47 protein-coding genes, 8 tRNA genes, 1 other RNA gene and 2 pseudogenes (1 of these 58 cut by a window edge) are annotated in these 50,212 nt (G+C 63.2%); 40 read left to right on the top strand and 18 right to left on the bottom strand.

Annotation, left to right across the window (positions count from 1 at the left end; translation table 11 throughout):
- From F7R02_RS06530 to F7R02_RS06560, 6 genes are all read left to right on the top strand, one after another.
- Positions 1–925, top strand: partial view of an SPOR domain-containing protein gene (locus tag F7R02_RS06530; RefSeq protein ID WP_078591275.1) — the 3' portion only. Its footprint begins 110 nt before the window's first position; the window shows 925 of its 1,035 coding nt (coding positions 111–1,035); its start codon lies off the left edge, out of view; it ends in the stop codon at positions 923–925.
- Between the two features lie 213 nt (positions 926–1,138).
- Positions 1,139–1,885: a CvpA family protein gene (locus tag F7R02_RS06535; protein ID WP_005915887.1), complete on the top strand. Its 747-nt coding sequence runs from the start codon at positions 1,139–1,141 to the stop codon at positions 1,883–1,885.
- 30 nt (positions 1,886–1,915) lie between these two features.
- Positions 1,916–3,382 carry an amidophosphoribosyltransferase gene (gene purF, locus F7R02_RS06540; protein ID WP_078591276.1) on the top strand — a complete coding sequence of 489 codons (1,467 nt, stop codon included), beginning with the start codon at positions 1,916–1,918 and terminating at the stop codon, positions 3,380–3,382.
- A gap of 174 nt (positions 3,383–3,556) precedes the next feature.
- Positions 3,557–4,402: a ferritin-like domain-containing protein gene (locus F7R02_RS06545; RefSeq protein WP_172397292.1), complete on the top strand. Its 846-nt coding sequence runs from the start codon at positions 3,557–3,559 to the stop codon at positions 4,400–4,402.
- A 584-nt stretch (positions 4,403–4,986) separates the two neighbouring features.
- On the top strand, positions 4,987–6,240 hold the full coding sequence (locus tag F7R02_RS06555) for a zinc-dependent metalloprotease (protein WP_011050665.1): 1,254 nt from the start codon (positions 4,987–4,989) through the stop codon (positions 6,238–6,240).
- Positions 6,241–6,374: 134 nt separating this feature from the next.
- Complete coding sequence (locus F7R02_RS06560; RefSeq protein WP_078564899.1) at positions 6,375–6,794, top strand: hypothetical protein; 420 nt, start codon at positions 6,375–6,377, stop codon at positions 6,792–6,794.
- A 186-nt stretch (positions 6,795–6,980) separates the two neighbouring features.
- Here F7R02_RS06560 and lpxH read toward each other — a convergent pair whose 3' ends face one another.
- The 8 genes from lpxH to F7R02_RS06600 all read right to left on the bottom strand — a co-directional run bounded on the left by lpxH (position 6,981) and on the right by F7R02_RS06600 (position 17,924).
- The gene (gene lpxH, locus F7R02_RS06565) at positions 6,981–7,724 is read right to left on the bottom strand and encodes a UDP-2,3-diacylglucosamine diphosphatase (RefSeq protein ID WP_078591278.1); all 744 of its coding nucleotides are present in this window, start codon (positions 7,722–7,724) and stop codon (positions 6,981–6,983) included.
- A 484-nt stretch (positions 7,725–8,208) separates the two neighbouring features.
- Positions 8,209–8,751, bottom strand: coding sequence for a phosphatase PAP2 family protein (locus tag F7R02_RS06570; protein WP_011050667.1), 543 nt, complete (start codon positions 8,749–8,751; stop codon positions 8,209–8,211).
- Positions 8,732–9,868 carry a glycosyltransferase family 4 protein gene (locus F7R02_RS06575; RefSeq protein WP_078591279.1) on the bottom strand — a complete coding sequence of 379 codons (1,137 nt, stop codon included), beginning with the start codon at positions 9,866–9,868 and terminating at the stop codon, positions 8,732–8,734. The genes F7R02_RS06570 and F7R02_RS06575 overlap by 20 nt, the downstream gene beginning before the upstream one ends.
- Positions 9,869–10,090: 222 nt before the next feature.
- Positions 10,091–11,611: an exopolyphosphatase gene (gene ppx / locus F7R02_RS06580; protein ID WP_172397296.1), complete on the bottom strand. Its 1,521-nt coding sequence runs from the start codon at positions 11,609–11,611 to the stop codon at positions 10,091–10,093.
- Between the two features lie 178 nt (positions 11,612–11,789).
- On the bottom strand, positions 11,790–13,892 hold the full coding sequence (ppk1, locus tag F7R02_RS06585; RefSeq protein ID WP_003483747.1) for a polyphosphate kinase 1: 2,103 nt from the start codon (positions 13,890–13,892) through the stop codon (positions 11,790–11,792).
- Positions 13,893–14,004: 112 nt separating this feature from the next.
- Positions 14,005–15,333: a phosphate regulon sensor histidine kinase PhoR gene (gene phoR / locus F7R02_RS06590; protein WP_005915906.1), complete on the bottom strand. Its 1,329-nt coding sequence runs from the start codon at positions 15,331–15,333 to the stop codon at positions 14,005–14,007.
- Between the two features lie 72 nt (positions 15,334–15,405).
- Entirely contained in the window at positions 15,406–16,095 is a 690-nt protein-coding gene (phoB, locus tag F7R02_RS06595; protein ID WP_003483753.1) for a phosphate regulon transcriptional regulator PhoB, read from the bottom strand.
- 182 nt (positions 16,096–16,277) lie between these two features.
- Positions 16,278–17,924 carry a M48 family metalloprotease gene (locus F7R02_RS06600; protein WP_078591281.1) on the bottom strand — a complete coding sequence of 549 codons (1,647 nt, stop codon included), beginning with the start codon at positions 17,922–17,924 and terminating at the stop codon, positions 16,278–16,280.
- 149 nt (positions 17,925–18,073) lie between these two features.
- On the opposite strand from F7R02_RS06600, the gene grxC reads away from it, so the two are divergent.
- The 3 genes from grxC to F7R02_RS06615 all read left to right on the top strand — a co-directional run bounded on the left by grxC (position 18,074) and on the right by F7R02_RS06615 (position 20,008).
- On the top strand, positions 18,074–18,382 hold the full coding sequence (grxC, locus tag F7R02_RS06605; RefSeq protein ID WP_003483757.1) for a glutaredoxin 3: 309 nt from the start codon (positions 18,074–18,076) through the stop codon (positions 18,380–18,382).
- On the top strand, positions 18,379–18,774 hold the full coding sequence (locus F7R02_RS06610) for a carboxymuconolactone decarboxylase family protein (protein WP_003483760.1): 396 nt from the start codon (positions 18,379–18,381) through the stop codon (positions 18,772–18,774). Before grxC ends, F7R02_RS06610 begins: the two co-directional genes overlap by 4 nt.
- A gap of 226 nt (positions 18,775–19,000) precedes the next feature.
- On the top strand, positions 19,001–20,008 hold the full coding sequence (locus F7R02_RS06615; protein WP_003483762.1) for an isocitrate dehydrogenase: 1,008 nt from the start codon (positions 19,001–19,003) through the stop codon (positions 20,006–20,008).
- A 139-nt stretch (positions 20,009–20,147) separates the two neighbouring features.
- Here F7R02_RS06615 and F7R02_RS06620 read toward each other — a convergent pair whose 3' ends face one another.
- Positions 20,148–20,909 carry a Bax inhibitor-1/YccA family protein gene (locus tag F7R02_RS06620; protein ID WP_005927840.1) on the bottom strand — a complete coding sequence of 254 codons (762 nt, stop codon included), beginning with the start codon at positions 20,907–20,909 and terminating at the stop codon, positions 20,148–20,150.
- Positions 20,910–21,059: 150 nt separating this feature from the next.
- Here F7R02_RS06620 and F7R02_RS06625 point away from each other — a divergent pair.
- From F7R02_RS06625 to F7R02_RS06640, 4 genes are all read left to right on the top strand, one after another.
- Positions 21,060–21,136: transfer RNA gene (locus tag F7R02_RS06625), tRNA-Pro, on the top strand.
- Positions 21,137–21,178: 42 nt separating this feature from the next.
- Positions 21,179–21,255: transfer RNA gene (locus F7R02_RS06630), tRNA-Arg, on the top strand.
- A 32-nt stretch (positions 21,256–21,287) separates the two neighbouring features.
- Positions 21,288–21,364, top strand: a tRNA-His gene (locus tag F7R02_RS06635).
- 93 nt (positions 21,365–21,457) lie between these two features.
- Positions 21,458–21,533, top strand: a tRNA-Lys gene (locus F7R02_RS06640).
- A gap of 425 nt (positions 21,534–21,958) precedes the next feature.
- On the opposite strand, the gene F7R02_RS06645 is transcribed toward F7R02_RS06640, so the two are convergent.
- On the bottom strand, positions 21,959–23,227 hold the full coding sequence (locus F7R02_RS06645) for a PAS domain-containing sensor histidine kinase (RefSeq protein ID WP_078591282.1): 1,269 nt from the start codon (positions 23,225–23,227) through the stop codon (positions 21,959–21,961).
- 245 nt (positions 23,228–23,472) lie between these two features.
- On the opposite strand from F7R02_RS06645, the gene F7R02_RS06650 reads away from it, so the two are divergent.
- The 9 genes from F7R02_RS06650 (at position 23,473) to F7R02_RS06690 (ending at position 32,722) form a co-directional block, all read left to right on the top strand.
- Positions 23,473–23,557 (top strand) — tRNA-Leu (locus tag F7R02_RS06650).
- 201 nt (positions 23,558–23,758) lie between these two features.
- Positions 23,759–25,051, top strand: a complete 1,293-nt coding sequence (gene tig, locus F7R02_RS06655) for a trigger factor (RefSeq protein WP_011050693.1) — start codon at positions 23,759–23,761, stop codon at positions 25,049–25,051.
- Between the two features lie 92 nt (positions 25,052–25,143).
- Positions 25,144–25,770: an ATP-dependent Clp endopeptidase proteolytic subunit ClpP gene (clpP, locus tag F7R02_RS06660; RefSeq protein WP_002806026.1), complete on the top strand. Its 627-nt coding sequence runs from the start codon at positions 25,144–25,146 to the stop codon at positions 25,768–25,770.
- A 125-nt stretch (positions 25,771–25,895) separates the two neighbouring features.
- On the top strand, positions 25,896–27,182 hold the full coding sequence (gene clpX / locus F7R02_RS06665) for an ATP-dependent Clp protease ATP-binding subunit ClpX (RefSeq protein WP_003483788.1): 1,287 nt from the start codon (positions 25,896–25,898) through the stop codon (positions 27,180–27,182).
- 144 nt (positions 27,183–27,326) lie between these two features.
- Positions 27,327–29,798 carry an endopeptidase La gene (lon, locus tag F7R02_RS06670; RefSeq protein ID WP_003483790.1) on the top strand — a complete coding sequence of 824 codons (2,472 nt, stop codon included), beginning with the start codon at positions 27,327–27,329 and terminating at the stop codon, positions 29,796–29,798.
- A 213-nt stretch (positions 29,799–30,011) separates the two neighbouring features.
- Positions 30,012–30,284 (top strand): non-specific DNA-binding protein Hbs, encoded by a 273-nt coding sequence (gene hbs, locus F7R02_RS06675; RefSeq protein WP_002806049.1) that lies wholly within the window; start codon positions 30,012–30,014, stop codon positions 30,282–30,284.
- Between the two features lie 11 nt (positions 30,285–30,295).
- Positions 30,296–30,370: transfer RNA gene (locus tag F7R02_RS06680), tRNA-Val, on the top strand.
- A 28-nt stretch (positions 30,371–30,398) separates the two neighbouring features.
- A tRNA-Asp gene (locus F7R02_RS06685) sits at positions 30,399–30,475 on the top strand.
- 276 nt (positions 30,476–30,751) lie between these two features.
- Positions 30,752–32,722, top strand: coding sequence for a peptidyl-prolyl cis-trans isomerase (locus F7R02_RS06690; protein ID WP_078591283.1), 1,971 nt, complete (start codon positions 30,752–30,754; stop codon positions 32,720–32,722).
- Positions 32,723–33,357: 635 nt separating this feature from the next.
- Here the strand turns inward: F7R02_RS06690 and F7R02_RS06695 are convergent.
- Both F7R02_RS06695 and gloB read right to left on the bottom strand, forming a co-directional pair.
- Positions 33,358–34,536, bottom strand: coding sequence for a lytic transglycosylase domain-containing protein (locus F7R02_RS06695; RefSeq protein WP_078591284.1), 1,179 nt, complete (start codon positions 34,534–34,536; stop codon positions 33,358–33,360).
- Entirely contained in the window at positions 34,533–35,300 is a 768-nt protein-coding gene (gloB, locus tag F7R02_RS06700; RefSeq protein WP_078591285.1) for a hydroxyacylglutathione hydrolase, read from the bottom strand. Before gloB ends, F7R02_RS06695 begins: the two co-directional genes overlap by 4 nt.
- A gap of 12 nt (positions 35,301–35,312) precedes the next feature.
- Between gloB and F7R02_RS06705 the strand changes: the two genes are divergently transcribed.
- Genes F7R02_RS06705 through dnaQ form a run of 3 tightly spaced genes read left to right on the top strand, consistent with a single transcriptional unit; the run spans position 35,313 to position 37,192 of the window.
- Positions 35,313–35,969: a class I SAM-dependent methyltransferase gene (locus F7R02_RS06705; protein WP_003483816.1), complete on the top strand. Its 657-nt coding sequence runs from the start codon at positions 35,313–35,315 to the stop codon at positions 35,967–35,969.
- A 27-nt stretch (positions 35,970–35,996) separates the two neighbouring features.
- Complete coding sequence (rnhA, locus tag F7R02_RS06710) at positions 35,997–36,449, top strand: ribonuclease HI (RefSeq protein ID WP_005913875.1); 453 nt, start codon at positions 35,997–35,999, stop codon at positions 36,447–36,449.
- 8 nt (positions 36,450–36,457) lie between these two features.
- The gene (gene dnaQ, locus F7R02_RS06715) at positions 36,458–37,192 is read left to right on the top strand and encodes a DNA polymerase III subunit epsilon (RefSeq protein WP_005913877.1); all 735 of its coding nucleotides are present in this window, start codon (positions 36,458–36,460) and stop codon (positions 37,190–37,192) included.
- A gap of 297 nt (positions 37,193–37,489) precedes the next feature.
- Here dnaQ and F7R02_RS06720 read toward each other — a convergent pair whose 3' ends face one another.
- Positions 37,490–38,194: a PP2C family protein-serine/threonine phosphatase gene (locus tag F7R02_RS06720; protein ID WP_003483822.1), complete on the bottom strand. Its 705-nt coding sequence runs from the start codon at positions 38,192–38,194 to the stop codon at positions 37,490–37,492.
- A 196-nt stretch (positions 38,195–38,390) separates the two neighbouring features.
- On the opposite strand from F7R02_RS06720, the gene F7R02_RS06725 reads away from it, so the two are divergent.
- Positions 38,391–38,481: transfer RNA gene (locus F7R02_RS06725), tRNA-Ser, on the top strand.
- A gap of 257 nt (positions 38,482–38,738) precedes the next feature.
- On the top strand, positions 38,739–39,143 hold the full coding sequence (locus F7R02_RS06730) for a DUF6165 family protein (protein ID WP_003483824.1): 405 nt from the start codon (positions 38,739–38,741) through the stop codon (positions 39,141–39,143).
- A 183-nt stretch (positions 39,144–39,326) separates the two neighbouring features.
- Here the strand turns inward: F7R02_RS06730 and F7R02_RS06735 are convergent, their stop codons facing one another.
- Positions 39,327–40,376, bottom strand: coding sequence for a glycosyltransferase family 9 protein (locus F7R02_RS06735; RefSeq protein WP_078591286.1), 1,050 nt, complete (start codon positions 40,374–40,376; stop codon positions 39,327–39,329).
- A 20-nt stretch (positions 40,377–40,396) separates the two neighbouring features.
- On the opposite strand from F7R02_RS06735, the gene F7R02_RS06740 reads away from it, so the two are divergent.
- The 7 genes and pseudogenes from F7R02_RS06740 (at position 40,397) to F7R02_RS06765 (ending at position 44,508) form a co-directional block, all read left to right on the top strand.
- On the top strand, positions 40,397–41,146 hold the full coding sequence (locus F7R02_RS06740; RefSeq protein ID WP_078591287.1) for a 3-deoxy-D-manno-octulosonic acid kinase: 750 nt from the start codon (positions 40,397–40,399) through the stop codon (positions 41,144–41,146).
- Positions 41,146–41,895 (top strand): MBL fold metallo-hydrolase, encoded by a 750-nt coding sequence (locus F7R02_RS06745; protein WP_078591288.1) that lies wholly within the window; start codon positions 41,146–41,148, stop codon positions 41,893–41,895. The genes F7R02_RS06740 and F7R02_RS06745 overlap by 1 nt, the downstream gene beginning before the upstream one ends.
- Positions 41,895–42,926: a GTP 3',8-cyclase MoaA gene (gene moaA, locus F7R02_RS06750; protein ID WP_078591289.1), complete on the top strand. Its 1,032-nt coding sequence runs from the start codon at positions 41,895–41,897 to the stop codon at positions 42,924–42,926. The genes F7R02_RS06745 and moaA overlap by 1 nt, the downstream gene beginning before the upstream one ends.
- A pseudogene (locus tag F7R02_RS27320) lies at positions 42,923–43,301 on the top strand (nuclear transport factor 2 family protein). Before moaA ends, F7R02_RS27320 begins: the two are co-directional and overlap by 4 nt.
- 24 nt (positions 43,302–43,325) lie before the next feature.
- On the top strand, positions 43,326–43,823 hold the full coding sequence (gene moaC, locus F7R02_RS06755; protein WP_078591290.1) for a cyclic pyranopterin monophosphate synthase MoaC: 498 nt from the start codon (positions 43,326–43,328) through the stop codon (positions 43,821–43,823).
- A complete protein-coding gene (locus F7R02_RS06760) occupies positions 43,820–44,065 on the top strand; it encodes a MoaD/ThiS family protein (protein ID WP_003483836.1) in 246 nt (81 codons plus the stop codon). The genes moaC and F7R02_RS06760 overlap by 4 nt, the downstream gene beginning before the upstream one ends.
- Positions 44,062–44,508: a molybdenum cofactor biosynthesis protein MoaE gene (locus tag F7R02_RS06765; RefSeq protein ID WP_139371106.1), complete on the top strand. Its 447-nt coding sequence runs from the start codon at positions 44,062–44,064 to the stop codon at positions 44,506–44,508. The genes F7R02_RS06760 and F7R02_RS06765 overlap by 4 nt, the downstream gene beginning before the upstream one ends.
- A gap of 380 nt (positions 44,509–44,888) precedes the next feature.
- Here the strand turns inward: F7R02_RS06765 and ffs are convergent.
- The 3 genes from ffs to F7R02_RS26320 form a co-directional block, all read right to left on the bottom strand.
- An RNA gene (gene ffs, locus F7R02_RS06770) (signal recognition particle sRNA small type) lies at positions 44,889–44,985 on the bottom strand.
- Positions 44,986–45,253: 268 nt separating this feature from the next.
- The gene (locus F7R02_RS06775) at positions 45,254–45,538 is read right to left on the bottom strand and encodes a hypothetical protein (protein WP_078591292.1); all 285 of its coding nucleotides are present in this window, start codon (positions 45,536–45,538) and stop codon (positions 45,254–45,256) included.
- 102 nt (positions 45,539–45,640) lie between these two features.
- On the bottom strand, positions 45,641–45,811 hold the full coding sequence (locus F7R02_RS26320) for a hypothetical protein (RefSeq protein WP_015463016.1): 171 nt from the start codon (positions 45,809–45,811) through the stop codon (positions 45,641–45,643).
- Positions 45,812–45,938: 127 nt separating this feature from the next.
- Between F7R02_RS26320 and F7R02_RS06780 the strand changes: the two genes are divergently transcribed.
- The 3 genes from F7R02_RS06780 to F7R02_RS06790 all read left to right on the top strand — a co-directional run bounded on the left by F7R02_RS06780 (position 45,939) and on the right by F7R02_RS06790 (position 47,338).
- Positions 45,939–46,268: a helix-turn-helix domain-containing protein gene (locus tag F7R02_RS06780; RefSeq protein WP_078591293.1), complete on the top strand. Its 330-nt coding sequence runs from the start codon at positions 45,939–45,941 to the stop codon at positions 46,266–46,268.
- Positions 46,261–47,088: an ImmA/IrrE family metallo-endopeptidase gene (locus tag F7R02_RS06785; RefSeq protein ID WP_078591294.1), complete on the top strand. Its 828-nt coding sequence runs from the start codon at positions 46,261–46,263 to the stop codon at positions 47,086–47,088. The genes F7R02_RS06780 and F7R02_RS06785 overlap by 8 nt, the downstream gene beginning before the upstream one ends.
- Positions 47,089–47,155: 67 nt before the next feature.
- A complete protein-coding gene (locus F7R02_RS06790; protein ID WP_015463017.1) occupies positions 47,156–47,338 on the top strand; it encodes a hypothetical protein in 183 nt (60 codons plus the stop codon).
- Here F7R02_RS06790 and F7R02_RS06795 read toward each other — a convergent pair.
- A complete protein-coding gene (locus F7R02_RS06795) occupies positions 47,321–47,554 on the bottom strand; it encodes a hypothetical protein (RefSeq protein WP_015472326.1) in 234 nt (77 codons plus the stop codon). The two genes, F7R02_RS06790 and F7R02_RS06795, sit on opposite strands and share 18 nt — an antisense overlap.
- Positions 47,555–47,723: 169 nt before the next feature.
- Between F7R02_RS06795 and F7R02_RS06800 the strand changes: the two genes are divergently transcribed.
- From F7R02_RS06800 to F7R02_RS27490, 3 genes and pseudogenes are all read left to right on the top strand, one after another.
- On the top strand, positions 47,724–48,128 hold the full coding sequence (locus tag F7R02_RS06800) for an H-NS histone family protein (RefSeq protein WP_078591295.1): 405 nt from the start codon (positions 47,724–47,726) through the stop codon (positions 48,126–48,128).
- Positions 48,129–48,238: 110 nt separating this feature from the next.
- Positions 48,239–50,014: an AIPR family protein gene (locus F7R02_RS06805; protein WP_078591296.1), complete on the top strand. Its 1,776-nt coding sequence runs from the start codon at positions 48,239–48,241 to the stop codon at positions 50,012–50,014.
- Positions 50,015–50,144: 130 nt separating this feature from the next.
- A pseudogene (locus F7R02_RS27490) lies at positions 50,145–50,212 on the top strand (transposase); the annotation flags it as partial.

Consider the following 50,212-nt stretch of genomic DNA (forward strand, 5'->3'; position numbering starts at 1 on the left):
CGATGTGCCGCTCGAGGCGCCCGCAGCGCCCGCCAATGGCGAGTTCGAAACCCGCGAATTGCCGCTGGCCACCCCGGGCAATGCGCCGGCCGGTGGCGCGTTAGGCATGGCCGGCGCGCCGGCGCCGGTGCAGAACAATCCCGACGCCGCCGATCTGGCCGCCCCGTCCAGCACGCCCTCGGCTCCGGAAGTGGCTGCCGGCAATTACGCAGTGAATTTCGGTGCGTATGCCACCAGCGCCGACGCCGATGCGGTGATTGCGCGGCTCAAGCAGGCGCAGTTGCCCGGCTTCAGCGAAAAGACCCAGATCAGCGGCCGCCCGGCCTGGCGCGTGCGCGTGGGGCCGTATGCCGACCAGGCCCAGGCCGAATCGGCCCGCCTGCAGGCAGTGAAGGTGCGCAGCGACGTCAACGCCCAGGTGGTGACGTTGGACGCCAACGCCGGCGCGCCATCGCCTGTGGCCAGCACCCCTGCGCCCGCACCGGCCCCTAAGCCGAGCAGCAGCGTCGCCGCCGCCAGCACCACCGCACCGACCAAGACCGAGAGCCTGCCGCCGGAACCCGCCAAAGCGGTGGCCGCCGCGTCCAAGCCGGCCGAAGTGGCCAAGCCCGCGCCCACCAAGCCTGAGGTCACCAAGCCTGAACCCGCCAAGCCTGAGGTCACCGCGCCTGTGGCGCCTGCGGCCAGCGCGGTCGGGTTTGCAGTGCAGCTGGGCGCGTTCGGTCGTGCCGAAGATGCCGATGCCTTGCGCGACCGCGTGCGCGCCGCCGGCTTCAGCGCCTTCGTCGAGCAGGTGCGGACCGACAAGGGCGCACTCAATCGTGTGCGTGTTGGCCCGGTTGCCAATCGCGCCGATGCCGAACAGTTGCGCGCGCAGGTGGCAGCCAAGGTCGGTATCTCCGGCATGGTGCGTCCGCATCCGTAACCGCCATGCCGGCCGTAAGCAAACGCGGCCGCCGCGCACGTGGCAGCCGCTCGTACACTGCACTGCCGGCGGACCGCCACGTGTCTGTTGACTGCCTGCACTGCGCGCCTGCAGCTGCTGGATTTTCGAACGCCTCGCACCCATGGAGGGGAGGGCAATGACGACCGAGCCCAATTGCACTCACGGCGCGCGCGCCACGCGGAGAGGTTGCCCATGATCGATATGGTGCTGGGCGTCATCATTCTGGTGTCGGCCCTGTTGGGCTTGCTGCGTGGCTTTGTCGCCATCGTGGTGGGCACGTTGTCGTGGTTGTTGGCCGGCTGGGCCACCTTCATGTTCGGCGGCGCGGCCGCGCGCTGGCTGGCCGATGGCAAACACCCGTCTGCGACCGAATCGTTCGGCGGCTACGCCATGGTGTTCGTCGGTGTGCTGATCACCGTGGCAGTGATTGGCATGGTGATCCGCGCGGGCGTGGATGCGATCAAGCTCGGCGGCACCGACCGCATGCTCGGGTTCGGCCTGGGCGTGGTGCGCGGCGCGTTTCTGGCCAGCGTGCTGGTGCTGCTGATGGGCTTCACCCCGCTGCCGCGCGAGCCGGCATGGCGCCAGTCGGTGCTGCTGCCCATGCTGCAGCCGGGCGCCGGCTGGATGCGGGCGCAACTGCCGGCCTGGCGGATGCCGTCGATGGAGATGCCATCAATGGAACTTGGCAACTTGCCCACGGAGTTGGGGAAGTTGCCTTCGGCAGGCGATAATACGGACCTGGGCAAGGCACTTGGCGGTTCCGGGCTGAGCGACACCATCACCCGTGCGCTTGGCAAACCCGGCAAGACGGCTGGCGACGGACGCGATCCGACGCAGGCGATGCCGGCCAACATCGATCCGGCGCAGGTTCGCGGCGGAGAAAGCGACCCGGCTCGGGTCGAATCCCAAGGCCAGGCACGGCCACCTTCACAGTAACGGCGCAAGCCGAAGCGGAGAACGCGCACCATGTGTGGCATCGTCGGTATTGTCGGCAACCAGAACGTCGCCGGGCAGCTGTATGACGGCCTGACCGTCCTGCAGCATCGTGGGCAGGACGCCGCAGGCATCGCCACCGCAGATGGCACGCGCCTGCGCGTGCAGAAGGCCAACGGCCTGGTGCGCGACGTCTTCGATGAAAAGAAGATGGCGGTGCTGGAAGGCCGCGTCGGCATCGCGCATTGCCGCTACCCGACCGCAGGTTCGGAAGGCATGGACGAGGCGCAGCCGTTCTACGTCAACTCGCCCTACGGCATCGCGCTGGCGCACAACGGCAACCTGATCAACACCGAGGCCTTGCGCCAACAGGTGTTCGAAGCCGACCGCCGCAATATCAATACCGATTCGGACAGCGAAGTGCTGTTGAACGTGTTCGCCTACGAGCTGGACGCGCAGCGCATGCTTACCCCCGAAGCGGCGATCCGCGCGGTGGCCGGCGTGCACCGCCGTTGCAAGGGCGGCTACGCGGTGGTCAGCGTGGTGCTGGGCCTGGGCCTGGTTGCGTTCCGCGATCCGCACGGCATCCGCCCGCTGGTGCTGGGCAAGCGCGAGCATGCCGAAGGCACCGAATACATTGTGTCCTCCGAATCGGCAGCGCTGGATATCCTCGGCTACCAGCGCGTGCGCGACGTGCGCCCGGGCGAAGCGCTGGCGATCACCGCGCGCGGCGAACTGTTCTCGGAAGTCTGCGCGGCACCGACCAACAACGCGCCGTGCATTTTCGAGTACGTGTATTTCGCGCGCCCCGATTCGATGATCGACAACATCTCGGTGCACAAGGCGCGCATGCGCATGGGCCTGAAGCTGGGCGAAAAGATCCTGCGCCTGCGCCCGGACCATGACATCGACACCATCATTCCGATCCCGGACACCTCGCGCGATGTGGCGTTGGAGATGTCCAACGTGCTCGGCGTGAAGTACCGCGAGGGCTTCGTCAAGAATCGCTACGTGGGCCGCACCTTCATCATGCCGGGGCAGGGCGAACGGCAGAAATCGGTACGCCGCAAGCTCAATCCGATCCATCTGGAATTTCGTAACCGCGTGGTGCTGCTGGTGGACGATTCCATCGTGCGCGGCACCACCAGCCGGCAGATCGTGCAGATGGCGCGCGATGCCGGTGCGCGCAAGGTGTACCTGGCCTCCGCCGCGCCGCCGGTGCGCTACCCCAACATCTACGGCATCGACATGCCGGCCGCCGAAGAGCTCATCGCGCATGGCCGCAGCGAGCTGGAAATCCAGGAGTTCCTGGGCTGCGACTGGCTGATCTACCAGGATCTGGAAGACCTGGAAGTGGCGGTTCGCGAAGGTAATCCGGACATCAAGCAGTTCGATTCTTCGTGCTTCAACGGCGAGTACATCACCGGTATCGAACCGGGGTATTTCGAACGCATCCAGCAGCTGCGCTCGGACGATGCCAAGAAGCGTCGCCGCGCCTGAGTCACCGAACCAGGGTGGCCGATTGGCCGCCCTGGTTGGCATGCGGATGGCGTCGGCAGCCAGTGGCGAACAAAACACTGCAGTCATCGACACGCTCGATGACGCGCGCCTGCGCAACGGGCAGGTATCTGCGACCGAACGCGTGCAAGCGCAATCCGTTTCTGCAGCGCGCCATTGCTCCGTACGGCCAACGGCATGAGCAGCGATCCGTTCGCAAGCGCGGATCTGTTCGACGCTGCGCGCCTGTGCCTGGACCAGGCCGACCCGCGACAGAAAGTCGCGCTGACCCAGCACTACGCAGCCGCCTTTCGCGAAGGCGTCCTGACGCTCGATCCGTCGGCGCCTGCGCCTGCGCCGATCCGCATGCCGGGGCGTCCGGCGACGCCACTGCTGGTGCATCCGCGCGACTTGCCGCGCCGTGGACTGGGCACGCCGGAAGGGCGCGCTGCGTTTATTCACGCCATTGCGCACATCGAGCTCAACGCCATCGATCTGGCCTGGGATGCGGTGTATCGCTTTCGCGGGCTTCCTGCGGCGTTCTATGCCGATTGGGTCGCGGTGGCCGACGATGAATCGCGCCACTTCGTGCTGCTGCGCGCACGACTGCAGGCGCACGACCACGACTACGGCGATTTCGCCGCGCATAACGGGTTGTGGGAAATGTGCGAGAAGACTGCACACGACGGCCTGGCGCGCATGGCCCTGGTGCCGCGCGTGCTCGAAGCGCGCGGCCTGGACGTAACGCCGGGAATGATCGTCAAACTTCGTTCGCTTGGCGACGCTGCCACTGCCGAGGTACTCGAAATCATCCTGCGCGAAGAAGTGGCGCACGTGGCCGCCGGCTCGCGTTGGTACCGCTGGTATTGCGAGCAGGCCGATGTCGAGCCGCGCGCACGGTTCAAGGCTCTGTTGCGCGAATACGCCGGCGGCTATCTGCATGGGCCGTTCAATCTGCAGGCGCGCCTGCTTGCCGGTTTCGACGAGGACGAGCTAGCCGACCTGGTGGAGCAGGCTGGCTGAGCGTGGCCTGCATGCGAGCTGCGAACTTGCGTTCGTGGCCTGTGTCGTGGATCTACCTGACGCATGCGTGCGCAGATTTCAATGACGCCACCCACGCCGCGTCACGTTCCACAGATCGGGGCGCACCTCAACGCCCATGGCCGATGGGAGCGGGCATCGATGCACGCTGCGCCGTGCACGACGACGTGGCGGCGCTCGCCATCTGCACCGACGCCGACGCTGGCGCTGACGCGGCACGGTGTCCTGCAACACAGGCGAGGATCGACGCAGCCAATCGCGTGGCGGACGCAGTCACGTCCATGCGCATCGATCTGTATGACGACGCGGGATCGCCGCGTTGTCCGGGAAGGTGGCCTGTGCTGGTTTGACACGCTGCTTCCGAACGCGCTCTCCGTAGGACTGTGCGCTGGTTCCCGTTCGAGAGTTGCTGGAATCGCATCCAGGGATTGGTAAACATCACAGAAACATAATTTTCCGTTGCAACAACTTGCATTCGGTACAGTCAAACGCGCCCTAATGGCGTCCCGGGGACAGGGGCTCGGTGTTTCACATCCGTAACTTTCATGTCTTAGGAGAGAAAGACGATGAAGTCGAAGTCGATGTGCACCACGGTGGGTCTGATCGCCATGTGCCTGGCCGGCTCGGCCGCCGCTGCCGGCAAGCCGTTGTATCAAACCGGCCCTGCGCTGAGCCGCAGTGCCACCGCGACCGCTGCAGCCGAACCTTCGCTGCAACGCCTGTTGAGCGCCCCGTCCACGGCCAACGCGCAGGTGGTTCAGCTCGACGCCGCCGCGGTGACCGCCTCGGAAAAATTGCTGGAGCTGCAGCTGGATGGCCAAGCCATCACCGCCACCCAGGCCAAGGTCGATGCCCTGGAGGATGGCGACAGCGTGTGGTACGGCAATCTCGGTCCGCGTGCCGGCACCCGCGCACGCACGCTCTCGGGCGTGGACCCGCTGAACTCGGCCATCTTGGTGCGCAGCGGCGACACCGTGACCGGAACGATTCGCTACGCCGGCAAGCTCTACCGCCTGCGTCCGCTGGCCGATGGCCGCCACGTGCTGGTGCAGGTGGATGAGCGACGCATGCCGCAGGAGCATCCGGCCGACTACAGCCTGCTGCCGAAGTTCGACATGCCCGGCGATGGTCGCGTGACGGCTGCCGCCGCCTCATCAGGTAGCCCGGCCACCATTCGCGTGCTGGTGGTGGCCACCAACAAGGCCGTGACCGCTTACGGCGGCAACATGCAATCGCTGGTGCAACTGGCGGTGGCCGAAGCCAATCAGGGCTACATCAACAGCAATGTCGGCATTACCTTGCAGCTGGCGCGCTACGAGACCACCAGCTACACCGAGACCGGCAACTTCACGACCGATCTGCAGCGTTTCCGCGTGACCAACGACGGCTACATGGACAGCATCCACACCAGCCGCAACACCTACACGGCCGATGTGGGAGTCATCGTGCTGGACAACAGCAGCTATTGCGGCCTGGCGTCGGGTATCGGCTCGAACGCCGCGAGCGCATTTGCGTCGGTGTACTGGGATTGCGCCACCGGCTACTACAGCTTCGCCCATGAAATCGGGCATCTGCAAAGCGCACGCCACGACGCCACCAACGACCCGAGCACCTCGCCGTACGCGTATGGCCACGGCTACCGCTACGGCAACAGCTGGCGCACCATCATGGCCTACGACTGCACCAGCGGCTGCCCGCGCCTGAACTACTGGTCCAACCCGAACATCAGCTACAACGGCGTGCCCATGGGCAATGCCAGCACCGCCGACAACCAACGCGTGCTGGTCAACACCAAGGCCACAATCGCCGCCTTCCGTTGAGTGGTTGCTGACCGATCCAAGCCCGGCCCGGCACCGCAAGTGCCGGGCTTTTTAGCTACACCTGCGCGCATGGATCGCGCAGACTAGGCGCATCGTCGGTGACCGCCGGCCCTGTCCTGTCGAGCGGAGCTCTCATGTCCATGTCCCTGCGTCATGCGCTTGTGTTCCTGGCCGCGCTGACGGTTGCCGGATGCAAGCAGCAACCGGCCGACCCTGTCGCCACGCAACCCAAACCTGCCGTGAGCGCACCGGCGCCGCCCCCCGGCGGCGACGCGCAAGCCCGCGCGCTGCAGGCGCTCCAAGCCCGCTTGCAGGGCGACCAGGTGTACCCGGATAACTGCATCAGCATCATGGCCGAGGACGGCGATGCGCCTGCGCCGGACACGTTCGATTTTGCGGTGCGCGAACGCCATGGCGACGGCTGCCCTGGCGACCCGCAGACCAGCCCGGTACGCGACCGTTTCCGCGTGCAGGCCGATGGCACGCTGCTGTGGTACGACGTGGTGAATGCCGATTTTGTCGACTACGCCGAGCGTGCGCGAAGCCTGCAGTAATGCGGCGCGACCATGATTGACTGGCACGCCTGACGATGCTGCGCGTCTCTATCGGCAAGCGCTGTTGATCCATCGCTGCATAGCCGCGCGTCTGTGGGCTCAGGCGCGCTTTCGGTCTTGCTGTGCGCCTTGCGTGCAGCACTGCGTCGCTGCGCCTTGCCATGGCAGGCACGTGGATCTGCCGCGTTACAGCGCCAACTGCTCCAGCGACGCGCCATCGGCATCCACGCGCAAGACCGAGCCTTGCTCGTACCAGTCGCCCAGCACGATGCGCGTGCAGGTGTGACCACCGGCCTGCAAGGTATGGATGGCAGGGCGATGGGTGTGGCCGTGGATCAGCCGATCCAGGCCGTAACGCACGAAGGTGGCTTCCACCTCGGCCGGCGAGACGTCGGTGACGGTTTCGAAGCGCGACTGGTCGCCCTGCTTGAGTTCTGCATGCCGCGCCTGGCTTGCCGCGCGCGCCTGCTGCGCGAACGCGACGCGTGCGGCCAGCGGCTGGGCCAGGAATTGCGCCTGGAACACCGGGTCGCGCGTCTGCGCGCGGAAGGCCTGGTAGGCCGTGTCGTCGGTGCACAGCAAATCGCCGTGCATCAGCAGCGTGGTGTGCCCGTACAGATCGATCACGGTGGGGTCGGGCAGGATCCGGAAGCCCGCCCGCTGCGCGTAGGTTTCGCCCACCAGGAAGTCGCGGTTGCCGGCCATGAAGAACACCGGCACGCCGGAATCCGCCACTGCATGCAGGGCCACCGCCACGGCATCGGCGGCGGTGGACGGGGTGTCGTCGCCGATCCAGGCTTCGAACAGATCGCCCTGGATGTAGAGCGCGTCGCTACCGGGGACCTGCGTGCGCAGGAATTCCAGGAGCAACTCGGTGATCGCCGGCCGGGCCGGATCCAGATGCAGGTCGGAAATGAACAGGGTCGTCATTGCGCCATTGTACGGCGGCAGCGCGGGGCGGTCAGGGGCGGGGACAGGAATTCGGGTTGCGAGATTCGGGTCAGGATTCAAGGATCATGCAGGCGTGGCGTTCGTGAACATTGCTCGGCGCCAGAGCGTTACGCGCAGCCGCTTTCATGCAAGAGCGAAAACGCAGCGCGCCCCTCTCCCTGCGGAGAGGGGGAGGGGTGAGGGTACGCGGCGAAGCCACACGCTGAGGCGGCACAGCTGCGCTGTGTGTTTCTTTATCAGCAACAGTCGATCGTGCAAAAACAGTCGACGATAAGTGCATGAGGCTTGGTCGTACCCTCATCCGACCCTGCGGGCACCTTCCCCCCATGACGGAGGACAATGTCCCGCTGGGAGAAGGGTCAGGCGAAGCCGCGCTGCTGCCTGCCTGGTTCCGTCCCGGTTGCTCGTCCGTCCGTCTGTCCGCCTGCCGGTCCGTAAGCCGCGTTCCGCCATTGGCTAGCGCTTACCCCAACACCACCGGCAACCCCCACAACGACAGGCTGGCCAGCAGCACGCCGATCAGCGTGGCGGCCAGCACGTCGCTGGGATAATGCAGCCCCAGCACCACCCGCGAGAGCGCCACGCCTGCCGAAAACGGCACCAGCAAGGGGGCCAGCCAGGGGTAGTAGGCCAGCGCCACGATGCTGAAGGACACCGCGTGCAAGGTATGGCCGGAGGGGAAACTGAACTCGTCCAGCGGCGCCACCCATGCGCGAATACGCACGTCCGCCGCATACGGGCGCGGGCGGCGGGTCCAGCGTTTGAGCGCCTTGTACAATGTCAATGCAAGCACGCCGGTGGCGGCCATATGCGCCGATGCGCGCACGCCGTCCATGCCGTCGAGCACCACCAACAACCCCATCAGGGCGTACCAGAACACGCCGTCGCCCAGCCGGCTGATGGTGGCGAAGACGCGCCGTACCGGGTTGCGTCGGCACCAGAGATTGGCGCGTCGGCACCAGCGCGCTTCGTGGCCGCGCAAGACCTCAAGCCGCGTTGACGACATAACGCCCCCGTCCAGCGCTGATTCCCAGCAACAAGGCCTCGAAGTCGGAGACCACATTGTCTGGATGCAATTTCTTCATCGCCTGCGCCGCCGCCGTGCCCATGCGCCGGCGCAACGCGTCGTCTTCGGTGAGCGCGACGGCGGCCTGGATGAAGGCCTCATCGGTTTCCACCGCCGCGCCGGTATGGCCGTTGCGCAGATATTCGCGCGCCGCCCCGTAATCGAAGGCGACCGTCGCCACGCCGCTGGCCATCGCTTCCAGCGTCACATTGCCGAAGGTTTCGCTGCGGCTCGGGAACAGGAACAGGTCACCGCTGGCGAAGTGACGCGCCAAGGCATCGCCACGCTGGACGCCGCAGAAAATGAGGTCCGGATTGTCGTGCGCAAGCTTCTCGCGCGCCGGGCCATCGCCCACCCATACGAAGCGTGCCTTGGGGCGGATCTGCTGCAGTTTGCGAAAGGCGCGCACGGCCAGCGGCAGATTCTTTTCGCTGGCGATGCGCCCCACATAGATGGCGGCAAAGCCTTCGCCTTCGATGCCCCAATCGGCGCGCAATGCGAAATCGCGACGGTTCGGATCGAATTGCTGGCTGTCCACTGCGCGCGCCAGCAATTGCACGCGTTCGAAGCCATCATTGCGCAGGAACTGCTGCAGCTCGCGCGTGGGCACCAGGGTGGCGTCGGCCTGGTTGTGGAAGCGCCGCATCCAGCGCAACGCGGTGCCCTGCAGCCAGGCAGCGCCGTAATCGGGCAGGTATTCGTCGAAGCGGGTGTGGAAGCCGGTGGCGACCGGAATGCCAAGCCGGCGGGCTGCGCGCATTGCCGACCAGCCCAGGGGGCCTTCCGTGGCCACATAGATCGCGTCCGGTTGCGTACTGCGCCAATGACGGAGGAGGCGTTGCGTGGCCGGGAGGCCAAATTTCAATCCCGGGTAGCGCGGCAGCGATGCGCCACGCACCAGCAGCGCATCGGTCGGCGCGGTATCGGCGCTCTGGCGTGGCCGCACCACATCCACCTGGTGTCCACGCGCGCGCAGACCGCTTTCCAGACCGTGCACGGTCAACGCAACACCGTTGACCTCGGGGGGATAGGTTTCGGTAACGATCGTGTAGCGCATGCCCGTTCTCCCGTTTTGACTAGCTTCCGGGAGCGCGATGGCATTGATGTTGCGCCGAGAAGACGTGGCGGTGACAGCTGTGACGGGAATGGAGAATCGGGAATCGGGAATCGCAAAGGCAGCGTGTTGCACCGGTTCGGCGCCATCGACACCACTCAGAAACTTCTAAGAGCGCCGTGGCGGACTATTCCCGATTCCGATTCCCGTCTGAGGCCGCAGGCCTCAGGTCACAAACGGTTTGAACGCAATTCCCAGCCCGGCCATGCTGTCGACTTCGCCGATCAGGTCGGCGCGCAGCAGCGGGCGCGAGTCGATCCAGCTTTGCGACAGGATCAACGACAACCGGGTGTCGTCGGCGGTGAGTTCCAGGGTCGGGATCGGGTCGGACTCATGCGCGCGGTGCAGCAACACCGCCAGTCGCAGCAGTGCGGCCTTGCGTCGGGTCGGCAGCAGCAGGCGGTCGGGCAGTGCATCGAAGGCGGTCTTGGGCACATTGCGCCGGTGCGTGCGCACCAGCGAGGCCAGCACCTGCTGTTCCTGCCGCGAAAAACCCGCGATATCCGAGTGTTCCAGGATGTAGCTGCCGTGCACGTGGTACTGGCTGTGCGCAATGATCAGCCCCAGCTCGTGCAGTCGCGCGGCGCGGCGCAGTACCTGCGCGTCGTCGCCATCCAGTTGCCAGGATTCGCAGACCTGGTCGAACAGGCGGCAGGCGGTGGCTTCCACGCGCTGCGCCTGTACTTCGTCGATGCCGTAGCGTTGCATCAGCGAGGTCACCGAACTGTCGCGCGGGTCGTTTTCGCCGCCGCGGCCAAGCATGTCGTACAGGATGCCTTCGCGCATCGCCGCCTTGCTGACCATCAGTTTCTCCAGCCCCAGCGCCTGGAACGCAGCTTCCAGCACCAAGATGCCACCGGCGATGATGGGCCGCCGTTCGGCGGCCAGACCGAGCAGCTGGATGTCTTCGATGCGCTTGGCCTTGAGCAACTCCTCGCGCAGCGCCGGCAGCGCCTGCGCCGTGATCGCCCCCTTGGTCAGCTTCATTGCAGCGCACATCTCGCCGATGGCCTTGTGCGTGCCGGACGAGCCGATCGCCTCATGCCAGCCCAGCGCCTTGTACTGGCCGGCGAACTGCTGGAACTCGGCGCCGATCTCGGTCAGCGCGTCCTTCCATTTCTTCTTCGACAATTTGCCGCCCGGGAAAAACCGCCGCGTGCTGGCAATGCATCCGGCCTGCAGACTCTCGCGTTCCAGCGTCTGAAACCCGCGGCCGATGATGAACTCGGTCGAGCCGCCGCCGATGTCGATCACCAGCCGGCGTTGGTCGGGCTTGGGCGGTTGCGCATGCGCCACGCCCAGATAGATCAGGCGTGCTTCCTCGCGCCCGCTGACCACTTCGATCGCATGACCCAGCGCGGTTTCGGCCGGCATCAAAAACGCTTGCGGCGAACGCAGCTGACGCACCGTGTTGGTCGCTAGCGCGCGCACGCGTAGCGAAGGCACGTCGCGAATGCGCTGGCCAAACCGCGCCAGGCATTCCAGTGCGCGCTGACGCGCTTCGTTGGAGAGCCCACCTTTGCCATCCAGGCCATCGGCCATGCGCACGGTCTCGCGCAGGCGATCGACGACACGCAGCTGACCCATCAGGTAGCGCGCAATGACCATGTGGAAACTGTTGGAGCCTAGGTCGATGGCGGCGAGAAAATCGCCATCGCGCAGGGGCGGAATCGTGGGGGAGGGCATTGGCATGGCCGCATGGTAGCCGATGGGCTGTTGGCCACGTGAGAGGCCATGCGTGCGCCCAGCTGCAGGCGCACGCGCTCGGTATTGGAAGCGCTGGGGAGCGGACGGCCGGTCGCCGTAATGGGCATGCCGCAAGCCTGCGCAAGCGGCTTGCCACCTTGGTCGCTGCAGTGAGCGCTCAGATCCGCTCGAGCAAGGTCATCTGCGCCGAATGCGCCGGCTCGCCCGGTGCGGGAGTGCGCTTGTGGTACACGCCCTCGGCGTCCAGCTCCCAGGCGCTGACGTTGTCGTCCAGATAGTTCTGCAGCACTTCGCGGTAGACGCGCTTGGCCAGGTCCGGTTCCAGGATCGGGAAGCAGGTCTCCACCCGCCGCAGCAGATTGCGTTCCAGCCAGTCGGCACTGGCGCAGTACAACTCGGCAGCGCCGTCGTTGCCGAACCAGTACACGCGGCTATGTTCCAGAAAGCGGCCCACGATCGAACGCACGCGGATGTTGTCGGACACGCCTGGCACCCCGGGACGCAGCGTGCAGGCCCCGCGCACGATCAGATCGATCTGCACCCCGGCCTGCGACGCCGTGTACAACGCACGCACCACCTGCGGTTCGTTGAGGGCGTTCATCTTGGCGATGATGCGGCCCGGGCGACCCTTGCGGGCCAACCGTGTCTCCCGATCGATCCGCTTCAACACCCCCGCATGCAGCGTAAACGGCGACTGCAGCAACTGGTCCAGCTTCATGCGCGGCGCAAGCCCGGACAACTGCTGGAACAGCATGTGCACATCGTTGCCGATCTCGGCATCGGCGGTGATCAGGCTGATGTCGGTATACAGGCGCGCGGTGCCGCTGTGGTAATTGCCGGTGCCCAGGTGTACGTAGCGTTTGAGCTTGCGGCCCTCGCGCCGCACGATCAGCAGCATCTTGGCGTGGGTCTTGAAGCCGACCACGCCGTAGACCACCTGCACGCCGGCTTCCTGCAGTTTGTCGGCCAGGCCCAGGTTGGCTTCTTCGTCGAAGCGCGCACGCAATTCCACCACCACGGTGACGTCCTTGCCGTTGCGCGCGGCCAGAATCAGCGCATCGACAATCAACGAATCCTTGCCGGTGCGATACAGCGTCTGCTTGATCGCCAGCACGTTCGGGTCGACTGCGGCCTGGCGGATGACATCCAGCACCGCGGTAAATGCATCGAAGGGGTGATGCAGCAACACATCGCCTTTTTTGACGATCTCGAAGATGCCCTCGCTGTCGCGCAAGGTGCGCGGATTGAACGATGGGTACTTGAGTTCGGGGCGCTGCACCAGGTCATAGACCTGCGTGACGCGGCTCAGATTGACTGGCCCGGTGATGCGATACACCGCGTTCTCGTTCAGGCCGAAATTCTGCAACAAGGTGCGCAGGATCGGTGCCGGGCAATCGTGCGCGATCTCCAGCCGCACCGCCGGCCGGTAGCCGCGCGTGACCAATTCGTCGCGCAGGGCCAGCGCCAGGTTTTCGACTTCTTCCTCGTCCACCACCAGCTCGGAATTACGGGTGACGCGGAACTGGTACGAGCCCATCACCTGCATACCCGGGAACAGCTCGTCGACGAATTCGGACAACACCGACGACAGGAACACGAAGCTCTGCGTGCCCTCCGGCGACAGGCTTGCCGGCAGCTGGATGATGCGGGGCAGCGAACGCGGCGCGCGCACGATGGCCAGATGCCCGGCGCGACCGAACGCGTCCTGGCCTTCCAGCACCACCACGATGTTCAAGGTCTTGTTGAGGATCTTCGGGAACGGGTGCGCCGGGTCCAGGCCCAGCGGCGACAGCACCGGCATGATCTCGTTGCGGAAATACGCACGCAGCCAGCGTTTCTGGCGCGCCGTCCATGCCGAGCGGCTGAGCACCGCAACGCCTGCGTCTTCCATCGCCGGCCGCAGCACCTCGTTCCACGCGTGGTATTGCTGCTCGACCAACTTGGCGGCGCGATCGTGCACCGCGTTGAGGATGGCGGTCGGGCTCAGCCCGTCCGGTGCCGGCGGCAGCCCGAACTCCTGGGCGTGCCGCACGGTGGCCGCGCGGATCTCGAAGAACTCGTCCAGGTTGGTGCACGAGATGCACAGGAAGCGCAGCCGTTCCAGCAATGGCACCTGCTCGTCGAGCGCCTGCGCCAGCACCCGGAAATTGAAGTCCAGCTGCGACAGCTCGCGGTTGATGTACAGCGCCGGATCACGCAACGGATCGGTGGCGACGTCGTCGCCGGGTGTGATGTCGTGCAGTTCTTTGGCGTGGCCCATGGAATCGATCGTCAAGACGGGTTGTGTAATTGCCTGGTGCGCGCAACGCAGGCAATGCGGCGCGTGGCAGACGCGTCCATCGCAGCGCGCTGCGGCGCGCACTGACTACATATCACGCCGAGCGTGACAGTGGCACCGATTGCTCGCGCTGCACGACGCGCGCCGGTACGAAATGACACGAGAATTCGCTGCCGCGCCCCACTTCGCTTTCGATGTCCAGGCGCGCCTGATGCAGCCCCAGGATGTGCTTGACGATCGACAGCCCCAGCCCGGTGCCGCCGCTCTCGCGCGAGCGGCTGCTGGAGACGCGGTAGAAGCGTTCGGTGATGCGCGGCAGGTGCGAGGCGGGAATGCCATAACCGGTGTCGCGCACTGCCAGCGCCGCACCATCGCCTTCGCGCACGAAACGGATCGTCACCGTGCCGCCGCCGGGCGTGTAGCGCACCGCATTGGTCACCAGATTGGAAAACGCACTGTGCAGCTCCTTGTTGGAGCCGAGCAGGTCCACGCCGGCCTCGTCGATCACCTCCACGGTATGGCGACCCTGGCTGTGCGCCTCGGCCTCGCGGCGCAAGGTCGACAGCATCGGCGCCATCGCCACGTGTTCTTCGCCGAGTTCTTCCTGCGATTCCAGCCGCGAGAGCGTCAACAGGTCTTCGACCAGCTGCGCCATGCGTTGGGATTGCTTGCGCATTTCCGCCAGCATCGGGCCCGAATCGGGGAAATCTTCCGGGTCGAGCATGTCCAGATAACCGTGCACCACCGTCAGCGGGGTGCGCAGTTCATGCGAGACGTTGGCCACGAAATCGCGGCGCACCTGTTCCAGCCGCAGCAGCTTGCTGACATCGCGCGCCACCAGCAGCCAGTAGTCGTCGGAGTAGGGAATCAGGCGCAGATTCAGGCGCAGATCCGGGTCTGCCGGCGAGGCGGCATCCAGCATCGGCTCGGCATTGCGCCCGGCCGCCAGCCAATGCGCCAGCGGCAACGGCTGCAGCCGCTCCACGATCGACACGCCCATGTCGCCGGGATGGTGCAGGCCGAGCAAACCGCCGGCCGCCTTGTTGAACCACTGCACGCGCTGGCTGTTGCGATCTACGACCACCACCGCATCCGGTAGCGCCTGCGCCGCCGCGCGGTAGGTGCGCAACATTTCGATCAGGCGCCGCTTGCGCGCGCGCATTTCGGCCTGGCTGCGATACAGCAGCCGGTCCAGTTCGTTCCAGGCGCCGATCCCGGCCGCCGGCTCGGCACGCTGGCGTGCGGTCAGCCGCCGCAGCACCTGACGCAGCCGCCAGTAATGCCAGGCCAGCACGCCCAAGGCGGTGAGCGTCAGCGCCATCCACACATGGCCGATCAGCACGCCGGCGACGACGGCAGCGCCCAACAACAGCGCGAGGGTGCCGAGCGTCTTGAGCCAGGCGGAACGGATGTGTTGAGGCATGGAAGGCGTTACCACGAAGCGTCAGGTAGGCAGCCACCCGGCCGGACTGTGGCCGGGTGGCTTTGCGGCACGTCAGGTCGCCGAAGAAAAACGATAGCCGGAGCCACGCACGGTCTGCACCATGTTTTCCAGCCCGAACGGTTCCAGCGTCTTGCGCAGGCGGCGGATATGCACGTCGATGGTGCGCTCTTCCACATACACGCTGCCGCCCCAGACATGGTCCAGTAGCTGGGTACGCGTATACACGCGCTCGGGGTGTGTCATGAAAAAGTGCAGCAGCCGATATTCGGTCGGGCCGATCGGCACCGGTGCATCGCCAGCGAACACCCGGTGCGCGGCGCCGTCGATGCGCAGCTTGCCTACCGCCACGCTACCGTCTTCGTCGTCTTCGCGGGTGCGCCGCATCACCGCGCGGATGCGTGCCAGCAGCTCGCGCGCCGAGAACGGCTTGACCACATAATCGTCGACGCCGGCTTCCAGGCCGCCGACGCGGTCGTTTTCTTCGCCGCGCGCGGTGAGCATGATGATCGGAATCTCGCGGGTCAGCTGCTCCTTGCGCCAGCGCCTTGCCAGGTCCAGCCCGCTGGTGCCTGGCAACATCCAGTCCAGCAGGATCAGGTCCGGCACGCGGTCGGCGATGGCGGTTTGCGCCTCGCGGGCATCGCCGGCATGGATGGGCTCGAACTCGCCTTTGCGCAGCGCGAACGCCACCATGTCGCGGATCGCGGGTTCGTCATCGACGATCAGAATGCGTTTCTGCACGCGGGGCTTACCGTCTGGCTTTGGTTGATCGCCAGTAGACTACGGTTTTGTGACTCTAATGTGACATCGTCGGCGGCGCCTGCGCGGCGGCAACGACCCGTGAAGCGGACTGCGCAGTTTCGTTACCGGCAGGCGGCCGTCCGACACCCTGCTGCCGTGAAGAGCCGGCAACGCGTCAGCGATCAGCGCGTGGACAAATCCGGGTCGCGGATGCCCTGGCGACGCAGCTCCAGCACGGTTGGGGTGATCGCGGCGATGCGCGCGTCCACGCGCGCCCGTGTCACATAGTCGAGATCTTTCTTTTTCAGTGCTTCCAGCTGGATCAACGCCTGTTCGGCGCGACCGTTCAAGAACGCCGCTTCCGCATACGCCTCGCTGGCGCGCAATTGGTCGCCGGACAGCTCGCAAGCACGGGCGTAGCTCTGTTGCAGCAGCGGGTCGTCGCTGCTCCGGTGCAACAACGGCTCCAGCACCTGGCGCGCGCGCTGGCCGGACTCCTTGCTGGCCTGCTCGTTGAGCGCAGTGGCATAGGTCAGCGCGACCGCGCGGTTGTTCGGCAATTGCTTGAGCAGCGCATCGAAGCGGGCATTGGCCGCTTCTCGCGGACCTGTGCGCGCCTGCGCCTCGCTCAGGCCCAGCGCCAGCCATAAGTTGTCCGGATGTGCCTCGAGCAGGCTGGTCAGCTCGGCCGCCGGCTCGCCCGGCCGCCCGCCGCTGTTGCGCAGCCGCGCCAGCGCCAGGCCATAGCGCTGCGGATCGCTCAAGCCTTGTTTGGCGCTGCGACGCAGGTTTTCGTACTCGCGAATGGCCGCATCCGGCGTGGCTGCGCTGAGCACGCGCAGGCGCTCCTTGGCCCAATCGAAGCCCTGCTGGTCGGCGCCGCGGCTGAGCGCATCCACCGGCAACCGCAGCGCGTAAGGGAGCAGCGCGTTGCCATTGCGGCTGAGCGGCTCCGACAGCGACGGGTCGGCCGGGTCTACGCGCTCCTGGCGCGTCCCGCCCGGCACCGAGGTCGTCAGCACCACGGTGTTCTTCTTCATCTGTTCGGCGCGCGACTTGGCTTCGCTGATGCGGGTGACGGTCACCGGGTGGGTCTGCAGGAAATCCGGCGCGCTGTAGCCACCCTCGTTGGCGCGCATCGCCACCGACATGCGCTCGAAGAAGCCGGCCATCGCATCCACGTCGTAGCCGCTGCGCGCCAACGTGCGGATGCCCAGCCGGTCGGCTTCGGATTCGTTGGAGCGGGTGTAGTCGATCTGGCGCTGCTGCATCAGCCCCATCGCGCTGGTGATGGTGGCCATGGTGGCGTCGCCCTTGGAGTTGCCGCCGGCCTGCTGCGCTGCCACCACCGCCGCCAGCATGCCGAGCAGGATCGGAATCTGGTCACGTTGCGCACGCTCCACTCCACGCAGCACGTGCTGCTGGGTGACGTGGGCGATTTCGTGCGACAGCACCGCCGCCACTTCGTCCTCGCGCTCGGCGGTCAACACCAGCCCGGCATTGACCGCGATGTAGCCGCCCAACGTGGCGAATGCATTGATCTGGCGGTCGCGCAGCATGAAGAACGTAAACGGTTGCTGCGGTTGGTCGCTGTTGGCGCCCAGCCGGGTGCCCATGGTCTGCAGCCAATCGGTAATCAGCGGGTCGTCCAGCACGTAGTCGTAGTTGCGCAGCTCGGCCAGCATCATCCGGCCGTATTCGGCCTGGCGAGCGGGGGTCAGCAACTCGCCGGCCGACGAACCGATGTCGGGAAGGCGACTTTCCTGCGCAGGTGCCACACCGATGGCAACGGCCAGCGTGAGGGCAGTGGCGAGCGGTAGCAGGCGCAAGTGGAACTCCCATGTGGTGCGCGGAGCATGCGGGCAGCCCGGCGCAGAGGCGTGAATCGTCGGTTAACCCACAGTGTTGCGGTGACGACGTGGAAATTCCAGTCGCCCGGTACCATGTGTCAGACCTCACACCAACCACGGAGTTTCCCGTGAGCCAAGACCATACCGATCAGGACGCGGCCTCCGGCCCGCAGATCACCCTGTATTCCTCTGCCATCTGCCCGTATTGCGTGGCGGCCAAGAACTTCCTCAAGAGCAAGGGCAAGACCTGGACCGAGGTGCGGATCGACCTGGACCCGGCCGAGCGCGACAAGATGGTCGCCCTGGCCAAGCGCACCAGCGTGCCGCAGATCTTCGTCGGCGACGTCCATGTGGGTGGCTACGACGACATGATGGCCATGCATCGTGCCGGCAAGCTCGAGCCGCTGCTGGCCGGCAGCGCGGGCGGCCGGGCATGAGTGGTTCCGACGAGGGCAGCGCCGACCGCCTGCGCGAGTTCACGCAATTCCGCCAGCGCATGAACCAGCGCATCCTGGCCGAGCCGAACCAGGTGGTGCGGCGGTTCTTCGCGCTGGACACGCAGACCTACCAAGCCGGCGCGCTGGACGTGAAGACCAAGGAACTGCTCGGCCTGGTCGCCTCGATGGTGCTGCGCTGCGACGATTGCATCAGCTATCACGTGGCCCAGTGCAAGGAAGCCGGCGTGAGCCGGGAAGAGTTCTTCGAGACCTTCTCGGTCGGCCTGGTGGTCGGCGGCTCCATTGTCATCCCGCATCTGCGCCGCGCGGTGGATTTCCTGGACCAGCTCGAAGGCGGCGCGCAGGCGCCGGCCCAGCACGCACACGACTGAGCGTGTTGCTGCGGCGCGCACGTGGCGATCGGGGTTCGTCACAGCCAGTAACGCACGCGCCGCCCACCGAGGCGGCGCGTTGCGTTCGGGCACTTGCACTCTTAGACCAAGGTCGGTTTGGGCGCCTTCACCGGCATCGGGCATAATTGCCCGTGAAACCTCCTTGCGCCGCTTTGCCGGGTATTGCGGCTGGCGCTCCCCCCTTCAAGTTCGGAAACCCAACGTTATGACGCAGACAATCACGGTCATCCGCGGCGACGGCATCGGCCCGGAGATCATGGATGCCACGCTGTTCGTGCTCGACGCGCTGCAGGCTGGCCTGACCTACGAATACGCCGACGCCGGCCTGGTTGCGCTGGAAAAGCACGGCGATCTGCTGCCCGAGTCCACTCTGGCGTCGATCACCAAGAACAAGGTGGCGCTGAAAAGTCCGCTGACCACGCCGGTCGGCGAGGGTTTCAGCTCGATCAACGTCGCCATGCGTCGCAAGTTCGACCTGTACGCCAACGTGCGTCCGGCCAAGTCGTTCCCGAACACCAAGTCGCGTTTTGCCGACGGCGTTGACCTGATCACGGTCCGCGAAAACACCGAAGGTGCGTATCTGAGCGAAGGCCAGACGGTGTCCGAGGATGGCGAGACCGCGTTCTCCGGCACCCGGATCACCCGCAAGGGCTCCGAGCGCATCGTGCGCTACGCCTTCGAGCTGGCCAAGAGCACCGGCCGCAAGAAGGTCACCGCCGTGCACAAGGCCAACATCATCAAGTCGACCTCGGGCCTGTTCCTGAAGGTGGCACGCGATGTGGCCGCACAGTATCCGGAAATCGAATTCCAGGAAATGATCGTCGACAACACCTGCATGCAGCTGGTGATGCGTCCCGAGCAATTCGACATCATCGTGACCACCAACCTGTTCGGCGACATCATCTCCGACCTGTGCGCCGGTCTGGTCGGCGGCCTGGGCCTGGCGCCGGGCGCCAACATCGGTCTGGACGCGGCGATCTTCGAAGCCGTGCACGGCTCGGCGCCGGATATCGCAGGGCAGGGCAAGGCCAACCCGTGCGCGCTGCTGCTGGGCGCGGCGCAGATGCTCGACCACATCGGTCAGCCGCAGAATGCCGAGCGCCTGCGCGAAGCCATCGTCGCCACCCTGGAAGCCAAGGATTCGCTGACCCCCGACCTGGGCGGCACCGGCAACACCATGGGCTTCGCCAAGGCCATCGCCAGCCGCCTCTGAGCGCACTGGGTGATCGCTTAAACAAAAGGCGCCTAAGGCGCCTTTTGTTTTGCTCGGAAGTCGCTGAGAAGCCGTATCTGCTTATCGATTGCAGGAAATCGCTCTGACGATTCCCCAATCCCGATTCCCAATTCCCCACTCAATTGCGCGACTGCAGCTTCGACAGTAGGCGCAGGAACTCGATGTACAGCCACACCAGCGTCACCATCAGGCCGAATGCGCCGTACCACTCCATGTGCTTGGGCGCTCCGTGCTCGACGCCGCTCTCGATGAAGTCGAAGTCCAGCACCAGGTTCAATGCCGCCACCACCACCACGAACAGGCTAAAACCAATGCCGATCAGGCCCGAGTCGTGGATGAAAGGGATGCGCACACCGAACAAGCCGAGCACGATGGTCGCCAGATATACCAGCGCGATGCCGCCAGTGGCTGCGACCACACCCAGCTTGAAGTTCTCGGTGGCCTTGATCATGCCGCTGCGGTACGCGAACAGCAGCGCGAACAGGGTGCCGAAAGTGAGCAGGACGGCCTGGAACACGATGCCGTTGAAGCGTGCTTCGTACACCGCCGAGATCGAGCCGAGGAAGAAGCCTTCGATCAGTGCGTACAGCGGCGCCGTAATCGGTGCCCAGGTCGGCTTGAAGCTGGTGGCCAATGCGAACACCAGGCCGCCGATCGCGCCGGCGATCATGTAGATACGCGCGACGGGCAGCGGCATGCCATCGGCGCCGATCGATTGCGACCAGGCGAAGGCGGCCGTGATCACCGCCATCAGCAACAACGCGCCGGTCTTGTTGACCGTGCCGTTGAGGGTCATCGCCTGGCCGTCGCGGGTGACGACCGAGCCGGAGCCGGAGTCGAGGAATGTGGATTCCCGAAGGGCAGGGTTACCACTACGCATGCGTGTTCTCCATGAAAATAATGCTCACCCTACTGGCGAACGTTGGTGCGAGGATAGCTGATCGGTCAAGTTGCACAGGGTGATTGACAGCGAGGCCAATCGTTCCCAAAATAGCCGACCTTTCGAGCCTTCGGGATTGAAAGGTCCCGCCGGGGTATAGCGCAGTCTGGTAGCGCGCCTGCTTTGGGAGCAGGATGTCGGGGGTTCGAATCCCTCTACCCCGACCATTCCGAGCTTTCGACGGCGTGGGAATGCGAAGTTCGGTCCGGGCGCCCGTAGCTCAACCGGATAGAGCACCGGCCTTCTAAGCCGGCGGTTACAGGTTCGAGTCCTGTCGGGCGCGCCATCGGCGGTACGGTAGGAAGCAGGTTTTCAGTGGTGGCTGTAGCTCAGCTGGTTAGAGTACTGGATTGTGATTCCAGATGTCGGGGGTTCGAGTCCCCTCAGCCACCCCACTGATGACGAGAAATTGCAGGTATGTTTGACCCGATGTGTCACAGGGTGTTGCAACAAAGCAAAAATGCACATACAATGTGCCACCAGTTTCAGGGCCGTTAGCTCAGTTGGTAGAGCAGTTGACTCTTAATCAATAGGTCCAAGGTTCGAATCCTTGACGGCCCACCAAATAAAAGCACTTAGGCACTGCCTAGGTGCTTTTCTTTTTCCAGGATTGAAAGCGGCGCGCGCGCTCGTTGGGCCTGCTGTAAACGAATCGAGACCAGCGATAGGTTGGCGTCGCGACGGCGGTGCTGCAGCTTCGCGATAGCGCCGGCATCGCCAACGTCTGATTTGGATACCGATGGCTCTTCAAAGCCTTTGGGCGAAGCTCATCATCGAATGCCTGGCTGGGGTGCGGTTGCCGCAGCCGGCGTCAGCGATTGAACCCCGGTCACATCGTCAGCGATGCCGGAAGTATCGCCGTGCGCCACTGCGGCGCCACGTCATTGCCTGTGGTGAGCGCGTGGCGCGACGTGCTCTGCGGTCTGCAAGCAATTGCCGCAGGCAGCCATGTCACCAGCGCCTGCGTGTAAGGCCAGCAATGCAGGCGTCTAGCTTCGCTGCACGCGCGGAAATGCCAGCACGAAACGCGCGCCCTGGCCTGGCGCCGAGAAGACTTCTACAAAACCGCCGGCCTGGCGCACTGCGCTATAGACCTGCGCCAATCCCAGGCCGGCGCCCTTGCTGGCGTGCTTGGTGGTGAAGTAGGCCTCGAACAAACGCGCCTGCACCACGCTGTCCATGCCGTGCCCGGTGTCGGCGACGGCGAGGGTCATGTAATGCCCTGCCGGTTTGGCCAGTTGCGCATCTTCTTCAGTGACGAAGGTTTCGCCGGTTTCCACGCTGATGCTGTCGCCGCTGGCACAGGCATCGCGGGCATTGATCACCAGATTCAGGATGGCGCGCTCCACGGTATGACGGTCGACCATGGCACAACACCCGCCGTTGCCGGTGTGCAGCCGTAACCGCAGTTCTGCGCCAACCACCTGTTGCAGTAACGGGCTGAGCTGTTCTGCCAGTTCGGCCAGATCCACCGCCTCGGGGCTATAGGGGTAATGGCGCGAGAAGCCGACCAGGCGCCGCGCCATCACCGCGCCGTGTTGAAGCGCCGCGTCCGCAACGCTGAGCAGCTTGGCATCGTGGGCGTCGATCTGCGCGCGCTGCACGACCAGATTGATCGCCGATGTGGCGGCCTGCAGCACGTTGTTCAAATCGTGGACCACGCCGGCCAGCAGTTGTCCTACCGCTTCGCCTTTCTGCGCCTGCTCGGCGATCTTCTCGGCTGCCTTCTGTGCGGCGCGCGCGATGTCCAGGTCGCCTTCGATGCGCTCGTGCGAATCGCGCAGGCTGTGCAGCTCGGTCGACAGCGAGGTTTCGCGTGCGCGCGCCAGCATCAGGGCGTTGGTGGAAGACGCGCGTTCTGCCGTCAGGGTGCTGTCCAGGGTGTGAAAGGCTGCTTCCAGCGCGCGGCGGTCGGAGACATTCTTGCTCACCGCCAAGATGGCTTCGACCTGGCCTTGCTCGTCGAACAATGGGCTGGTGACGACCTGCCAGGTCTGGCGCACGCCGGCCAGGTTCACGCAACTGGCCTCGAATTCCCGGGTTGCGCCCTTCGCCGCCGCGGCCATGGCTGCATCCACCATGGCTGCCGCTTCGGGCGGCCAGAGTTCGCGCCAGGGGCGGGCAAGAATCTGATCCGCAGAACTGGCCCCAAGTCCGACCAGCCCGTTGAGATTGACCGACATGATCCGACCGTCCAGATCGATCTCTTTAATGCAATCGCGCGACAGTGCCACGATCTGGCGATATCGGTCTCGCATCGCGACTGGTGCCCTTGGGCTGAAATTAACGGAATTTTCGCAAATCCTGCTGCTGCGATGTATTGGTGGACAATACGGGCTTTGTCTGGATTCAGGCGGGGACACTGCACTCCCTTGTTCGGGCAGCGCCTCAAGTCTCCACGTGAGGCCATCACCGTGCCCATCGCGTAGTCACACGCTTCGGGCTTTTCGGCGCTTTTTCTTTACGGGCATCCCTGCAACAATAGCCGGGCATCTACGGCATTGCGAAAGTGGCGGAATTGGTAGACGCACCAGATTTAGGTTCTGACGCCGCAAGGCGTGGGGGTTCGAGTCCCCCCTTTCGCACCAATGCCGCGCGGCCGTGTGGGTTCCGGCCGTTGCACTTCCTGCAAACCGGTCGCTTCTGTCCGTGAGGCCGCTGCGTGCATGCCGCTGGCAGCGGCCGCCGTTATCGGCGAAACTACAAGGCTCGGCGGCATTCTCGCCATCCGTCAACCCGCATCTTCCATCTCGTGCCGACGCTGTGCGCTGTCGGTGGCAGGAGTCAACATGCAAGCATCGATCGAATCCACCGGCAATCTGGAACGCCGACTGACCTTCACCCTGCCGCAGGAGCGCCTGGAGACGCACGTCGGTGGCCGCCTGCGCGAGCTTGCGCGGACCACGCGCATCAAGGGCTTCCGTCCCGGCAAGGTGCCGACCAAGGTGATCGAGCAGCGCTTCGGTCAGCAGGTGCGTGCCGAGGCGATGGAAGGCCTGCTGCGTGAGACCTTCGATTCGGCCGTGCGCGAGCACTCGTTGCGTCTGGCCGGCAACCCGCGTATCGATCAGGGCGAGACCGATTTCGACTTCGTCGCCACCTTCGAAGTGGTGCCGGATTTCGGCGACATCGACGTGACCAAGCTGTCGGTGGTGCGCGCGACCGCTGAAGTGACCGATGCCGACATCGACCAGATGATCGAAAACCTGCGCCTGCAGCGCCGCACCTGGAATCCGGTCGAGCGCGGTGCGCAGGTCGGCGACCTGGTGGCGCTGGAGACCTGGTCGCAGGCCGGCGACGAGCGTCTGCCCGCCGAAGGCGTGGAGACCGGCAGCAGCGTGCTGGGTTCGGGCGTGATGTTCGACCAGATCGAAAAGGGCCTGGAAGGCCTCACCAAGGGTGAAGAAAAGACCCTGACCGTCGATTTCCCCGCCGAATGGCGCGTGCCGCAGCTGGCGGGCAAGACCGTGCAGGTGCACGTCAAGGCAGTCGAAGTCTCCGAGCCGGTGTTGCCGGCAGTGGACAAGGACTTCATCAAGAGCTTCGGCGTGAAGAGTGGCGATGCCGAGCAGTTCCGCGCCGATATCCGCACCAACCTGGAGCGCGAGCTCAAGGGTGCGCTGATGAACCGCCTGCGCCGCGAAGTGGGCGAGCAGCTGATTGCCGCCTACGCGCATGTCGAAATGCCGCCGCGTCTAGTCGAGAGCGAAGCGCGTTCGATGCTGGCCCAGCAGGTCGAGCAGGTCCGCCGCAGCGGTCGCGATCCGGGTCAGGTGCCGGCCGACGCGCACCAGGGATTCATGGATGCCGCCGCCAAGCGCGTGCTGGTCGGTCTGCTGGTGGGCGAAGTGGCGCGCCGCAACGAATTGCGCCTGGAATCCAAGCGCGTCAGCGAAACGCTGCGTCTGATCGCTTCGACCTACGAAGAGCCGGAACAGGTCATTGAGATGTACCGCAACGACCCCCAACTGATGAACGGGCTGCAGAGCCGCGTGATGGAAGAGCAGGTGATCGACTGGATCGCCGAGCGCGCCCAGCACACCGAGCAGTCGCTGTCGTTCCAGGACGCCATCCGCGTCTGATCCGGCAGTAAGAGAAGAACCGCGCCCGCAGTCAGGGGTGCGGATGTCGAACACGGGCAGCGGCACAGGCCGCTGCCACAACGGGAAGACTGATGAGCATTGTGACCAAAGCCCTGAACCTGGTGCCCATGGTGGTCGAGCAGACCAGCCGTGGCGAGCGTGCGTACGACATCTACTCGCGTCTGCTGAAGGAGCGTCTGATCTTCCTGGTCGGTCCGATCGACGACCACATGGCCAACGTGATCGTGGCCCAGCTGCTGTTCCTGGAAGCGGATAACCCGGAAAAGGACATCAGCATCTACATCAATTCGCCCGGTGGCGTGGTCACCGCCGGCATGGCGATCTACGACACCATGCAGTACATCAAGCCGGACGTCAGCACCATCTGTGTCGGCCAGGCCGCCTCGATGGGCGCGCTGCTGCTGGCCTCGGGTGCGGCAGGCAAGCGTTACGCGCTGCCGAATTCGCGCGTGATGATCCATCAGCCGCTGGGTGGCTTCCAGGGCCAGGCGACCGATATCGATATCCACGCGCGTGAGATCCTGACCTTGCGTTCGCGCTTGAACGAGATCCTGGCCAAGCATACCGGCCAATCGCTGGAGACCATTGCGCGCGACACCGAACGCGACAATTTCAAGAGTGCAGTCGATGCGCAGGCCTACGGCCTGGTGGATCAGGTGCTCGAACGTCGTCCAGAAGAGTCGATCCAGCCGTCTTGATCTTCAAGTCATTGGAATTGCAGGAAAAACCGGCAGGGTCGGGCGGGGCGAATGTCCTCCCGGCCCTGTGCTATTCTCGAAATCGAACCCCCGTGCATCGGGTGGGGTAACTGGGTAACAGAAGCATGAGCGAAGACCGCCAAGGTCGTTCCGGCGACAGCAACAAGATTCTCTACTGCTCGTTCTGCGGTAAGAGTCAGCATGAAGTCCGTAAGCTGATTGCCGGTCCCAGCGTATTCATCTGCGATGAGTGCGTTGAGCTGTGCAACGACATCATCCGCGAGGAACTCGAAGAGAAGGCGCAGTCGGCACGTTCCAGCCTGCCCAAGCCGCGCGAGATTCTCGAGGTACTGGATCAATACGTGATCGGGCAGCTGCGCGCCAAGCGTACGCTCGCGGTAGCGGTGTACAACCACTACAAGCGTATCGAGAGCCGCAGCAAGAACGATGATGTGGAGCTGGCGAAATCCAACATCCTGCTGGTCGGCCCGACCGGGTCGGGCAAGACCCTGCTGGCCGAAACGCTGGCGCGCTTGCTCAATGTGCCGTTCACGATCGCCGATGCCACCACGCTCACCGAAGCCGGCTATGTCGGCGAGGACGTGGAAAACATCATCCAGAAGCTGTTGCAGAAGTGCGATTACGACGTCGAAAAGGCGCAGCAGGGCATCGTCTACATCGACGAGATCGACAAGATCTCGCGCAAGAGCGAGAACCCGTCGATCACCCGCGATGTGTCCGGTGAAGGCGTGCAGCAGGCGCTGCTCAAGCTGATCGAAGGCACGGTTGCCTCGGTGCCGCCGCAGGGCGGCCGCAAGCACCCGCAGCAGGAATTCCTGCAGGTCGACACCAAGAACATCCTGTTCATCTGCGGCGGCGCATTCGCCGGCCTGGACAAGGTGATCCAGCAGCGTTCCAACGACGCTGGTGGCATCGGCTTCGGCGCCAAGGTCAAGAGCAGCGAGCGCAAGCAGGAAGTGGGCAAGATCCTGGCCGAAGTCGAGCCGGAAGATCTGATCAAGTTCGGCCTGATTCCCGAGTTCGTCGGCCGTCTGCCGGTGGTCGCCACGCTCGAAGAGCTGGACGAGCCGGCGTTGATCAAGATCCTGACCGAGCCCAAGAACGCCATCACCAAACAGTTCAAGAAGCTGTTCGACATGGAAGGTGTGGAGCTGGAGTTCCGCCCCGACGCCCTGTCTGCGATCGCCAAGAAGGCGCTCAAGCGCAAGACCGGCGCGCGTGGCCTGCGCACCATCGTCGAATCGGTGCTGCTGGACACGATGTACGAGCTGCCGTCGCAGGAAAACGTCAGCAAGGTCGTGGTGGACGAGTCGGTGATCGAGCACAAATCCGAGCCGTATCTGATCTACCAGGCGCAACCGGCGCCGGCCAAGGCTGCGTCCGGAGACTGAGTCCGTTGGCCGCCTCGCCAGGCCTCGGCCTCGCTGGCGGATAACCGCTTTCCTAACGCTACTTGCAACACCTCGTCGATGGCCCCATAACGGGGCCATCGGCTTTTTACTGCCCCAAAAACCCCCATTCCTGCGGAGTGCCCCATGGCCCAGTCCCAACCAGAAGTTCTCGATCTGCCGGTGTTGCCGCTGCGCGACGTGGTGGTGTTTCCGCACATGGTGATCCCGCTGTTCGTCGGCCGCGACAAGTCGATGCGTGCGCTGGAAAAGGCGATGGAGGCGGACAAGCGCATCCTGCTCGTCGCGCAGAAGTCGGCCGAGACCGACGACCCGGCTGCCGGCGATCTGTATACCGTCGGTACCCTGGCGCAGGTGCTGCAGCTGCTCAAGCTCCCCGACGGCACCATCAAGGTGCTGGTCGAGGGTCTGTCACGGGTCACCGTGGACAAGGTTGTCGAGCAGGACGGCGCATTGCAGGGGCAGGGCACCGAAATCGAAGCCAGCGACGCGCGCGAGCCGCGCGAGGTGGAAGCGATTGCGCGGTCGCTGATGTCGCTGTTCGAACAGTACGTCAAGACCAATCGCAAGCTGCCGCCGGAACTGCTGCAGACCTTGGCTGGCATCGATGAGCCGGGCCGTCTGGCGGACACCATCGCCGCCCACATCGGTGTGCGTCTGGCCGACAAGCAGCGCCTGCTGGAGATCACCGACATCGGCGAGCGGCTGGAATTGCTGGTCGGCCTGGTCGATGGCGAAATCGACGTGCAGCAGCTGGAAAAGCGCATCCGCGGCCGCGTGAAGTCGCAGATGGAAAAGAGCCAGCGCGAGTACTACCTCAACGAGCAGATGAAGGCGATCCAGAAGGAGCTGGGCGACCTGGACGATGCGCCTGGCGAGCTGGAAGAGCTGGCGCGCAAGATCGCCGAGGCGGGCATGCCCAAGCCGGTCGAGACCAAGGCCAAGGCCGAGCTCAACAAACTCAAGCAGATGTCGCCGATGTCCGCTGAGGCGGCCGTGGTGCGCAATTATCTGGACTGGCTGCTGGGCGTGCCGTGGAAAAAGCGCACCAAGGTGCGCAAGGACCTCAAGGTTGCTGAAGACACGCTGGACGCCGATCACTATGGCCTGGACAAGGTCAAGGAGCGCATCCTTGAGTACTTGGCGGTGCAGTCGCGCGTGAAGCAAATGAAGGGGCCGATCCTGTGCCTGGTCGGTCCGCCGGGCGTGGGCAAGACCTCGCTCGGGCAGTCGATCGCCAAGGCGACCAACCGCAAGTTCGTGCGCATGAGCCTGGGCGGCATTCGCGACGAGGCCGAAATCCGTGGCCACCGCCGGACCTATGTCGGTTCGATGCCGGGCCGCCTGGTGCAGAACCTCAACAAGGTCGGCAGCAAGAACCCGCTGTTCCTGCTGGACGAAATCGACAAGATGTCGATGGACTTCCGTGGCGACCCGTCGTCGGCACTGCTGGAAGTGCTCGATCCAGAGCAGAACAATTCGTTCAACGACCACTATCTGGAAGTCGATCTGGACCTGTCGGAGGTGATGTTCGTCGCCACCTCCAACTCGCTCAATATCCCGGGCCCGTTGCTGGACCGCATGGAGGTGATCCGCATCCCCGGCTACACCGAGGATGAGAAGCTCAACATCGCCACGCGCTATCTGGTGCCCAAGCAGATCAAGGCCAACGGCTTGAAGCCGGAGGAGATCGAGATCGCCAGCGATGCGATCCAGGACATCGTGCGGTATTACACACGTGAGTCGGGTGTGCGTAATCTCGAACGCGAGGTGGCCAAGATCTGCCGCAAGGTGGTCAAGGAAATCGCGCTCGCAGGTCCGCAACCGGCGGCCAAGAAGGCGGTCGCCAAGAAGGGCAAGCCGAAGGCGCTGGTCACCGTCAATGCCAAGAATCTCGACAAGTATCTGGGCGTGCGTCGATTCGACTTTGGCCGTGCCGAAGAAGAGAACGAGATCGGTCTGGTCACGGGTCTGGCATGGACCGAAGTCGGTGGTGAGCTGTTGCAGGTCGAGTCCACGTTGGTGCCAGGCAAGGGCAACCTGATCCTCACCGGCCAGCTCGGCAATGTCATGAAGGAATCGGCATCGGCTGCATTGTCGGTGGTGCGTTCGCGCGCCGAGCGACTTGGCATCGATGTGGATTTCCTGCAAAAGCAGGACGTGCATGTGCATGTGCCCGACGGCGCCACGCCCAAGGACGGCCCAAGCGCAGGTATCGCGATGGTGACCTCGCTGGTGTCGATACTGACCCGGGTGCCGATCCGCGCCGATGTGGCGATGACTGGCGAGATCACCCTGCGCGGGCGGGTATCGGCAATCGGTGGCTTGAAGGAGAAGTTGCTGGCGGCCCTGCGCGGCGGCATCCGCACCGTGCTGATCCCCGACGAGAACCGCAAGGATCTGGCCGACATCCCGCCAAACGTGACCCGCGATCTGAAGATCGTGCCGGTGAAGTGGATCGACGAGGTGCTCGATCTGGCGTTGGAACGTCCGCTTGCGCCGAAGAAGGCCAGCAAGGAAAAGGCACGCAAGGCGGCCTCGCGCGTGACCGTGCGCGGCAAGTCGCGTAGCACACCCGGTACCCGCGTCAAGCACTAACGAGGGCTGTCTGAGCCTCGTCAAAACAAGCCAAAACCCGCGTCGTTATTGGGTTTTGGCTTGCGTGCTGTTGGGGGCGCTGGTATAAATGCACGACTCGTGGGCGCGGCAAATGTGATGCGTCATGCGATACCACTTGTGTCGGGTTCTTCGCTTACGGCAAGAGCGCCGATTGTCGATTCCGCGGCATCTGCCGCAAAGGGAGTTTCAAGAATGAATAAAACCGAATTGATCGATGGCGTTGCCGCTGCCGCTGACATCTCCAAGGCTGAAGCTGGCCGTGCTGTTGACGCGGTTGTGAGCGAAATCACCAAGGCACTGAAGAAGGGCGACGCCGTCACCCTCGTTGGCTTCGGTACCTTCCAGGTCCGCGAGCGCGCTGAGCGCACCGGCCGCAATCCGAAGACCGGCGACAGCATCAAGATCGCTGCTTCGAAGAATCCTGCATTCAAGGCTGGTAAAGCCCTGAAGGATGCAGTAAACTAATCGAATGGCTGGGGTGCTTAGCTCAGCGGTAGAGCGTCTCCCTTACACGGAGAGGGTCGGGGGTTCGAAACCCTCAGCACCCACCATTAAGCACCAGGCAAACGTTTCAAGCGCGGAGCGGTAGTTCAGCTGGTTAGAATGCTGGCCTGTCACGCCGGAGGTCGCGGGTTCGAGTCCCGTCCGCTCCGCCAGTTATACCAAGCCCTCGGCCTTGTGCCGGGGGCTTTTTTTGACTGTCGGTAATGGATGCGGGTCCATTCTGGCATGGCGGTGCGGCGTACTGCCGTGCATCCTGCAGCGGCGCCTTCTGCTGCGTTTGAAGGCGCTTCGGTAAGTGGCTCTGGCTTGCGCCGTTCACCCTGGGGCCGATTGGATGCGCCACGACGCCGTCGTCACGGGCATTGGGCTGGGTGCCTGGCGCCAAGCGCGTTACACTGCGCGGCTCGCCCACAGGCCGTGATTTGCCAATGCTGCAGAAACTTCGCGACAAGACATCAGGCTGGATCGCTACCGCCATCCTGGGGTTGCTGATGATTCCGTTCCTGTTCGTCATCGACAACAGCTACCTCGGCGGCATTGGCGCCAACAATGTTGCCAAGGTGCAGGCGCCGCCGACCTGGTGGAAATCGGCACCGTCGTGGTGGCCGGTCTCTTTGCTGTGGCAGCACCATGAAATCAGCACGCAGGATTTCCGTGCGCGTTTCGAGCAGGCGCGTATGCAGGAGCGTCAGCGTCAGGGCGAGAAATTCGATCCGCGCAGCTTCGAATCCCGCGAAAACAAGCTGCAGGTGCTTGATCAACTGGTCGACGAACAGGTTGTGCGACTGGGTGCGGAAGACGCCGGAATCGTCATCGGCGATGCGACCGTGCGGGATTACATTGCCAACATTCCCGCATTCCAGGTCGATGGTAAGTTCAGTCCGGACCAGTATCGCGCTGCACTCGCGCAGGGCACGCCGCCGCGCACGCCAGCGCAGTTCGATGCGTTGGTGCGCGACAGCCTGCAGCAGTCGGTGATCCCGCAGGCGGTGGCGGAGTCCGGCTTTGCCACCACGTCCGAGTTCGAGCGCCTGCTCAAGCTGATGGGTGAAACGCGCGATGTGGAGTTGGCGATGCTGCCGCCGCCGGCCGCAGATGCTGCGCCGGTGAGCGATGCGCAGATCAAGCAGTGGTACGACGGGCACACGCAGGATTTCCGCCAGCCGGAAACCGTGACGATCGAATACGTGGAGCTCAACGCCGCCACGATGCCGCCAGCCACTGCGGCCGACGAGGCCATGCTGCGCAAGCGCTATGAAGACGAGAAGGCGCGCTTCGTCGAGCCGGAGCAGCGTCTTGCGTCGCACATCCTGATCAGTGCCGGCACCGATGCAGCCGCGCAGAAGGCTGCCGAGGCAAAGGCTGCCAAGCTTGCCGCCGAGGCCAAGCAGACGGGTACCGACTTTGCTGCACTGGCGAAGGCTAATTCGCAAGATCCCGGTTCCAAGGATGCCGGCGGCGACCTGGGCTGGGTCGAGAAGGGGACGATGGTCAAGCCGTTCGAGGACGCGCTGTTCTCGATGAAGGCTGGCGAGGTGGTGGGCCCGATCAAGAGCGAATTCGGCTACCACGTGATCCTGCTGCGTGAGGTCAAGGGCGGCCAGGGCAAGTCGTTCGAGCAGGTGCGCGACCAGCTGGCTGCCGAGCAGCTCAAGGCCGACGCAGATAAGGCCTTTGCCGATGTCAGCGGCAAGTTGGTGGACCAGATTTACAAAAACCCCACCGCACTGGAGCCGGCGGCCAAGCAGGTTGGCCTGCCGGTGCAGACGCTGGGGCCGTTCTCGCGCAGTGATGCCAGCGGTGTTGCCGCCAACCCGGCTGTGCTGCGCGCGGCGTTCTCCGAAACGCTGGTGCAGGACGGCACGGTGAGCGACCCCATCACCATCGCGCCGAATCATAGCGTTGTGCTGCGTGTGACCAACCACACCGCCGAACAGGCGTTGCCGTTGGACAAGGTGCGCGACAAGGTGACGGCGGCAATCCGCGCGGACCGTGCCGAGAAGGCCGCCGCTGCTGCTGCCGATGCCTTGCTGGCACGCGTGCAGAAAGGCGAAACGCTACAGGCACTGGCCGACAGCGAGAAGCTGCAGGTGCAGCCGATTCCGGGACTGCCGCGGACAGCGCCGATCCCGACCCCGGCTGCGAACCGTGCGATCTTCAGCGCGCCGCGACCGACCGAAGGCAAGCCGTCGGTTGGCAAGGTGGAGTTGGATGGCGGGCGCTTTGCTGTCTTTGTCATCAGCAAGGCGACGCCGGGCGATCTAAAGCAGATGCCGGCCGAGCAGCAGACGATGCTGCGCGAGCAGTTGAGCCAGATCGACGGAAACAACGCTGCGCAGGCTTACGTCAAGGAAATGCGCAAGCGCTACAAGATCCAGATCGAAGAAGCCCAGCTGTAAGGCTGGATCATCGATTGGTGAGAGCAAAGCCCGGGCAACCGGGCTTTTTCTTTGGGCGTTCGTGGTGGAAGACGCAGTCCGGCTGGCGGGCATCCCTAGTCAAGCTCCCGCGCGGCGCGTATCGATTTGCCGGCGGTGTCTGCGCGCCTGACGGGAGCTGCGATTCCTGCGCGCAAGTCGCGGGGTTGTCGGCCGGTTCCCTGACGATCTGGCCGCCGTCGCTGCTGACGCTCGATTGTGCGACGGCGCGCGCGGGCAGCGGCCTGAAAGACATGCGAGGTGTCGCGCTGATGATCTGCGGTGGTCGGGTCAGTTGAATGGCTGGGCGTGATTGACTCAACGAGGAGCGTCGCCAATGTCATGGCGCGCATTGCGTAGGGTCTGCAAGATTCGATTTTTGCCGGAGCTCGGCTCGCACGTCGAGCGCCAAGTCGACTCCCCGGCGCGACGCGCAGCAGGTGCTAACTGCACGTTTGCAACCCGGTAACTCTCAACATCCATCTTTCGCGACCGAAGCGGCCTGACGAAAAAGGCTGGGTTGGTGAGCGAAGTTCAGGATCGACGCGATCATGCTGGCGGCCGCGTGCCTGCGCGTACGACAGCGTCCAAGGTTGCGCCGCACCTCGGCGCATCGCTCAGGGCGAGTCGTCGAACGACAACACCATGCCAGGCTTCAGAATGGCGCTTTTGTCCAGGCCGTTGGTGGCGAGCAGCGTCGTGACGGTGATGCCATAGCGGCGTGCGATCGCCCAGGCCGATTCGCCATTGCGCACGGTGTGGGTGCGTGCTGGCGAGGTCGACGCCTTGCTGGCTGCAGCGGCAACGGCTGTGGGCGCGGCAGTGCTGCTGGCGGCGCCAGTTTCCATCTCCGCAGATGCGACCATGGCGCTATTTGCACCGGGCTGCGGCGGCGCAAGCGGCGCGAGCACGTGCACACCGCGCGGTGCGGCGCGTGCGCCAGCGAGGGCGGGATTCAGGCGCGCGAGCAATTGCGGCTCGATCGCGCGCTGTCCAGCCCAGGTGTTGAGGCTGGTGCCTGCCGGTAACGCATGTTCGGTGAGGACAGGCACCGGACGGTCCAGCGAGGTCAGCAGGTTGCCCTGCTGCTGCGCGTGATCGAGCACGCAGGCAAGCGCGTGCAGTTTTTCCACATAGTCGTAGGTGACCTTGGACATGCCCGGCAATTCGGACGGACGCACGTTTTGCGCGTTCATCCCGGCGCTGCGCATCGCCTGCAGCACGCGGTACTCGCCGGCGTTGTAGGCCATCAGGGCCAGGCGCCAGTCTCCGCCGAACATGCCGTAAAGGGTTTTGAGATAGCGTACCGCCGCAGTGGTGGAATCCACTGCCGACAGGCGTCCGTCGTACTGCGCGCCGACCGGCACCTGGTGGTTGCGCGCGGTGGTTGCGATGAACTGCCACAAGCCTGCAGGGCCGCTGCCGTTGCGAGCCCCGGGGCGGTAGCCGCTTTCGACGAACGGAATCAGCGCAAATTCGGTCGGCATGTCGGCCTTGCGCAATTCATCGACGACATAGCCGAATAGCGGCAGGACATCCTGCGCATCGTCTGCCAAACGTGCCGGGGCGCGCGAAAAATGCTGTTCCCAGCGGGCATCGCTATGGGCGCTGTCGCAGCCCGGGTCGGCGCGTCCGTCGAGGAAGGCCGAAAAAATCTCGCGCCCGTTGCGGAGGCCTGGCGCGCTGGCCGACGCGGCCTGACCACCTGCGGAGGCGGAGCTTGCGTCGTTGGGCGATGCGGCTGCCGGTGCAATGGCCGAACACGCGGCCAGCACTGCCAAAACCAGGCGCCTCATGCCCGAAATTCGTCTTTCCAGCGCCGAAGTTCGGCAAAAACATCCACTTCAGAGGAAAGTGCGCCGGCTGCGCGTGGCGCCACTGCAGCGCGGATCTCGGGGTGGCTGGTGCGTAAGAACGGATTGGTGGCCAGTTCACTCTTGAGCGAAATCGGCAGGGTAGGACGGGCTGCATGACGCATGGCCTGGGCTTCCTGTTGACGGCGCTGCAAGGCAGCGTTGGTGGGATCGACATGCAGCGCGAAGGCCGCGTTGGCCAACGTGTATTCGTGGCCGCAACACACAAGCGTTTCGCCAGGCAGGGAGGCCAGGCGCTGCAACGAGTCGAACATCTGGGGAGCGGTACCTTCGAACATCCGCCCACAGCCTAGGCTGAACAGCGTATCACCGCTGAACAGGTGGCCGTCAGCGAGAAAGGCGATATGGCTGCGGGTGTGGCCGGGCACCTCGATCACCTGGAACTCGACATCGAGCAGGCGCAAGCGCTCGCCGCGACCCACATGATGCGCGTTGGTTGGGATGCGTTCGTCGGCCGGGCCGAATAGCGCCAGGTCCGGCCAGCGCTGCTGGAGTTCGGCAACGCCGCCGATGTGGTCGCCGTGGTGGTGGGTCAGCAAGACGGCGCTCGGCACCAGGCCCTGGCGCTGCGCGGCAGCCAGGACAGGCTCGGCTTGACCGGGGTCGACAATGATGGCGCGGCCATCTGCGGCGACCAGCGCCCAGATGTAGTTGTCGTCGAATGCGGGCAGGGCGATCAGTCGCATAGAATTGGGACCATGCCTGCCCCGCCATTCTCCCGTCAAGCTGGCGTCTCATCCTGGTTTGAAACCGGCGCGGGGCGCGGCCTGCTTCAGCTGGAGCGTCGTCTGGCGTTGGAAGCGCTGCAGACACGGCCGTCGCAGCCGTGGTTGTGGCTGACGCCGACCGCCGACATGCCGGCGCGCGAGTTGCTGCAAGGGCGCGGTTTGCGGCTGCATCGCAGTGCCGGCCGTTTTGCTGGCGACGCGCGCTGCGCGCTGCCGTTTCCGCTGCCGACCGAGAGCCTGCAGGCGATCGTGGCGCAGCATGCGGTGGTTGGCGGGGCGGCGGACTTTCTGGCCGAATGCGAGCGTCTGCTGATGCCCGGCGGCCGCCTGTGGCTGTTCACGCTCAATCCAATGAGCCCCTACCGCTTTCGGTGGGCGCGGCGCGGGCCGGTCGCGTTGCGCCCGGATCGCTGGCGCCTACTGGCGCAGCGTGCCGGGCTGCACAGCGTGCAGGCGGAGCGCTATCTGGGGCCGATCTGGCGCCCCAGCGGCGAGTCCACCGACCCCGGCCGGGCGCCCTGGCGCGCGGTGTATCTGCTGGAAGTGGAAAAGCGCGCTGCCGCGGCGATCGGGCCGACGCCAATCGCCCTGCCTGCCCGCTGGCCACAACCGGTGGCCACGATCTGACCTGTTTACGTTCAACTCTGGAACCTGATGAAATCCATTGAAGTGCATACCGATGGCTCCTGCCTCGGCAACCCCGGCCCGGGCGGTTGGGCGGCCTTGTTGCGTTACAACGGCCGCGAAAAGGAGCTGGCTGGCGGTGAGGCGGTGTCGACGAACAACCGCATGGAATTGATGGCGGCGATCATGGCGCTGGAAACGCTGACCGAGCCGTGTCAGATCGTGTTGCATACCGATTCGCAGTACGTGCGCCAGGGCATCACCGAATGGATGCCGGGATGGGTGCGACGCAACTGGAAAACCGCCGGGGGCGATCCGGTCAAAAATCGCGAGTTGTGGGAGCGGCTGCACGCGGCCACGCAGCGCCACCGCATCGATTGGCGTTGGGTGAAAGGCCACAATGGCGACCCGGACAACGAGCGCGTCGACGTGCTCGCCCGCAATCAGGCCATCGCCCAGCGCGGTGGTCTTGCGACATCGTAAGAGGACACATGCGTCAGATCATTCTCGATACCGAAACCACCGGCCTGGAATGGCGCAAGGGCAACCGCGTCGTCGAAATCGGCGCGGTGGAGCTGCTGGAGCGGCGCCCGAGCGGCAACAATTTCCATCGCTACCTGAAGCCGGACTGCGACTTCGAGCCGGGCGCGCAGGAGGTGACCGGGCTGACCCTGGAATTTCTGGCCGATAAACCGCTATTCGGCGAGGTGGTGGACGAGTTTCTCGCCTATATCGACGGCGCGGAACTGATCATCCACAACGCCGCGTTCGACCTGGGGTTTCTGGACAACGAACTGGCGCTGCTGGGCGATCACTACGGGCGCATCGTCGAGCGCGCCACGGTGGTGGATACCTTGATGATGGCGCGCGAGCGCTATCCGGGGCAGCGCAATTCCCTGGATGCCCTGTGCAAGCGTCTGGGCGTGGACAACTCGCATCGCCAGTTGCACGGCGCCTTGCTCGATGCGCAGATCCTGGCCGATGTGTATATCGCGCTGACCTCGGGTCAGGAGGAAATCGGGTTTGCCAGTGCCGACGCCGGCCAGCAGGCCGACGCCGCGAGCGGCATGATCGCGTTCGATCCGGCGCTGCTGTTGCCGCGTCCGCGCGTTGCGGTGACCGCTTCCGAATCGCAGGCGCACGAGGCGCGTCTGGCGCAGTTGCGCAAGAAAGCGGGGCGTGCGTTGTGGGATCCGCCGGTCGAAGAGATTGCCGTCGCCGGGTAAGGCGTCGGACCCGAGGCACATCGCCGCCGTTGGTCGGCAAAGGCGGTGCATGTGCGCACCTGGGTCGTCCGTTGCGGCGATGGCTGCATGCGCGCACGGCAGGTGTACACAGAACACATCGGCATGTAGTGACGTGCGATGTTCGCCGGTGTGGCTCTGCTTGCCGTCAGAGTGGCTGGCAAGGCGTGACGAACGATGGCGACGTTTCGTCGCAGAAACCAAGCGGCCACATGGGGATTGAACGATGGCTGGCGGTCGCTGCGCTTTGTTGCGCAACTGTCCGCTTGCGCGCAGCGCTCAGTAACTGCGCACCAGGATCGCGGTGATGTTGTCCGAACCGCCGCCATCCAGTGCGGCGGCGACCAGGCATTCCACGCATTCCTGCGCGCTGCAATCGGCCTGCGACAACGTGGCTGCGATGGCGGCATCGTCCACCTCTTCGGTCAGGCCGTCGCTGCACAGCAGTAGCTGCATGCCGGATTTGAGTTCGCCTTGCATGATGGCGACATTCAGGTGCGCCGGGTCGGTCACGCCGAGTGCCTGGGTCACCACGTTGCGATGCGGGTGCGCGCGCGCCTGCTCGCTGGTCAGCGTGCCTTGGGCGATGAGCTCCTGCACATAGCTGTGGTCCTGGCTCAGCTGCGCCAGCCGGCCATCGCGCCACAGGTAGGCGCGGCTGTCGCCAACCCAGGCCACTTCGAAACGCTGGCCGAGTACGCGCGCGGCGACCACGGTGGTGCCCATCGGCAGGGTGTCGTTGCAGCGGCGCGAGGTCTTGATGATCTCTTCGTCGGCGATGCGTACCGCCTGGGCGAGCGGGGTCCCGGCGCGAACTTCTCGCACGATGGTTTCGCGCGCCAATGCGCTGGCTACTTCCCCGCAGGCATGCCCCCCCATGCCGTCGGCGACCAGCCACAATCCCAGCTCGCTGTCGCCGTAATAGGTGTCCTCGTTGAGGTCACGGCGCAGGCCGACATGGGTGAGGTGTCCGAATTCGAGCATGGGGCCGGGTCGCCAAGAAGAAGATGCACCACCATCATCGCGGCCCGGCCGGTTAGCGGCAACACGCCGCGCGCGGGCGTCGCAGCCCCGGTTCACGCCTGGACGCGCGCTGCCCCTGTCGACGCCGGCCCGGGCCGCTTGTGGCGGGGGCCATGTGCCCGTATGATGCACGGCCCCAGGACACTGGGGACCATCTGGAGAGGTGGCAGAGCGGTTGAATGTACCTGACTCGAAATCAGGCAGGCGTTTATAGCGCCTCGGGGGTTCGAATCCCCCCCTCTCCGCCAGATTGAGGCGAGCAGTTGTGCCAGTGCCGCGTGAGTTTCGCCGGCGGCATTGGGGGGGTGAGGAGCCCCGGGTTCGACAGGCAGCGCAGCTGCCTGCACGGCGAAGCCGCCCGCAGGGCGAAGGCACGTCGTGCCGCGTGAATCCCCCTCTGCCGCCAGATTCGCATCAGCCCCCGCAAGGGGGCTTTTGTTTATGTGTAGCCGTCGCCGGCCGCGGCGATGACTACAATCCGCCCGATCCCCGTTGGAGGCCTGTCATGTCCGAGATCCTGGTGCCCGTGTCGTTTGGTGAGCTGCTCGACAAGATCGCGATCCTGCAGATCAAGTCCGAGCGCATGCGCGATGCGGCCAAGTTGGCCAATGTGCGCAACGAGCTGTCTGCGCTGGAAACCAGCTGGATGGCGCATCCGGCCGCCGGGCACGACATCGTGCGCCTGCGCGCCGAGCTCAAGGCCGTCAATGAGCGGCTGTGGGTGATCGAGGATGACATCCGGCTCAAGGAGCAGGCGCAGAGCTTCGACGATGCCTTCGTGCAGCTGGCGCGCAGCGTGTATATCGAGAACGACGAGCGCGCGCGCATCAAGAAAGAGATCAACCTGGCGCTGGGTTCTTCGTATGTGGAAGAAAAGTCCTATCAGGACTATCGCGCTACCGGCGCCTGAGCGCGCCGGTTGACCGATCGCGCTGGCCGCCTGGTCGGCGCCATCGCCCAGTCATGGTGACTGGCATTAAGCGATTGGGCGGTGCCTGCGGTTGTGACGTCGGCGTTGATTGGCGGCATCTGCACGGTGTCTGGCCGTCAGCATTTTTGAATGCAATGCGCCTTCAATCGCGGTGCCGAATCCCTAACGCCGATGGTCGGCGCGATAACGCTCAAAGGCGGCGATCGCGTCATCCACGGTGATCAGCGACATCACCTCGTCGAATTCGATCTTCGTTCCCCAGTTCAGCTGGTCGGCCGGTTTCTGCAGGAATTTGCGCGCGGCGGCGTCGTAACGGTCCACGCAATAGCGCACGTCCGAATACGGGCCGCTCCGTCGCGGGTTGCTGGCGGCATGCAGGCCGAGCACCTTCGTGCCCATGGCGTTGGCGATATGCATCGGCCCGGAATCCGGCGTGACCACCAGGTTCGCGCGCGCAAGCAGTGCGGGCAGCTGTTTGAGGGTGTCCTTGCCAACCAGATCCAGCACCGGCGTGCGTGCGGCTGCGACGATGGCATCGGCAGTGCTGCGTTCCAGGTCGCTGCGGCCGCCGCACAGCACGATCCGCCAGCCCTGCGCGGCGGCATGATCGGCCAGCGCGGCATGGCGATCGGGATACCAGTTGCGACGCGCGTGGCTGGAGCACGGCGAAATCATCAGTACCAGGCGGCCATCGTCGTCCCATTGCGCGCGTGCCCAAGTGTGTGCCTCATCGGGCACCGGCAGGTCCCAGCGCACCTGGGTCTGGCGCAGGCCCAGCGGCTCGGCAAAGCTGCCGATGGCGTCGAGCACATGGATGCCAGGGCGGTCGGCAATGCGCTCGTTGACGAACAGGCCGTGCAGGTCCTTGGAGCGGCTGCGGTCGTAGCCGATGCGTCGCCGCGCCGGCACGAAGGCCGACAGCACATTGGCGCGAAAGGCCACCTGCATCTGCAGCAAGGCATCGAAACGCCCCAGCGGGGCCAGCGACCGACGGAGCGCGCGCATGCCGGCCACGCCACTGCGTTTGTCGTAGGCATGGAACTGCACGCCGGGCAGGCCATCGAGCAATTTGAGCCCGGCCCTGTCGATGATCCAATGCAGTTGGGTTTCAGGAAACCCTGCCTGCAGCGTGCGTACCAGTGGCACCACGTGCGTGACATCGCCCAGGGCGGACAAGCGCAGCAAACACAGCGATGCGGGCGTTACAGCCATGGTGTTGTTAGACTCGATAGATGGTTTCTTTCGATGCCACCGATGCGCTGGCGCCGTACCGCGAAGGTCGCGGTTATGGCGCCATTCTGTTCGACCGCGAACGGCTGCGGCAAGCCGATGCCAGCCTGTTTTCGCCGCAATCGTGGGGCGACAGGGCGCGTCCGGTGGATGCAGGCGGGCGTGGCGGCGCGTGGTTCGTGGATGCGCCATTCGGCCATAGCGTGTTGCGGCAGTACCTGCGCGGCGGCATGGCCGCACGCGTGAGCCGCGATCGCTACCTGTGGAAAGGGGCGGGGCGCACGCGCAGTTTTGCCGAGTTCCGGCTGATGCGTGAACTGATCAAACGCAAGTTGCCGGTGCCGCGTCCGTTGGCTGCCTGCTACCTGCGCGAAGGCCTGGGTTATCGCGCTGCGCTGTTGATGGAGCGGCTGGAAAACGTGCGCTCGTTGGCCGAGCACGCCCAGGTGGCCGGACGCGGTGCGCCGTGGGAGGCGACCGGCCAGCTGATTGCACGCTTCCATCGCGCTGGCCTGGATCATGCCGATCTCAACGCGCACAACATCCTGTTCGATGCCGGCGGGCATGGCTGGCTGATCGACTTCGACCGCGGCGTGCTGCGCATTCCGGCCACGCGCTGGCGCGAGCGCAACCTCAAGCGGCTGCATCGCTCGCTGTTGAAGCTGCGCGGTAACCGCAGCCGCGAGGACGTCGACAAGGACTATGCGCGCCTGCATCGCGCCTACGAACTGGCCTGGGGCCGGGGCTACTGATGGACTGGGCCTTGCGGGTGCAGGGAGTCGGCAATGCGTCGGCGGTGGCGCTTGGCTCGCCGATGGCCACGCTCGAGCGCGCCGGTGCGCCCTGGCTGACCATCGATTGCGGCAGCGAGGGGCTGACCGCCTATCAGGCCCACTATGGCCAGCTGCCACAGGCAATCTTCATCACCCATGTGCATCTGGACCATGTCGGTGGGCTGGAACGGGTGTTCGTCGACAGTTATTTCTCCGAGCGCCGCGGACGCACGCGCCTGTACGTGCCAGCGCCGGTGGTGCCGCTGCTGCAGCGACGCATCGCCGATTACCCGAACGTGCTGGCCGAGGGCGGGGCGAACTTCTGGGATGCGTTTCAGCTGGTGCCGGTCGGCGATGCGTTCTGGCACGACGGCGTGCGGCTGGAAGTGTTCCCGGTACGCCACCACTGGCCCGAGACGGCTTACGGATTGCGTCTGAAGGGCGCGCTGGTCTGGACCGGCGATACCCGGCCGATCCCGGAAATGCTGAAGCGTTATGCGGACGACAGCGAGCTCATCGCACATGACTGCGGCGTTCACGGCAACCCGTCGCATACTGGCGTGGACGATTTGGAGCGGGAATACCCGCAGGACCTGTTGAGCCGCATGCTGCTGTACCACTACGCCAGCGACGCCGACGGCGATGTGCTGCGTGCACGTGGCCACCGCGTTGCCGTGCCCGGTCAACACCTCGCGTTGGCGAACCCGACCGCCGCGACGGTGCCCTGATGGGCGCCTTGCTGCAGCCGGATCTCGTGACGGCGCCGATGCAGGACCGCTACGGCCGCCCGCTGCGCGATCTGCGTCTGTCGGTGATCGAAGCCTGCAATTTCCGCTGCGGGTACTGCATGCCGGCCGATCGCGTGCCCGACGATTACGGCTTCGATTCACAGCAGCGGTTGAGTTTCGATCAGCTGGAAACCCTGGTGCGTGCCTTCGTCTCGGTCGGGGTGACCAAGGTGCGCCTGACCGGCGGAGAGCCGCTGCTGCGTCGCGACCTGCCGAGCCTGATCGCACGGCTGACCGCGATCGAGGGCATCGAAGATCTGGCACTGACCACCAACGGCACCTTGCTCGCCCGCCAGGCCGTCGCGCTGCGGCAGGCCGGGCTGCGCCGCATCACCGTCAGCATGGATGCGCTGGAACCGGCGTTGTTCAGGCGCATGAGCGGCGATCGCGGCGAGATTGCGCAGGTGCTGGCCGGCATCGCCGCCGCCGAGCAGGCCGGTTTTCAGCGGCTGAAGATCAATTGCGTGGTGCAGCGTGGCGTCAACGAAGATCAGGTGCTGCCGCTGGTGGAGCACTTCCGCGGCACTGGGCACGTGCTGCGCTTCATCGAATTCATGGATGTGGGCAGCTGCAATGGCTGGACCCCGGATGCGGTGGTGACCTCTGCGCAACTGCACGAACGCATCCACGCGCGCTGGCCGCTGGTGGCGCTGGACGCCAATTACACCGGGGAAGTGGCCCAGCGCCACGCGTTCGCGGATGGCGCCGGCGAGGTGGGTTTCGTCAGTTCGGTCAGCGTGCCGTTCTGCGGCGATTGCCAGCGTGCGCGCGTTTCGGCAGACGGGCATCTGTATACCTGCCTGTTCGCCAGCCAGGGGCATGACCTCAAGCCGACACTGGCCAATGGCGAGCCGGCGCTGGCAACGCATCTGCGGCAGCGCTGGAGTGTGCGTGGCGACCGCTACAGCGAAGTGCGCGCCTCGGTGCCACGGCGCGGCAAGCCGGTCGAGATGTTCTTGATCGGCGGATAAGCGAGGACACGCTGCCGGTGCAGTTGCGCACGCTGGAACAGCGCCTGCGCGATCCGTCGCTGCGTGCCGGTGTACAGGTGTTGGAAGCGCTGCTGGATCCGGCCTTTGTCGAGTTCGGTACGTCGGGCCGCAGGGACATGCGCAGCGAAGTGATCGCGGCCTTACGCACCCGGTGTTGCTGCCGATTACCAGGCCGACGGCGTCGAATGGGCGTGGCTGGCGCCGGATCTGGCGCAGTTGCGCTATCGGTCGATGGATCGTCGTCAGGGGATTGAGCGGCGGGCCTCGCGCAGCTTGTTGTGGCGAAACGAGGCTACTGGATGGCAGCTGCTGTTTCACCAAGGCACCCTGTTCACAGAGAATGCCGCATCCTGATGGCCTGTCTTCGCGTCGCTTCCCATGCCTGCAAACTCCCGCTCCGCTCGCCTGACCCACCTCGACGATGCCGGGCTTCCCGCCATGGTGGATGTCTCGGACAAGGCGGTTACCGCCCGTAGCGCCACTGCGGAAAGCCGCGTGCGCTTTCCGGCTGCCGTAGCCGCACAGTTGCGCGCCAATGGCTTGCGTAGCGCCAAGGGCGGCATCGTGGAGACGGCGGTGATTGCCGGCACCATGGCGGTCAAGCGCACGCACGAATTGATTACGTTCTGCCATCCGATACCGATCGATGCCTGCCGTTTCGGGATCGACTGGGCGGGCGAACAGGTGCTGGACATCCGTTGCACGGTGCGCTGCGTGCATCGCACCGGGGTGGAAATGGAAGCGCTCACCGGGGCCAGCGTTGCCGCATTGACGATCTACGACATGTGCAAGGCGTTGTCGCACAGCATGAGCATTGGTCCGACCAAATTGGTGTCCAAGCGCGGCGGCAAGCGCGACATCGGAGCGGCACAATGACCGCCACGGTGACGGTGCTGTATTTCGCCAGCCTGCGCGAGGCCGCAGGCATTGCCGACGAGCGTGTGCAGACCGGCGCGCAGGATCTGCGCGGCCTGTATGCAGAACTCGATGCACGGCATGGCCTGCGCTGGGCTCCTGCGCAGTTGCGTGTAGCCGTGGATGGCGCATTCGCGCGCTGGGAGGATGCGCTGCGCGACGGCAGCGAAGTGGTGTTCATTCCGCCGGTGTCGGGAGGTTGAGCATGAGCGAGCAGGGTGTCGCAATCTTTGCGCTTTCCGAGGTGCCATTGCCGATCGATCAGCTGCGTGCCGGGGTGGAACATCCGCATGCCGGCGCGTTCGCCAGCTTCGAAGGCTGGGTGCGCAATCACAACGAAGGCTGCGGCGTGGCCGGCTTGCGCTACGAAGCCTATGCCGCGCTCGCGCAGGCCGAGGGGCAGCGTGTTCTTGACGAAGCAATGCAGCGATTCGCCATCGTGCACGCGCATTGCGTGCACCGCGTGGGCGAGCTGCGTGTCGGCGAGATGGCGGTGTGGGTCGGCGTCAGTGCGGCGCATCGTGGCGCCGCATTCGACGCATGTCGCTACATCATCGATGAGGTCAAGGCGCGCGTGCCGATCTGGAAGCACGAGCATTACCTGGAAGGCGACGCGGGTTGGTTGCATCCCGAATTGCAACCGTAGCAGGTTGGATGCGGTGCGCATCCGCGCGTGAGCAGGCGACCGGCGTTGCATAAGCGCGCGGCGCAGCACGAGCTGCCTGCTGCTTTTCGCTGGATCAATCGCGCGCAAGTCGATGCTCCGGGCGGCTCGCCTGGAGTCTTTCGAAGTTGGGGTGGTATCCCCGCCGGTTGACCTCGGCGCCCGCATCGCGCCGTGGGAAACGCTAACGCTGCGGGATGCGTGCGCCGTCGCCACGGCGGGCACGAGTGACTGATGGGCTTTTCGCCTCGGCTTGCGAATGAGCGCAGCGCTGCACGTGATGATCGCTGTTGTTCGATCAATCGCGCCCAAGCCGGAGATTCCAGCTAGTTCGCCTGGCATTGTCGAAAGTTAGGGTGGTGTCCCCGCCGGTTGACCTCGGCGCCCGCATCAATCGATACCGTTGCTGCCTTCCGGCCCTGGCGGGATTTTCGATCTAGCGTCGCGAGGGACCGACGGGTCCACCATAAGACGTGGGCCATTGGCATGACCCTGCGATTTGCGGCATTGGTGCCTTTGCGCAAATCATAAAACTGGCGGAGAGAGGGGGAGACGGATGAATCCGCTCTAACCCCTTGATCTCGAACCGAGACACGAACCGGACGCTTGTCCTTGTTGGTGTCCTGCCATTGTAGCCGATATGCCTGAGCAGTAGCTAGGGAACTATGTCTGTCATTGACCAAAAATGGGGGCAAAAAAAAGCCACCCGAAGGTGGCATTTTTAAGGTTACAAGCGAGTTTGGATCCAGTCCCAAACACTCTTGTCAAGCCATCCCGCAGACTGATTGGCATTGAGCTTGCTCACGAAAAGGCGATCATTGTTGTCGAGCTTTTGGCGAAGGTCATCACCCAGTTGCTGGGCGGTCCCTGAGCTTTGCACCCAACGAACGCTTTCCAAGCCCCTGTCCTGCACATTGGGATGGCGCTCCAAGTGCTGGATGAACTGCCGGCGTGCAGCATCGTAGTTGCTGCGTTCTTTGTTCAGATTCCAAGTTACGACGTAGACAGCCATTGCGCTTCCTCCCAGGTCAAATTGCTGTGGATTTTTGTCAGCACCAGTCGTCACTGATCGAAGATAGAGGGGCGTTAGTTGGTAGCCCACTCCCCTCTGTTCTTAGGCATGTTGCTTCAACACCCAGGTCACGGCTTTTCCATCGTAGGGCGGCATGCGATTGCCCTTGGCAATGGGTGCGGTGGTGCTGTAACCAGAGGGCTGCCACACACCGCTCTCGGGGCAAGTTTCGCCAGTCTTGGCGGTCGTTCCGATTGGCTTACGGGTGCTCATAAGACTTTCTCCTGCCAAGCCAGTCAGAAGAATTCCGACTACAAAGACTTGACGGAAGCGACAATACGCCCCTCTTGTCGACTTCGTCAAGTATGATTTGTCGCCCACCACAATTTAGGATTACCCGATGTCTGATCTCTTCCCAGCCCGTTTGAGAGAGGCCAGGGATAGGCGAGGTCTGACGCAAGCAGAACTGGGCAAGGAAGCAAGTCTGCCGTCAACGACCATCTCCCACTTTGAGGGTGGATCAAGGAAGCCCTCGTTTGATAATTTGCGTCGTCTAACAAAAGTTTTGGGCGTGAGCACCGACTACCTGATGGGTCTCGTTGACAGCCCCGATGACATGGCAGCAGCATCAAGAATTGCTCGCCATTTGGGACAAGCAACAGAAGACGACATCAAGATGCTTGAAGCCGTCGCTAAGTCATTAGCAGATACAAGGAAGAGGGATGGATAGCTACCGAAGGCAGCAGATCGAAGCCAGAGCGCAGGATATGCTTAATGATGCGGGAGTCCTTGCACTCCCCATCAATCCAATGGAGATTGCCAAGCACTTGGATATTCAAGTGCACGCGAAACCAGCCAATTCTTCTGGCGCGTCCGGATGGCTTGTGAGGCAAGGCAATGATTTTGCCATTATTTATGCTACCCATATCGAAAATCCTGGGTTTCAGAATTTCAGCGTGGCCCATGAGCTAGGCCACTATTGTCTAGACGGTCATCCGGAACATATTTTTAAACAAAGCGGCGAACATGCTTCTCGCGGCGGATTCGGATCTTCCGACCCCATCGAGCGAGAGGCAGATTATTTTGCGTCATGCTTAATGATGCCAAAGTCGCTGTGCAAGTCGAATATTAATAAAAGCGGCGATGGCATGGCTGCCGTTTTATCATTGGCAGCCACATGTAATACGTCTTTAACAGCGGCAGCGCTGCGTTACGCAGAGATCGGGCATCTGCCCACGGGGGTTCTACAATGCTTAGACGGTAAAGTTGAGTTTTGTGCGATTTATCCCCTTCAATCTCATGTGGGTTGGGCAAGACCGTTGGGACGCGGCACAAAAGTTCCCCTGGATAGTGCGACACGAAGATTGGCTGACGATCCGGATGGCGTAAGACGGGCCTTAGAGGACAGTGATAGCGCGGAAGCAAGCGATTGGTTCTCTGGTGCCAAGAGCGGGATCTATCTCATCGAAGAGGTGATTGGACTAGGCTCTTTTGGCAGAACTTTGACGTTATTGACCTTGGAAGAAAATGACGAGGACGAGGATGATTAAAGCTATGATGGTGTCTGTAATTATCTAAGATTGTCCCTCGTTTCATTTTTCAAACAAGGAGATTGTGATGGGTGGTTTTAAAAGTGGGAAAAAAAAGCGCTATCGTGTTGATGTGATAAAGCGGCCAGGCAAGAAAGATGGTTATCAAATCTTCGACATTCAATTGGGCAAGCACGTGGGCCCTGTGTATGACAGTCGAGAGGAGGCGGACAAGATCTGTGCGGAGGCCAATTTAGGTCTTAGGCTCTGACATTTTTGTAATTCTGAGGAGTGATCCGGGTTCGATATCATTGAGCGTTGGGCATTGAATAAAAGATGGAGTAGTGCTCAGCTGATCATCTGCAATTACAAAGCAATGGAAGAATTCTGGAGGCGAATTTGTGTCAACAAACCCTTTTTCTTCAAGTTGTAGGGTGAGGCTGCTTGGATAATCCTTTTTCGGAATGACCTCGATCAAAAATTTCATGCATGTGCTCAGTGGGATGAGATATTATTCATAAGGTGCCTGACAAGCTTGTCAAGTCTACAAATTTTGCAAAAGCTTATAGCTTGCTCTTAGAAGCGGCATAGGACCTTTTACTTTAAGCGATTGAATGATCTATCATTCAAGAACTTACCAAACGAGATATCCTCTGATGTCCAAATCAACCCTAGATTCCATTGCTACGGCCAAAGCCAAGCTTGCAGAAGAGCTGAGAAAGCTGGAAGAGCAAGAAGCCAATCTGTTGGAGGAAGAGGCATCGAACGCTTTTCAGCAAGCCTCAGATCTGCTGACCCGCTTCGGCCAGCACTTTACCGCCAAGCAGAAAGCAGATCTTGCAGCTCAACTCGGGGCTTCTGTTGGCGGACCTAGCCGACCAAAGAAAGCAACCGGCACTCGCAAAGAAGTGGCTCCCAAGTATTGGCTTCCCCATACGCAGGAAACTTGGTCTGGTCGTGGTAGGACACCACGTGCTTTTGCAGCTTACGAAGGATCGGCGGCTTATAAGGAATGGAAGGCAAAGCATCCCGATGAAAAATTCCCTAAGTTTCCTGGATAAAAAGTAGGCCCCGCGATGCGGGGCCTTAGTCATATGCTGGCGCGAACTATAAGGCTTAGCTCGCACTGGGTTGTGATTTTTGGTTAAGCACTATTGCTCAGAGAATTGATATGGAACATCGAATTTTGTCCTCTTACGTCGAGGATTTTGGTAAGAAATCTCAAATTGATGGCTTGCCAGAGCATAAGCAGTTTGAGTATTTTGCAAACTACACTGTTATGTCTCAGGTCCATCCCGAGGCTTTTTCCGAGGTTGCCGATTTGTCGGACGTGGACGTTGATCGAGATGGGACATTTGGTATTGATGCCATTGCTGAATTCGTCAATAAAAATCTGATTAAAAGCACTGATGAAATAGATGCACTCGCGAAGTCGAGAAATTTGGATGTTGAAGTTCTGTTGGTTCAGGCAAAAACGTCGAAAAGTCTTGATTCTGGCGAAATTCTCAAATTTATAGAGGGCTCCAAAGGTTTCTTGAACAATTTGGATGGGCACTCTACGAGTGAAAGCGACGCTTTAAAAACCCCTGCTAGATTGCTTTGCCATATATTTTCATCGAAAATAGTTAAGCTCCTTTCGTCCGAATCTCCCGTATGCCGAATGGTGTTTGCATATGCAGGCGGACATCCGCCATCAACGCAACTAACTGAGCTGGCATTAACTAAATGCGATGATCTCAAATCGATCGTTCCTGATTTTAAAAGTTTTTTCTTTGAGTATTGGAACGCCGAGGCGCTTATCGAGTGTTTCAAGCAAGTTGAAAATCAGTTTGAAGTAGAGCTTCGCATTAAGAACAACCTGTCGCTCGATACTATTAGAGGGGTGGACCAGGCTTACATCGGATTTGTCGAAGTCGGTGAATTTGTTAAGCTAATTACGGCCCCTGACGGAGGTATTCGAAGAAATGTTTTTTACGATAACGTCCGCGATTTTCAGGGGGATGATAATTCGGTAAATAAAGAGATTGCAGAGGCAGTCTCCGAAATAGAGTCCTCTGATAAGTTTGTTTTATACAACAACGGTGTGACTGTGGTGGTGTCTTTCATGAAAAATATGGGGGCGCACCGTTTTCTGCTGAGGAATTATCAGATCGTTAATGGCTGTCAGACAAGCAATGTCCTATTTTTGAACAAAAATAAGCCTGGTTTTAACGAGGCGCTGATACCTATAAAAATAGTTCATACGTCAGACGCAGATGTTGTTTCAAAAATCATTAGGGCTAACAATAGGCAGACGCCAGTTCCCAATGAGGCATTTTTAACCCTTGATAAGTGGCATAAGGATCTTCAAGAATATGTTTCGCGTGAATCGAAAAGGGTTGGGGAAAGCTTATACTATGAAAGACGATCTCGAGAATTTTCTCTCCTAGACGATGCGCCGGACAAAAAGAGAGTTGTAGGGCTGCATGGTATGGTGAGAGCTTACGCTGCGGTTTTCATGCAAAAGCCGCATATGGTAATTGCCAACAATCCTAGTTCTATTCTTAGAGAAAAAGGCAGTGTCGTAGTTTTTGGTTCCGATCATAAATTCTCGCCATACCTTGCTTCGGCAATGTTGGTTTATAAGATTAATGAGCACGCCAATGGTAAACGACATGGGCCCGAAGTTGTTCGCTTCAGATTTCATGTTGCAATGCTTATTGCCTGTGTAGTATCGGGTGGTAAAAATTTACCGATGCCCAATGCCAAGGCGGTTGATAAGCTTTGTGATGACATAATGTCTGTCTGTTTGTCCGCCAATAAATTCTCACAATCCGTCAATACCGCCTTTAAGCTTGCTGAAGAAGCGGAGAAGGAGTTCCTGCTTAGGCGCGATTTTTCAAAGGGGAACTCACCCGCCAGATCAGTTCAGTTCACAGATTTCTTAATAGAGAAAATTTACGCGTAATATAAGAATGGGCTTGGCCGCTCAGCCAATTTCGTTAAGAGCCCCACATGTTGGGGCTCATTCGACGTCCCCCCAATTTTGAGTAGCGCCTCAGTTTGGAGTCCAATTCCCTACCCCGAGGAGATTGGACGTGAAGAAACGTTTTACTGACGAGCAGGTCATCGGCTTTCTGCGCGAAGCCGAAAGCGGCGTGGCGAT

The sequence above is a fragment of the Xanthomonas cissicola genome (assembly GCF_008801575.1).
Taxonomy (GTDB): domain Bacteria; phylum Pseudomonadota; class Gammaproteobacteria; order Xanthomonadales; family Xanthomonadaceae; genus Xanthomonas; species Xanthomonas cissicola.

Coding starts and splice junctions, on each gene's coding strand:
- F7R02_RS06535 (WP_005915887.1), top strand. CDS start 1,139: ATGATCGATATGGTGCTGGGCGTCATCATTCTGGTGTCGGCCCTGTTG.
- purF (WP_078591276.1), top strand. CDS start 1,916: ATGTGTGGCATCGTCGGTATTGTCGGCAACCAGAACGTCGCCGGGCAG.
- F7R02_RS06555 (WP_011050665.1), top strand. CDS start 4,987: ATGAAGTCGAAGTCGATGTGCACCACGGTGGGTCTGATCGCCATGTGC.
- F7R02_RS06560 (WP_078564899.1), top strand. CDS start 6,375: ATGTCCATGTCCCTGCGTCATGCGCTTGTGTTCCTGGCCGCGCTGACG.
- lpxH (WP_078591278.1), bottom strand. CDS start 7,724: ATGACGACCCTGTTCATTTCCGACCTGCATCTGGATCCGGCCCGGCCG.
- F7R02_RS06570 (WP_011050667.1), bottom strand. CDS start 8,751: ATGTCGTCAACGCGGCTTGAGGTCTTGCGCGGCCACGAAGCGCGCTGG.
- F7R02_RS06575 (WP_078591279.1), bottom strand. CDS start 9,868: ATGCGCTACACGATCGTTACCGAAACCTATCCCCCCGAGGTCAACGGT.
- ppx (WP_172397296.1), bottom strand. CDS start 11,611: ATGCCCTCCCCCACGATTCCGCCCCTGCGCGATGGCGATTTTCTCGCC.
- ppk1 (WP_003483747.1), bottom strand. CDS start 13,892: ATGGGCCACGCCAAAGAACTGCACGACATCACACCCGGCGACGACGTC.
- phoR (WP_005915906.1), bottom strand. CDS start 15,333: ATGCCTCAACACATCCGTTCCGCCTGGCTCAAGACGCTCGGCACCCTC.
- F7R02_RS06610 (WP_003483760.1), top strand. CDS start 18,379: ATGAGTGGTTCCGACGAGGGCAGCGCCGACCGCCTGCGCGAGTTCACG.
- F7R02_RS06615 (WP_003483762.1), top strand. CDS start 19,001: ATGACGCAGACAATCACGGTCATCCGCGGCGACGGCATCGGCCCGGAG.
- F7R02_RS06620 (WP_005927840.1), bottom strand. CDS start 20,909: ATGCGTAGTGGTAACCCTGCCCTTCGGGAATCCACATTCCTCGACTCC.
- F7R02_RS06645 (WP_078591282.1), bottom strand. CDS start 23,227: ATGCGAGACCGATATCGCCAGATCGTGGCACTGTCGCGCGATTGCATT.
- tig (WP_011050693.1), top strand. CDS start 23,759: ATGCAAGCATCGATCGAATCCACCGGCAATCTGGAACGCCGACTGACC.
- clpP (WP_002806026.1), top strand. CDS start 25,144: ATGAGCATTGTGACCAAAGCCCTGAACCTGGTGCCCATGGTGGTCGAG.
- clpX (WP_003483788.1), top strand. CDS start 25,896: ATGAGCGAAGACCGCCAAGGTCGTTCCGGCGACAGCAACAAGATTCTC.
- lon (WP_003483790.1), top strand. CDS start 27,327: ATGGCCCAGTCCCAACCAGAAGTTCTCGATCTGCCGGTGTTGCCGCTG.
- hbs (WP_002806049.1), top strand. CDS start 30,012: ATGAATAAAACCGAATTGATCGATGGCGTTGCCGCTGCCGCTGACATC.
- F7R02_RS06690 (WP_078591283.1), top strand. CDS start 30,752: ATGCTGCAGAAACTTCGCGACAAGACATCAGGCTGGATCGCTACCGCC.
- F7R02_RS06695 (WP_078591284.1), bottom strand. CDS start 34,536: ATGAGGCGCCTGGTTTTGGCAGTGCTGGCCGCGTGTTCGGCCATTGCA.
- gloB (WP_078591285.1), bottom strand. CDS start 35,300: ATGCGACTGATCGCCCTGCCCGCATTCGACGACAACTACATCTGGGCG.
- F7R02_RS06705 (WP_003483816.1), top strand. CDS start 35,313: ATGCCTGCCCCGCCATTCTCCCGTCAAGCTGGCGTCTCATCCTGGTTT.
- rnhA (WP_005913875.1), top strand. CDS start 35,997: ATGAAATCCATTGAAGTGCATACCGATGGCTCCTGCCTCGGCAACCCC.
- dnaQ (WP_005913877.1), top strand. CDS start 36,458: ATGCGTCAGATCATTCTCGATACCGAAACCACCGGCCTGGAATGGCGC.
- F7R02_RS06720 (WP_003483822.1), bottom strand. CDS start 38,194: ATGCTCGAATTCGGACACCTCACCCATGTCGGCCTGCGCCGTGACCTC.
- F7R02_RS06730 (WP_003483824.1), top strand. CDS start 38,739: ATGTCCGAGATCCTGGTGCCCGTGTCGTTTGGTGAGCTGCTCGACAAG.
- F7R02_RS06735 (WP_078591286.1), bottom strand. CDS start 40,376: ATGGCTGTAACGCCCGCATCGCTGTGTTTGCTGCGCTTGTCCGCCCTG.
- F7R02_RS06740 (WP_078591287.1), top strand. CDS start 40,397: ATGGTTTCTTTCGATGCCACCGATGCGCTGGCGCCGTACCGCGAAGGT.
- F7R02_RS06745 (WP_078591288.1), top strand. CDS start 41,146: ATGGACTGGGCCTTGCGGGTGCAGGGAGTCGGCAATGCGTCGGCGGTG.
- moaA (WP_078591289.1), top strand. CDS start 41,895: ATGGGCGCCTTGCTGCAGCCGGATCTCGTGACGGCGCCGATGCAGGAC.
- moaC (WP_078591290.1), top strand. CDS start 43,326: ATGCCTGCAAACTCCCGCTCCGCTCGCCTGACCCACCTCGACGATGCC.
- F7R02_RS06760 (WP_003483836.1), top strand. CDS start 43,820: ATGACCGCCACGGTGACGGTGCTGTATTTCGCCAGCCTGCGCGAGGCC.
- F7R02_RS06775 (WP_078591292.1), bottom strand. CDS start 45,538: ATGGCTGTCTACGTCGTAACTTGGAATCTGAACAAAGAACGCAGCAAC.
- F7R02_RS26320 (WP_015463016.1), bottom strand. CDS start 45,811: ATGAGCACCCGTAAGCCAATCGGAACGACCGCCAAGACTGGCGAAACT.
- F7R02_RS06780 (WP_078591293.1), top strand. CDS start 45,939: ATGTCTGATCTCTTCCCAGCCCGTTTGAGAGAGGCCAGGGATAGGCGA.
- F7R02_RS06785 (WP_078591294.1), top strand. CDS start 46,261: ATGGATAGCTACCGAAGGCAGCAGATCGAAGCCAGAGCGCAGGATATG.
- F7R02_RS06790 (WP_015463017.1), top strand. CDS start 47,156: ATGGGTGGTTTTAAAAGTGGGAAAAAAAAGCGCTATCGTGTTGATGTG.
- F7R02_RS06795 (WP_015472326.1), bottom strand. CDS start 47,554: ATGAAATTTTTGATCGAGGTCATTCCGAAAAAGGATTATCCAAGCAGC.
- F7R02_RS06800 (WP_078591295.1), top strand. CDS start 47,724: ATGTCCAAATCAACCCTAGATTCCATTGCTACGGCCAAAGCCAAGCTT.
- F7R02_RS06805 (WP_078591296.1), top strand. CDS start 48,239: ATGGAACATCGAATTTTGTCCTCTTACGTCGAGGATTTTGGTAAGAAA.